This window comes from Bradyrhizobium sp. WD16, assembly GCF_024181725.1.
Taxonomy (GTDB): Bacteria; Pseudomonadota; Alphaproteobacteria; order Rhizobiales; family Xanthobacteraceae; genus Bradyrhizobium_A.
Map to the genome: position 1 here is coordinate 3737926 of NZ_CP028908.1, position 57671 is coordinate 3795596.

The 57671-nt window shown below is 61.3% G+C and carries 50 protein-coding genes (2 of these 50 only partly in view); 33 read left to right on the top strand and 17 right to left on the bottom strand.

Annotated elements, in window-relative coordinates; genetic code table 11:
* Positions 1–675: the 3' portion of an ABC transporter permease gene (locus DB459_RS17290; RefSeq protein WP_253706504.1), read on the top strand. 174 nt of this gene lie to the left of the window's left edge; 675 of the gene's 849 nt are visible here — the last part of the coding sequence; the start codon falls outside the window, past its left edge; it ends in the stop codon at positions 673–675.
* An 11-nt stretch (positions 676–686) separates the two neighbouring features.
* Entirely contained in the window at positions 687–1781 is a 1095-nt protein-coding gene (locus DB459_RS17295) for an ABC transporter ATP-binding protein (protein ID WP_253706505.1), read from the top strand.
* A 10-nt stretch (positions 1782–1791) separates the two neighbouring features.
* Here DB459_RS17295 and DB459_RS17300 read toward each other — a convergent pair whose 3' ends face one another.
* The 13 genes from DB459_RS17300 to DB459_RS17360 form a co-directional block, all read right to left on the bottom strand.
* Positions 1792–2619: a hypothetical protein gene (locus DB459_RS17300; protein ID WP_253706506.1), complete on the bottom strand. Its 828-nt coding sequence runs from the start codon at positions 2617–2619 to the stop codon at positions 1792–1794.
* A 178-nt stretch (positions 2620–2797) separates the two neighbouring features.
* Positions 2798–3838, bottom strand: coding sequence for a glycosyltransferase family 2 protein (locus DB459_RS17305; RefSeq protein WP_253706507.1), 1041 nt, complete (start codon positions 3836–3838; stop codon positions 2798–2800).
* A gap of 48 nt (positions 3839–3886) precedes the next feature.
* On the bottom strand, positions 3887–4549 hold the full coding sequence (locus DB459_RS17310) for a class I SAM-dependent methyltransferase (RefSeq protein ID WP_253706508.1): 663 nt from the start codon (positions 4547–4549) through the stop codon (positions 3887–3889).
* A 29-nt stretch (positions 4550–4578) separates the two neighbouring features.
* Entirely contained in the window at positions 4579–5607 is a 1029-nt protein-coding gene (locus DB459_RS17315; protein ID WP_253706509.1) for a phosphotransferase family protein, read from the bottom strand.
* Positions 5594–6226 (bottom strand): HAD family hydrolase, encoded by a 633-nt coding sequence (locus DB459_RS17320; protein ID WP_253706510.1) that lies wholly within the window; start codon positions 6224–6226, stop codon positions 5594–5596. Before DB459_RS17320 ends, DB459_RS17315 begins: the two co-directional genes overlap by 14 nt.
* 66 nt (positions 6227–6292) lie before the next feature.
* Positions 6293–7342, bottom strand: coding sequence for a zinc-binding dehydrogenase (locus tag DB459_RS17325; RefSeq protein ID WP_253706511.1), 1050 nt, complete (start codon positions 7340–7342; stop codon positions 6293–6295).
* A complete protein-coding gene (locus tag DB459_RS17330; RefSeq protein ID WP_253706512.1) occupies positions 7339–8277 on the bottom strand; it encodes a transketolase family protein in 939 nt (312 codons plus the stop codon). Before DB459_RS17330 ends, DB459_RS17325 begins: the two co-directional genes overlap by 4 nt.
* Positions 8274–9119 carry a transketolase gene (locus DB459_RS17335; protein ID WP_253706513.1) on the bottom strand — a complete coding sequence of 282 codons (846 nt, stop codon included), beginning with the start codon at positions 9117–9119 and terminating at the stop codon, positions 8274–8276. The genes DB459_RS17330 and DB459_RS17335 overlap by 4 nt, the downstream gene beginning before the upstream one ends.
* A gap of 45 nt (positions 9120–9164) precedes the next feature.
* Positions 9165–10163, bottom strand: a complete 999-nt coding sequence (locus tag DB459_RS17340; RefSeq protein ID WP_253706514.1) for a GDP-mannose 4,6-dehydratase — start codon at positions 10161–10163, stop codon at positions 9165–9167.
* Between the two features lie 13 nt (positions 10164–10176).
* Positions 10177–10791: an SIS domain-containing protein gene (locus tag DB459_RS17345; protein ID WP_253706515.1), complete on the bottom strand. Its 615-nt coding sequence runs from the start codon at positions 10789–10791 to the stop codon at positions 10177–10179.
* Positions 10788–11726: an NAD(P)-dependent oxidoreductase gene (locus tag DB459_RS17350; RefSeq protein WP_253706516.1), complete on the bottom strand. Its 939-nt coding sequence runs from the start codon at positions 11724–11726 to the stop codon at positions 10788–10790. Before DB459_RS17350 ends, DB459_RS17345 begins: the two co-directional genes overlap by 4 nt.
* Entirely contained in the window at positions 11723–12493 is a 771-nt protein-coding gene (locus DB459_RS17355; protein WP_253706517.1) for a nucleotidyltransferase family protein, read from the bottom strand. The genes DB459_RS17350 and DB459_RS17355 overlap by 4 nt, the downstream gene beginning before the upstream one ends.
* Before the next feature lie 13 nt (positions 12494–12506).
* Entirely contained in the window at positions 12507–14015 is a 1509-nt protein-coding gene (locus DB459_RS17360; protein WP_253706518.1) for a PfkB family carbohydrate kinase, read from the bottom strand.
* Positions 14016–14715: 700 nt separating this feature from the next.
* On the opposite strand from DB459_RS17360, the gene lptF reads away from it, so the two are divergent.
* Positions 14716–16098, top strand: a complete 1383-nt coding sequence (gene lptF / locus DB459_RS17365; protein ID WP_253706519.1) for an LPS export ABC transporter permease LptF — start codon at positions 14716–14718, stop codon at positions 16096–16098.
* A gap of 28 nt (positions 16099–16126) precedes the next feature.
* Here the strand turns inward: lptF and DB459_RS17370 are convergent, their stop codons facing one another.
* Positions 16127–17650 (bottom strand): glycosyltransferase family 39 protein, encoded by a 1524-nt coding sequence (locus DB459_RS17370; protein WP_253706520.1) that lies wholly within the window; start codon positions 17648–17650, stop codon positions 16127–16129.
* Positions 17651–17928: 278 nt separating this feature from the next.
* On the bottom strand, positions 17929–20691 hold the full coding sequence (locus DB459_RS17375; RefSeq protein WP_253706521.1) for an NF038122 family metalloprotease: 2763 nt from the start codon (positions 20689–20691) through the stop codon (positions 17929–17931).
* 348 nt (positions 20692–21039) lie between these two features.
* On the opposite strand from DB459_RS17375, the gene DB459_RS17380 reads away from it, so the two are divergent.
* On the top strand, positions 21040–21681 hold the full coding sequence (locus tag DB459_RS17380; RefSeq protein ID WP_253706522.1) for a winged helix-turn-helix transcriptional regulator: 642 nt from the start codon (positions 21040–21042) through the stop codon (positions 21679–21681).
* Positions 21678–22193, top strand: coding sequence for a transcription termination/antitermination protein NusG (locus DB459_RS17385; RefSeq protein ID WP_253706523.1), 516 nt, complete (start codon positions 21678–21680; stop codon positions 22191–22193). The genes DB459_RS17380 and DB459_RS17385 overlap by 4 nt, the downstream gene beginning before the upstream one ends.
* Before the next feature lie 292 nt (positions 22194–22485).
* Here the strand turns inward: DB459_RS17385 and DB459_RS17390 are convergent, their stop codons facing one another.
* Complete coding sequence (locus DB459_RS17390) at positions 22486–24126, bottom strand: hypothetical protein (protein ID WP_253706524.1); 1641 nt, start codon at positions 24124–24126, stop codon at positions 22486–22488.
* A gap of 160 nt (positions 24127–24286) precedes the next feature.
* On the opposite strand from DB459_RS17390, the gene DB459_RS17395 reads away from it, so the two are divergent.
* The 22 genes from DB459_RS17395 (at position 24287) to DB459_RS17500 (ending at position 49746) form a co-directional block, all read left to right on the top strand.
* The gene (locus DB459_RS17395; RefSeq protein WP_253706525.1) at positions 24287–25237 is read left to right on the top strand and encodes a glycosyltransferase family 2 protein; all 951 of its coding nucleotides are present in this window, start codon (positions 24287–24289) and stop codon (positions 25235–25237) included.
* A gap of 198 nt (positions 25238–25435) precedes the next feature.
* The gene (locus DB459_RS17400) at positions 25436–26764 is read left to right on the top strand and encodes a class I SAM-dependent methyltransferase (protein WP_256519202.1); all 1329 of its coding nucleotides are present in this window, start codon (positions 25436–25438) and stop codon (positions 26762–26764) included.
* An 8-nt stretch (positions 26765–26772) separates the two neighbouring features.
* Entirely contained in the window at positions 26773–27738 is a 966-nt protein-coding gene (locus DB459_RS17405; protein WP_253706526.1) for a GDP-mannose 4,6-dehydratase, read from the top strand.
* 2 nt (positions 27739–27740) lie between these two features.
* Positions 27741–28931 carry a hypothetical protein gene (locus tag DB459_RS17410; RefSeq protein ID WP_253706527.1) on the top strand — a complete coding sequence of 397 codons (1191 nt, stop codon included), beginning with the start codon at positions 27741–27743 and terminating at the stop codon, positions 28929–28931.
* A complete protein-coding gene (locus DB459_RS17415) occupies positions 28928–29734 on the top strand; it encodes an ABC transporter permease (protein WP_253706528.1) in 807 nt (268 codons plus the stop codon). Before DB459_RS17410 ends, DB459_RS17415 begins: the two co-directional genes overlap by 4 nt.
* Before the next feature lie 29 nt (positions 29735–29763).
* Positions 29764–31020 (top strand): ABC transporter ATP-binding protein, encoded by a 1257-nt coding sequence (locus DB459_RS17420; RefSeq protein WP_253706529.1) that lies wholly within the window; start codon positions 29764–29766, stop codon positions 31018–31020.
* A gap of 15 nt (positions 31021–31035) precedes the next feature.
* Positions 31036–32568, top strand: coding sequence for a glycosyltransferase family 2 protein (locus DB459_RS17425; RefSeq protein ID WP_253706530.1), 1533 nt, complete (start codon positions 31036–31038; stop codon positions 32566–32568).
* Positions 32569–32659: 91 nt separating this feature from the next.
* Positions 32660–33577 carry a hypothetical protein gene (locus tag DB459_RS17430; protein ID WP_253706531.1) on the top strand — a complete coding sequence of 306 codons (918 nt, stop codon included), beginning with the start codon at positions 32660–32662 and terminating at the stop codon, positions 33575–33577.
* A gap of 24 nt (positions 33578–33601) precedes the next feature.
* Complete coding sequence (locus tag DB459_RS17435) at positions 33602–35020, top strand: FkbM family methyltransferase (protein ID WP_253706532.1); 1419 nt, start codon at positions 33602–33604, stop codon at positions 35018–35020.
* A gap of 24 nt (positions 35021–35044) precedes the next feature.
* Complete coding sequence (locus DB459_RS17440) at positions 35045–35431, top strand: DUF6165 family protein (protein WP_253706533.1); 387 nt, start codon at positions 35045–35047, stop codon at positions 35429–35431.
* A gap of 163 nt (positions 35432–35594) precedes the next feature.
* On the top strand, positions 35595–36368 hold the full coding sequence (rfbF, locus tag DB459_RS17445; protein WP_253706534.1) for a glucose-1-phosphate cytidylyltransferase: 774 nt from the start codon (positions 35595–35597) through the stop codon (positions 36366–36368).
* Positions 36365–37450 carry a CDP-glucose 4,6-dehydratase gene (gene rfbG / locus DB459_RS17450; protein ID WP_253706535.1) on the top strand — a complete coding sequence of 362 codons (1086 nt, stop codon included), beginning with the start codon at positions 36365–36367 and terminating at the stop codon, positions 37448–37450. The genes rfbF and rfbG overlap by 4 nt, the downstream gene beginning before the upstream one ends.
* Entirely contained in the window at positions 37443–38771 is a 1329-nt protein-coding gene (rfbH, locus tag DB459_RS17455) for a lipopolysaccharide biosynthesis protein RfbH (protein ID WP_253706536.1), read from the top strand. The genes rfbG and rfbH overlap by 8 nt, the downstream gene beginning before the upstream one ends.
* A gap of 28 nt (positions 38772–38799) precedes the next feature.
* A complete protein-coding gene (locus DB459_RS17460) occupies positions 38800–40554 on the top strand; it encodes a thiamine pyrophosphate-binding protein (protein WP_253706537.1) in 1755 nt (584 codons plus the stop codon).
* 14 nt (positions 40555–40568) lie between these two features.
* Complete coding sequence (locus DB459_RS17465) at positions 40569–41537, top strand: NAD(P)-dependent oxidoreductase (RefSeq protein WP_253706538.1); 969 nt, start codon at positions 40569–40571, stop codon at positions 41535–41537.
* 46 nt (positions 41538–41583) lie between these two features.
* Entirely contained in the window at positions 41584–42441 is an 858-nt protein-coding gene (locus DB459_RS17470; protein WP_253706539.1) for a glycosyltransferase family 2 protein, read from the top strand.
* A gap of 130 nt (positions 42442–42571) precedes the next feature.
* Complete coding sequence (locus DB459_RS17475) at positions 42572–43312, top strand: DUF268 domain-containing protein (protein ID WP_253706540.1); 741 nt, start codon at positions 42572–42574, stop codon at positions 43310–43312.
* Positions 43313–43411: 99 nt separating this feature from the next.
* Positions 43412–44158, top strand: coding sequence for a bifunctional 2-polyprenyl-6-hydroxyphenol methylase/3-demethylubiquinol 3-O-methyltransferase UbiG (locus DB459_RS17480; protein WP_253706541.1), 747 nt, complete (start codon positions 43412–43414; stop codon positions 44156–44158).
* 3 nt (positions 44159–44161) lie between these two features.
* Positions 44162–45376, top strand: a complete 1215-nt coding sequence (locus DB459_RS17485) for a glycosyltransferase (RefSeq protein ID WP_253706542.1) — start codon at positions 44162–44164, stop codon at positions 45374–45376.
* Between the two features lies 1 nt (position 45377).
* Positions 45378–46304, top strand: a complete 927-nt coding sequence (locus DB459_RS17490) for a glycosyltransferase family 2 protein (RefSeq protein WP_253706543.1) — start codon at positions 45378–45380, stop codon at positions 46302–46304.
* Positions 46304–48316: an asparagine synthase (glutamine-hydrolyzing) gene (gene asnB, locus DB459_RS17495; RefSeq protein ID WP_253706544.1), complete on the top strand. Its 2013-nt coding sequence runs from the start codon at positions 46304–46306 to the stop codon at positions 48314–48316. The genes DB459_RS17490 and asnB overlap by 1 nt, the downstream gene beginning before the upstream one ends.
* The gene (locus tag DB459_RS17500) at positions 48313–49746 is read left to right on the top strand and encodes a glycosyltransferase (RefSeq protein ID WP_253706545.1); all 1434 of its coding nucleotides are present in this window, start codon (positions 48313–48315) and stop codon (positions 49744–49746) included. The genes asnB and DB459_RS17500 overlap by 4 nt, the downstream gene beginning before the upstream one ends.
* Here the strand turns inward: DB459_RS17500 and DB459_RS17505 are convergent.
* Complete coding sequence (locus tag DB459_RS17505) at positions 49733–50722, bottom strand: lysylphosphatidylglycerol synthase transmembrane domain-containing protein (protein WP_253706546.1); 990 nt, start codon at positions 50720–50722, stop codon at positions 49733–49735. The two genes, DB459_RS17500 and DB459_RS17505, sit on opposite strands and share 14 nt — an antisense overlap.
* A 284-nt stretch (positions 50723–51006) precedes the next feature.
* Between DB459_RS17505 and DB459_RS17510 the strand changes: the two genes are divergently transcribed.
* From DB459_RS17510 to murJ, 6 genes are all read left to right on the top strand, one after another.
* Positions 51007–52290 carry a nucleotide sugar dehydrogenase gene (locus DB459_RS17510; protein WP_253706547.1) on the top strand — a complete coding sequence of 428 codons (1284 nt, stop codon included), beginning with the start codon at positions 51007–51009 and terminating at the stop codon, positions 52288–52290.
* An 11-nt stretch (positions 52291–52301) separates the two neighbouring features.
* Positions 52302–53330 (top strand): NAD-dependent epimerase, encoded by a 1029-nt coding sequence (locus tag DB459_RS17515; protein WP_253706548.1) that lies wholly within the window; start codon positions 52302–52304, stop codon positions 53328–53330.
* A gap of 11 nt (positions 53331–53341) precedes the next feature.
* Positions 53342–54754: a mannose-1-phosphate guanylyltransferase/mannose-6-phosphate isomerase gene (locus DB459_RS17520; RefSeq protein ID WP_253706549.1), complete on the top strand. Its 1413-nt coding sequence runs from the start codon at positions 53342–53344 to the stop codon at positions 54752–54754.
* Between the two features lie 193 nt (positions 54755–54947).
* A complete protein-coding gene (locus DB459_RS17525) occupies positions 54948–55946 on the top strand; it encodes a Gfo/Idh/MocA family protein (protein WP_253706550.1) in 999 nt (332 codons plus the stop codon).
* A 31-nt stretch (positions 55947–55977) separates the two neighbouring features.
* The gene (locus DB459_RS17530) at positions 55978–57120 is read left to right on the top strand and encodes a DegT/DnrJ/EryC1/StrS aminotransferase family protein (protein ID WP_253706551.1); all 1143 of its coding nucleotides are present in this window, start codon (positions 55978–55980) and stop codon (positions 57118–57120) included.
* A 56-nt stretch (positions 57121–57176) separates the two neighbouring features.
* Positions 57177–57671, top strand: the 5' end (the start) of a protein-coding gene (gene murJ, locus DB459_RS17535) for a murein biosynthesis integral membrane protein MurJ (protein WP_253706552.1). 1032 nt of this gene lie beyond the right edge of the window; 495 of the gene's 1527 nt are visible here — the first part of the coding sequence; the start codon lies at positions 57177–57179; the stop codon falls past the right edge of the window.

Here is a 57671-nt window from a genome sequence, read left to right on the forward strand (position 1 = left end):
CCATTCTGGCATACGCTCAGCCTTGCAGCTTTCGTCCTTGTGATGGGCACCATATGGAGCATCATCCTGCGGCAGGATCCCATCCATTATTTCCGATACGTCACCGTCAGCATGATGGTTTGGGGTCTGATCTCTTCTTTCATCACCGAGGGAACCGGCGTCCTGATAGCGGGGCAGAGTACAGCCTTGTCGATGCACTACCCCTACGCCGCCTTTGCATTTGCTCATGTGTGGCGCTCGTTGCTTCTGTTTGGCCATCATCTGGTTTTCTACATCTTCGTCATGGCTGGCACCCTATTCTCGCCAGGCTGGCCGGTTGTCCTGGCCTTGCCCGCGCTCTTGCTCCTAGCCCTGAATGGGGTCTGGATGTCCTTGCTCGCGGGTGTCCTTTGCCTGCGATGGCGAGATCTGGTGCCGGCGACTTCCAGCGCCATGCAGATCGCCATGTTTGTCACGCCTATCTTTTGGTCGAAAGAGATGCTTGGACCCAAGTTCGCGTTCGCGGCGAATTACAATCCTCTGTATCACCTCGTGCTCATCATACGGGATCCACTACTGGGCAATCTTCCGCCGCATGAGAGCTGGATCTGGTCGGCTGCGACGTTTGTCGTAGGGTCGATGATCACCCTCCTGGTTTATGGCCGCTGCCGCGACCGGCTGCCGTATTGGTACTAGGGAGGATTTCGATGGTCGGCCTCAGGGTGGATGGTGCGTGGGTCGAGTTTCCGGTCCCGAGGGGCAGGCGTGGGGCTGCGCACGGGCACGTCGGCGGCCAGATCGACGTGGAGCGCGGCGTCGTAACCGCGCTGGGTGACGTATCTTTGGAATTGCGCGAGGGCGACCGGCTTGGTCTGATGGGCCACAACGGCGCCGGGAAGACGACAATGCTGCGTCTCCTCGCCGGTGCCTATCCGCCGACCCGGGGCCGCATTACCATCATTGGCCGGGTCTCGACGCTGTTCAACACCACGCCGGGTCTGAATTTTGACGGCACAGGTCGGGAGAACCTGGTCAGCTGTGCGCTTCACCTCGGGCTGAGCAGGCGACAGATCAAGGCTAAACTCGACGAAATTATCGACTTCGCCGAACTCGGTGAATACATCGACATGCCGGTGCGCATCTATTCTGCTGGAATGATGACCAGGCTCGGGTTCTCGATAGCCACCGCGGTTGAACCCGAGATCCTTCTGCTCGACGAGGGGCTGGCGACGGGAGACGCTCAGTTCGCCCGCAAGGCCGAACGAAGAATGAAGGATCTGATGTCGCGGGCGTCGATTCTCGTCATAGCCTCGCATTCCGAGACGATGCTGGCGAATCTATGTAATCGCTGCCTGTTGTTAGAGCACGGGCGGATCATTGCGGATGGCCGGCCTGATACGTTGATCGACAATTACAGACGGTCGGTCGTTCAGCTGGCGCGCGAGAGCGATCCTGAAGGGTTGCATCGGGCTTATGTCCTAGCTACGGACATGGCTCGGCTTGGCGAGATGCCGCCGTTGGATCTTGAAGAGCAAGGCTTGCGTTACGCCCTTCAAATCAATCCAGACGATCAGATGATGTGGCAGCGCTATGTTCAGGTCATATCGGCGCAAGGCAGGCAGGTGGACCAGGCGACCGAAATCAGGATGATATTGGCTTGTCTCGCGGTCGATTCATCTCGCGCTGATCTTATCCATCGTCTTCGGGCCTTGCACAGGAGCGGTCTCGATGAGATGCCGTCGGATCTCGGGGAGCGAGTGAATGCCGTCCTCGCCCATATCGAAAGTGCTCGGGCAGGCTGACGCCGCGCCGCTATCGCCTGGATCCGTATCTGCGTAGCAGGCGGGTGGCGAGACCGCCGACACTCGTGCTCGTCTCGACGGTTCCCATGAACGGAATGTCGACCTTCTTGCGATAGATCAGCGAGATGCTGATGGTGGGGATCGGGGTGCGATCGATCCGCGTCTCGCGCTCGGCCATTCCGATCAAATCAAGCCGCTTGCTCACTGCCGGGAAAATGGATTGATACTGCCTTGCCGAGGCAAAGGCGTTTTCGTTCGATAATGCCCCATCGTACCACATGTCGACGATCTCGTAGTGATTGTAGCCAGCGAGGTCAAAGAAAAACCGGCTCGTATAGCAGAAGTAGCCGTGATCGACGTACCCGATGCTCGGGACGATATGCATGATCAATCCATTCGTCTTCGCCGCCGCGTGGACCGCGGCGAACACGTTCATCTGATTCAGGATGTGCTCGCTCGTGCCGCAGTTGATCACCGAGTCGTACTTCTTGGCCATCTTTCGGGGGAGCGCCATCGAGTTCAGGTCCACGATGGTCGTCTTGTAGCCGGCTGCGATGTCGATGGCATCGTAGCCCATTCCGGCGGCTTCCAGCAGTTCGCCCACGAAGGCGCCGTTGATCGCCTGACCGCTGGTGTCCTTTCCTGATTTTGCAGCCAACCGCTCCGCCCAGGCAGCAAGATCTGCCCTGGGTCGGTGATTGTGTCTTCGGACGAATTCCTCGATTTCAGCCGCCGTTGCGTCGTACAAATTCGAGCTGCCGAAATCGAGGACGTTGCGATTGGCGCCCAAGATGCCGAATTCCTCCATGAGCTTGATGCTGGCCATGTTGATACCCATGGATGTCCTCCCCTGGCCTGGCGGCTTGAGTGCGAGATAACAAATCAAGAATTGGACGAAAAATGATGCGCCGCGAGCGCCGATGGTGAGGCGACCCACGTCGAGGCGATTGAGCAGAACAGGCGACTTTCCACGCTGGAGCTATGCCATCAACCTTGCGTTTTGTCGCTCCTCGTCGTCAGCCTTTGCTCCTCGCAAGATTTATTCTGTTGTGCCGGAAATGGCGCGTTTGAACAAGTCCCGTCAGTGATGTCGGCTGCTCCTGCAGCGTCAGCCACGCCATGGCAGAAAATCGCCCAGCCGCACCGCCGACCCGGGTCGCAAGCTTGAGGATCGTCCGTCCGATGGGCCCCCGCGCAAGCCGGTCCAGGGTGGCGCCGTTCATCGGCGTTTCCTTGGCGGCGAGCCGGGCCACCGCGAAGCGCCAGCGCCTTTCGAACAGCTCCGGATACCAGCGTGGGAACGACGGATCGGCGTGCATGCGATCTGCGGCCACTTGAAGCGTTTCCAGGCTGCCCGCGAGATCGGCCGCCTGGGAGCGGGACAGTCCGGAGGCGCTCACTCGCCAGGTCAGGCCGACCCCGGGCGCAAAACAGAAGCCGTGCTGCAGGGCGAGCTGGCGAAACAGAAATCCGTCGGCGAAGGCTCGCAGGGCAGGATCGAGGCCGCCTGCGGCCAGGACCGCGTCGCGTCGTGCAACTGCCGTGCCGGACAACACCAGGTTGTCAATGCGGCGGAGGAGGCCGGCGGCTCCGTACGGGGAGAAGTACGCTTCCTCGAAGCTCGGAAGAACCGGAGGGCGATAGCCGGTTTCGCCGGTGTTCAGGTCGAGTGTCATCGCTTCGCAGCAGGCGAAGGCCGCCGCCGGATGGCGCTCCAACGCGCCCAGCATCGCCTCGAACAGACCCGGATGGGTAACATCGTCAGCGGCGCCGAAATTGACGTAATGGCCGCGCGCGGATCGCAGCCCGTGATTCAATGCGGCGATCGCGCCCTGGTTCTCCGGGAGGAAGATGACGCGCAGAGACGGCAGCTCACGCGAAAGACGCTGCAGTCTGTCGCGGCTGTCGTCGGTCGAAGCGTCATCGACAATGACGATTTCGTCGGGGGGGCGGTTCTGAGACGCGAATGCGCGAATGGCATTCCCGATCAACGCGCCGTGATTGTAGTTGGGCACGACGACGGACAGGCGGATCGGAGCGCTGGCCGACAACGTCATCGGCAGCACTCCGGGAAAAGGTGGGTCCGAGCCCGCACCGCGACAGCCTCACTCGAAAAAGATGAACTCGTGATCGCCGGTGTAACCGGCCTGGCGGAAGATGAACGCCCACTCCTCCGGCGTGTGGAAGGCGCGGCAGGTGAGCTGCCAATACATCAGATTGACCTTCTCGCGCTCGTTGCGATAGGCCTCGACGCAGATGTACTTGGCGCCGCGGCCGACACGTTCGATCTCGCGCAGGGCGGCGTCGAGTTCGTAATTGTAGAGATTGTGCAGCGTGTTGATGGAGATCACGAGATCGAAGTGCTTGTCCGGCCAGGGCAACGCTGTGGCGGAGCCGACACGGCAGAACGGCCTGACGTCTTCCATGGTGTGGGCAACTCCATAAGAGGAGACGTCGATGCCGGCGACCTCGATCCCGGGCACGCTTTCACGGAAATCGTGCAGCAGGAATCCCTTTCCGGAGCCGACGTCGAGCACGCGCATGCCTGGCTTGATGCCGTAAGCCGCGACCATGGCGTCGGCCACCTTTCGCCAGCGGCCGTCATACCTGTAGCCGCCGTAACCGGTCTCGCGGCTGCCGTCCCAGTAGTCGTAGTCCCACTTCATGGCGAGCTCCGCGACTTCGGCCTTGTCGCGCTGGGTGACACGGGCGAGGTAGTCGCGCTTGGTCGACTTGTGGACGAGACTGACGAATTCGCGGTAGGCCATCGGTAATCCTTTGGTTGGCGGCGGCGATGCTACGCGGCGATCTCGTCGATGGCGCGCGCCGCCTTGGCGAGCTGCACAGCGCAGCGGCGGTCCCGCTCGTCGGCGTCCGCGAAGGCACGGCGGGCGTCGCCGAGCGGGAGGAAATCGTTGAGCATGATGCAGGCCCATTTGATCCGGCAGGCGTCCATCAGCAGCGTGCTGCGCGCCAGCGCGGCTGCATCGAGCACGCCGCCCGACATCAGTCGCTCGCGCCATTCGCCGCGAAGCGTCGACGGTATCGGGACCTCCGGCTGACAGACGAAATCCGTCGCCAGTTTCGCCGGGTCGTCCCGGCCGGCATATTCGAAATCGAGGAAGGTGAGCCGGCCGTCGTCGTCGACGAGCGCGTTGTGAAAGCCGAAATCCGATGGCGATAGCCGGCACTCGGCAGCAGCAAGGCGCCGCGACGGATCGAAATCGAGGGGGCGGCATTCGGCCATCACGGCGGCTTTCACCTGATCCCACGCCGGTCGCAGGCTGCGGGCGACGAAGGCGCGCGCCTGATCCGACCGCGGCGCGTGTGGTTCGAGACTGGCGAGGCGTGCCAGGCGGCGCTCGACGATCGCGAGGTGATCGTCGATGCTGAAGCAGGCTTCGGAGGCCGCTGTGGCCTCGGGCCATGGCCGGGCGTTGATCGCGGCGATGAAATCGGCGGCGGCCCAGACATGGGCCGCGGTCACATCTTTCGGGCGGAGCTTCCGGCCGGGCAAGAACGCATAGAGGGCGGCGTGGGAGGAGCTGTCGCAGGCGAGCGGCTGTGGAATGTTGCGCAGACCCTCGTCCCAGGCGCGGCTGATGAAGCTCCACTCGGCGGCAAGGCGATCGCGGCCGTCGCGGGCATCGGTGAAATACCGCTTGAGAACCAGCGGCATGCCCTCGACAAGATCCAGCCGATAGACCTGGTTGTTGCGGCCGCCGGCGAGCCGGGTGATCCGGTGCGGCGCGGCTCGGCCCGCCGCTGCGGTCAGCGTTGCGGCCTGCTTCGCCACATCGCCATCGCTGCGATCAGGCCGGCTCATGGAGGAGCTCCGCGGTGATCGCCGGCCACGAGGTTCGGCGGAGCAGGGACTGCGGGCCGGCGGTCGCAGCCGCTTCGGCCAGCCGGTCCTCGGGGTCAAACAGAATACGCTGCATGCCTTGCGGAAAGCCCGGCATCAGCAGGATCTCGGGCAGGTCGTCGATGAATACGTCGCAAGCCAAGGTGGCCGCCCGGGCGATCTTTGCCTCCTTTGTCAGCTCGAAATAGACGCCCTCGGGCGCGATCTGCGTAGGGCCCTCGCCGGCAAGCCCGATGGACAGCAGGAAGCCGCGGGCGGCGCCGTGGAGATCGTGCGGCGGGCCGCGCAGGGGAGTGCGGGTCTTGTGACTGACGACGAACAGCGCATGGCCGGCAGCTCTCGCGGTGGCGACGAACTCAGCGAAACCGGGATAGGGCGATACGAGGTCCATGCGGGCGCCGTAGACATGGCCCTGCAGCTCGGTGAAATCGTCCTTGCGACCGCTGCCGTTGAGGTGATCGCGAACGCTGTTCTTGCCACGATCGAGATCGGGCGGGATCAGCCCACGCTCCAGCGCAGCGGCGTGGAACACGCCGTCGTAGCAGGCAATGGTGTTGTCGAAGTCGATACCGATGCGCATGGTTACTCGTCGGAGTCCGACACGTCCTCCATCCTGAACATCATCCCTGGTCGCCGGACCCGACCATCAGCCCTGGTGCCGTCGCGTCATGTCAATCAGAGGACGGCCGACCTTGCCCGCCGCGAGATCCTGCAGGGCCCGGTCGGCCTCGCTCAAGGTATAGGGCTTCGACAGCAGGTCCCGAACCGGGAAGCGGTTCGATGCAAGTAGCCGGCCGAAGCGGCCGTAGTCGCGATCGGGCACACTGTCGCCCCCCCAGGTGCCGAGCAGGCTCTTTCCCTGGTTGAACAGCGCCGGATTGAGGGTGAGAGCGGCGCCGTGACGGGCGTTGCCGATCACCACGGCGCGACCGCCCTGGGGGCGGGTGGCATTGACCGCCTGCTCCATCACCGTCGGTAGGCCGGAGGACTCCACCGCGAGGTCGACGCCTTGCGGTACGATCTTGCGAATCTCGGCGAGCACGTCGCCAATCGCCGGGTCGATTACATGGGTTGCGCCGAAGGTCGTGGCCAGCGCCCGGCGGGTCGGATTGGGGTCGATGCCGATCAACGGCATGGCCCCGGCGAGCGCCGCCGCCATGACGGCATTGAGGCCGATCCCGCCGGTGCCGAACACGGCCACCGCGTCGCCCGGCCGCGCCTGGAGCACGTTGAAGATTGCGCCCATGCCGGTGGGTGCCGCGCAGCCGAGCAGCACGGCGACGTCCATCGCCAGCCCCCCGGGCAGCAGGGTCAGTCGGTTTTCGCTGACCACCGCGTGGCGCTGGAAGGTGGTGACGCCCCCGGCGTTGACCTTGCGACCATCCCAGTCGTAGACGGCGCCGCCGGCCTCGATGCCGCTGCCCTTGATCCAGGACAGCACCACCTTGTCGCCGGCCTTCACCTTGGTGACGGCGCCGCCGGTCTCCAGCACGGTCCCGGTGCCTTCGTGGCCGAGGCAATGCGGCAGCCATTTGTCCTCGCCCTTGTCGCCGCGCCATTCCATCACCTGGGTGCCGCAGGCACCCGAATAGGCGATCTCCACCAGCACCTGGCCCGGCTTGAGGGCAGGAATTTCGATCCGCGCCAGTTCGAGCGGCGCGCCGGTCTGCACCAGCAGGGCGGCTTCGGTCTTCATCGTGTTCCCTTCCGAGCAAGAGCTTCGGCCATGCGCGCGGCGATCTGCACGCCGGTGAGGCCGAGCGTCTCGCGGGCGAACTCCTGCTCGCCGGATTTCTTGAAGAAGGCATCCGGCGTGCCGAAGCGGACGAGCTTGTCGGCGCCGGTGCCATGATCGATCAGCCATTCGGCGACCGCCGCGCCGAAGCCGCCGATCAGCGAATGCTCCTCGATGGTGGCAACGAGGGCAAAGCGGCCAAACGCTTCGGCGAGACAGGTCTCATCGAGCGGCTTGACCGTGTGAAAGCTGACGACGCGGGCGGAAATCCCGGTGTCGGACAGCCGCTGGGCGGCTTCGATGGCTTCTGGAAGCATGTTGCCGGTGGAGAGCAGGCAAACGTCGCTGCCCTCGCGGACGGTAATGGCCCGTCCAATGGCGAAATCCTCGAGCGGCCCCGCATGGATCACCGGCTCGCCCTTCTTGCCCATGCGGATATAGACTGGAGCATCCTGGGCCATGGCCGCGCGGAGCGCGGCACGCACCTCCAAGGCGTCGCCCGGGCAGATCACCACCATGTTCGGGATGGCGCGGAGAAAGGCGATGTCCTCGCAGGCATGGTGGGTCGGGCCGAGCCCCGAATAGGCGAGGCCGGCCCCCACAGCAACGATGGTCACCGGCGCCTCATGGTAGCAGACGTCGGTGCGAATCTGTTCGAGGCAGCGCGTCGTCACGAACGGCGTGATGGTATAGGCGACCGGCCGCAGGCCGTTGATGGCCATCCCCGCCGCCACCCCCATCATGTTGGCTTCCGCCACGCCGCAGTTGAAGAAGCGTGCCGGATGCCTGGCCTTGAACTTGTCGAACAGGCGGTTGCCGATATCGCCCGACAGCATGACCACGCGCGGGTCCTCGTCGCCGAGCTTCGTCAGTTCGGCAGCAAATGCGTTCCTCATGAAAGGCCGAGCTCCTTGTGGGCCCTGACGACTTCGTCGGCCGTCGGCGCACGATAATGCCAGTTGTTGTCGTCCTCCATGAAGGATACACCTTTGCCCTTCACCGTGTGGGCGATCAGCGCCACCGGCTTGCCTGAGCCGTTCGGCACGTTGTCCATGGCCGTCGCCAGCGCAGCGACATCATGGCCATCGATCTCGTGAGCGTCCCAGCCGAACGCCGCCCATTTCTCGCGCAGCGGGGCGAGCATCAGGGTCTCGTTCGAGCGGGCGGTGGCCTGCCACTTGTTGTAATCCACGACGACGCAGACATTCTCCAGCCGCTGGGCGGCACCGAACATCGCTGCTTCCCAGACCGAGCCCTCGTTGTTTTCGCCGTCGGAGAGCAGGGCGAAGACGCGGACGGGCTCTCCCTTGATCCGTGCCGACAGCGCCATGCCGAGCCCCAGCGGCAGGCCATGGCCGAGCGAGCCGGTCGCGGCCTCGACGCCGGGCAGCAGATTGGCCGGCGGATGCTCCGCCAGGCGGCCTCCGTCCTGACAGAAGGTGTCCAGTTCCTCGACCGGGAAGAAGCCCTTCATCGCCAGCACGGCATAGAGCGCAGCAGCGGCGTGGCCCTTGGAGAGGATGAAGCGGTCGCGCAGCGGATCGTCAGGCTGCCGCGGATCGACCTTGAGCACGTGCCAGTAGGCGACCGTGAGGATATCGGCGCAGGACAGCGACGAGGCCAGATGAGCCGCTTGTGCAGCATGGGACATTTCGATGATGCGGCCGCGCAGTCGCGCGGCCTGCGTGCGTAAAGCGGCGAAATCGGCAGACGGAGAGGCGCGAAGGGCAACGGTCATCGATGTGGTCTCGCTGCGCTCGCCGCGACGCGAGCATGTCTGGCGTCAGGGCCTGTGTTGATAGGAGGCGGGCAGATTGGCAAGGTCGTCCTTGAATCGCTCGGCCCAGCGGATCACATCCTCGATGCCCTCCTCGAGCGAGAGGCGGTCGCGCCAGGCCAGTGCCGTCCGCAACTTCGTGCTGTCCAGCATATAGGCCGTATCCTTGCCGGGCCGTTCGGGGCCGATCTCGACGTAGTCGTCAAATGGCTTGCCGAGACGCCTCAGGATCATCTCCACGAGGGTGCGGATCGAGACCAGTTCGTATCCCGAGATGTGATAGGTCTCGCCGGGTACGCCGCCGCGGGCGATCCGCAGCGTGGCATCGGCAACATCCGTCATGTGGATGAAGACCCGCACCGACTTGCCGCCGCCATCGAGCCGCAACCGGCCTCCGCCCATTGCCGCGAGGATCGTCCGTGGCACGATGCGATAGAGCTGCTGGCCGGGGCCGTAGACATTGGCGGCACGGGTGAATACCACCGGGAAGCCGTAGTTGGCGAAGTAGGTTCGCAGACTCATGTCGCCGGCGGCGCGCGACACGGCATAGGGGGTCGACGGATTGAACGGCGCGTCCTCCCGCACCCAGCCGTCGGTGGAGCCGTAGACCTCCGGCGTGGTGACGTGGACATAGCGCTCCAGCCCGTCATAGCGGCGGAGCATCTCATGCAGGCGGACAGCGGAGACCACATTGGTCATCATCCAGTGGTCGGGATGAAGCCAGCTCTCGCCCACCATGCTCTGGGCGGCGAAATTGACCACGTGGGTCGGCCGTTCACGCCGGATCAGCGCCTCGAGAGCCTCGAGGTCGTGATTGAGATCGATGCGCTGGAAGCGAACCTTGCCCGGCCGCGGCTGCCACTTGTATGGCAGCAAGGCCGGATGGGCTTCATCAGACCGGCTGGTTGCCAGCACCTCGCAGCCGAGCGCCGCCAGATGATCCGCGAAGGTCGCGCCCGAAAACGAGTTCGAGCCGAGGATCAGGTATTTTTCACGCCCCGCCATCACAACCCGTCGATCAATTCGTTGCCGCTGGCGGGGCCACGATGTCGCCGCGCCGGCTGTAGAGCCATTGCATGATCATATGACCGACGATCATCTGCGCGTCTTCGGAAATCTGCATGTCCTGGATCGGGAAGTGGATCGAGACGTCGGCGAGGTCCTTGGCCTTGCCGCCATTGTAGCCGAGCAGGGCGTAGCTCGTCATGCCGATCCGGCGGGCTTCGTCGAGACCGCGCAGGATATTGGCGGAATTGCCGGAGCCCGACAGGGCTACCAGCACATCGCCGCGCCGCGCCTGGACTGCGAGTTGCAGCGAGAAGACCTGGTCGTAGCCCTCGTCGTTGGCAAGACAGGTGAGCACCGACGGGTTGGCCGCCAGCGACTGCACCCGCAGGCCCGAGCCCGCGAGTTTTGAGACCGCATACAGGAAGTCGTTGGCGAGATGGTTGGCGTTGCCACCGCTGCCGCCATTGCCCATGAAGAACACCTGCCGGCCGGTCAGCCAGCAGTCATGGAATTCGTGCGCCAGCCGTTCCACCGGCGACCAGTCAAAACCTTGCAGCAGGGCGCTCAGCCGCTTCGAATAGTCGGTGAACAATCCGGTCGGGGTCGTAAACGCATGCGCATTCATTTCACCACCTCCCGCTCCATCCACTTCAGATTGTACCAGCGGTCGTCGTTGCTGAGGCGGCCCTGGGCGTGCATGCCGATCAGTTCCCGGATGGCGTCGTCGACCGTTTTCCTGGGTCGAAAGCCGGTGGCGAGCAGCCGGTCGGAATTGACGCGATAGCTTCGCGGATCGTTGGAGGGCGTGACCACGATCTCCGCCTTGACGTGATCGGCGACCATCTTCGCGATCTCGAGGATCGAGATATTCTCAAATCCGGCATTGTAGATGCCGGTATGTTCGGGATGGTCGAGCAGGAACAGATACAGATCGGTGATGTCGTCGATGTGAATGTTGGGCCGCGTCTGGTCGCCTCCGAACACGGTGATGCGACCGTTGAGCAGCGCCTGCATGGTCAGCATGTTGACGGAGACATCGAGCCGCTGGCGCGGCGAGTAGCCGCAGACGGTGGCCGGGCGCACGATCTGCACCACCATGTCGTCCTTGTAGGACAGCATGATCCGTTCCGCGCACATCTTGGTCTTGTTGTATTCCGAGATCGGCAGCAGTTCGAGGTCCTCGGTGACCTGCTCCTCTTCCTTCACGCCATAGACGCTGCCGGAGGAGGCGTAGATGAAGCGCTCGACGCCGGCGCGCCTGGCGCGGTCGGCAAGCTGCATGGTGGCGAGACAGCTGATCTCCCAGGTCAGTTTGGGGTCGAGATCGCCGCAGGGATCGTTGGCAACGCTCGAGAGGTGAATGATGGCGTCGACGCCGGAGAGATCGATCTCGTCCGTGTTGCGGACGTCGCCGCGCACGACCGACAGATCGGGATGGGGATCGAGAAAATTGCCGAACCACATGATGTCGAAGGCGACCACCTGATGGCCGGCCTTCAAGAGCTTCGGCACGAGCACACTGCCCTTGTATCCGCACGCGCCGGTGACGAAAATCTTCATTCCAGCCCCCTCGTCGGCAAGTCGCCAGACCCGCTCCCTGATCGTGTTTCAAGCAATCCGGCGCGCTGTTTTGGCTTAAACTCCACCTCGGCCCGGCGCAAGCTTGCGTTGCTGCCGATGTCACGGTGGTATCCATCTGTTTCCACGCAGAGGATGCGGCCGAGAAAGCGTGGGATCACGTCGGTCGACAGGTCGACGAAGGGCCTGCCCAGCGCGGTAATGGCGTCGATCAGTTCGGGCTCGCAGACATACACCGCGCCGTTGGCGAGATTGCCCGGCGGGCTTTCGACCTTCTCGTGGAAAGCGATGACGTTTTGCCGGGCGTCCAGCTCAAGGATGCCGCAGGACCGGGGGCTGTCGGTGCGAAAGCCCAGCATGGTGAGCACATGGCCCGGCGGGCGCCCCCGATGTGCGCGCAACAGGCCGACGACATCGAAGTCGGTGAGATTGTCGGCATGGGCGAGAAGGAACGGCTCGCCTTGCAACCAGGCCCTGTTGGCGAGCACGGTGCCTCCGGTGCCGAGCAATTCGCGCTCGTGAACGAGGTCAACCCTGGAGGCGAAGGGTGAGGCGGCGACGTGGTCGCGAACCTGGTCGGCCAGCCAATGGGTGTTGAGGAGGACGCGGTCGATCCCGGCCGCAAACAGCAAGTCGAACCAGTAGTCCAGCAGCGGCCGACCATGGATCGGGACGAGGCACTTCGGGGTGTGGACGGTGAGGGGGTGAAGGCGGGTTCCGAGGCCGGCCGCGAGCAGGAGGGCGCGCATCGCGTTGCGCCTCTCAATCATGGCTGAAGCCGGTCTCGTCGATTTCAGCGACGAGCTCGGCTGTCGTGAGCGGTAAATTGCCGACGCGGGAGACCTGCAGCGCCGCGGCGAGAGCCCCGACATAGGAACTCTGCCAGATATCGGCGCCGGCGCGAAGCGCCATCGCCGATCCCATGAAGAAGCTGTCGCCCGCGCCGGAGACGTCCTTGGGCGATGGATTGAAGGCCTGCAGTCGATCCGTGATCAGCCCACCATCGCCCGCGCTGTTGATCAGCGCGCCCTCGGCCCCCATCGTCACGACAAGGTGGGTCGCGCCTGCGCGATCGATCAACTGCTCGCTGATGGCGGCAAGACCGGACGTGAAGTCGTTGAGCGCCACGCGGGCTTCGTGCTCGGTCGGGGTAAGCAACGTCATGCCCTTGAAACGGGAGACGTCGCCGATCTGGGACGAGGTCTGGCTGTCGGCGGCCATCATCACCCTGCGAGCCCGCGCGCGCTCCGAGATCGCATCGACCAGATCCTGCGGCAGGCAGCCGTAATTGAAGCAGGAGAACAGCAGCAGGTCGCTCGACGAGAGCGCGTCATCGACGGCCGCGAGGATGCTGCGCTGAATGTCGAGGTCGGCGGCGTGCTGGCGCAGGTGGTTGACGCGCAGCAGCGTCTTGTTCAGGGCGCGGAAGCGCTGCTTGCGGGTGGTTGGGCGGGTCTCGTCGACGAAATAATCGCAACGAACGCCATGCTCCTCGAGGGTGTCACGAGTGAACCGCGCCGCCGCATCATTGCCGACCAGGGTAAAAAAGCGAACGTCGGCGCCGAGGCCGTGGGCGTGGGCGGCGACCCCACCGGCACCGCCGACGAAGGTCTTGGTCACCAGCGGTGTGACGACGATCGTGGGATCCTCCTGCGACATGCCGATCGGATCGCAGGTGACATATTCGTCGACGATGAGGTCGCCGATGACCATCACGCGCATGCCGGCGAGCTTGCCGAGGATTGCCTTGAGATTGAAGATGTCGAAGCCGTGTCGCCGCGGGAAGTCCAGCGGCTTGCGGATGGTGGAAAGGTCGGGATGCACATAATCCCGCTCCAGCAGCGACAAGGATGCGAAGCGCAACTCGCCTGAGCTGAAGACCAGGCGGCCGCCATAGCTCTCGACAGCCGTCTGTTCGGGGTTGAACCTGGTTTCGAATTCCTTGCCCTTGACGACGACGTTCGGGCGCAGGCTTTCGATGAAGGCCTCGCTACTGCTTTCGAGCTGGACCGCGTGGGTGACCAGCGCGATCGACCGGACGTTCTCCAGCCGCATCTCCTGCGGCAGCGTGACGCCCGGCGAACCGTCGGGATTGACCCCGACGACCAGGATATCGGCTTGCTCGGCGGCGAATTTCAGCAGCCTGAGGTGTCCGGGATGAACGACATTGAAGTTGCCGGAAACGAAGGCGATGGACTGCCCGTCGTCGCAGCCGGCCCGAATGGCCCGCGATGCGGCATGGCTCCGCGTGTCGCCGGAACAATGGTCCAAGAAATCCGCCCCAACTCGCCCCCGATGGTGGAGATTGCAATCAATGGTTGCCAAAAGTCAAGGTTTTCAGGCGTCGTTGATCATGGAGGCTAAGCAAGTGGAATATCTATGGATTCTGATGACGCTTCGGCGACGGGCTGGTCTGCGGAGCACGCTTCGGCATCCCTCCGCGGTGTGTGGGTAAACAGGCGTTTCGATTGCGCAGGATATCTCTCGAATCGGCCCCACCTCAGGCCGGCCGTTGTGAGGCCGCTCGGCCGGGGAGGGGCGGCGCCAATCTAGTGTCCTGTCTCCGAATTACCGCTCCATTTGCCTCACCCTCGCACGGTCATTCGGAGACATAAAGGACACTAGCAAAATCAAAGCGCTAGTGTGGCTTATGTCTCGCAATTGCCGACGACAGACTGGCCGCAAAGGCGGTAGGCAATTGCGAGACGCCACACTAGTGTCCTGTCTCCGAATTACCGCTTCATTTGCCTCACTCTCGCACGGTAATTCGGAGACATCAGGACACTAGCAAAATCAAAGCGCTAGTGTGGCTTATGTCTCGCAATTGCCGACGACAGACTGGCCGCAAAGGCGGTAGGCAATTGCGAGACGCCACACTAGTGTGGTGGATCTGACGCTCGTTTCAGTATTGCAGCGAGTTCTTCGAACGAGCGTCAGATCCAAAACCACACTAGAATCATGATCATTGCTAGTGTCCCCTTGTTTCCAACGTTCGTATGAGCGCCTGCTGCAATGGCATACGAACGTTGGAAACAGGACACTAGATGGCGGCGAGGTACGAATTGCGTCCTGTGCTGCCGCGCAATATATTGCGGCCATGCATGAGGTTCAGATCCGTCGCGGAGCGCCGGCTCCGCGCAACGATACGCGACGCGATGGCACGGGGTTCGGAGCGCGTCTGCGGGCGCTCGCAAATGTCGGGGCGATCGACGGCTACGTCATCAAAATCACGCTGGCGTCATTCCTGATCGTGCTGATCTCGCTGACCGGGGTGATCTGGATCACCCAGGCGCTGCGCAATATCGACCTGATGACCAGCCAGGGACAAACCATCCTGGTCTTTCTCGGCATTTCCGGTCTTGCGATACCGCTGCTGATGTCGATCATCGCTCCGATCGCACTTCTGGTCGCGGTGATGCACACGCTGAACCGCCTGGGCACCGACTCGGAAGTGATCGTGATCAGCGCCGCGGGGATCCCGCCGCTGCGGTTCCTGCGGCCCTTTCTGCTGGCGACTGTGGCGGTCTGTTTCATGATCGCCTTCATCTCGCTTTTTTTGGCGCCGGAATGTCTGAGGGCGCTGCGCCGCTGGAACACCCAGCTCGGCGCCGACGTGGTCGCCAATGTCATCCAGCCGGGCCAGTTCATCAAACTCGACAAGCTCACCTTGCGCATCAAGGAGCGGCTGCCCGGCAACGTGTTGCACGGGCTCTTCATCGACGACCGCCGCGATCCGCAGCAGCGCGTCAACATCGTTGCTGATCGGGGCACGGTCGAGACCAATAGCCGCGGTTCATTCCTCATTCTGGAAGACGGCAATCTTCAGCGTTTCGAAAACGGCCAGCGCGACCCGGCGCTGGTCGCGTTCAAAAGCTACGCCTTCGACCTCTCGGCGTTTTCGAATCCCAATCCCAGTATCATTTACAACGTTCACGAGCGTCTGACGCCCGAATTGCTGTCTCCGCCACCCGATGTCACGGCAAGTGCGACGGATCTGCGCGAGTTCCGGACTGAATTTCACGACCGGCTGTTTGCGCCGCTGTATCCGGTGGTCTTTGCGCTGCTCGCCTTCGCATTTCTCGGCATGCCTCGAACCACCCGGCAAAGCCGCAATTTTGCGGTCTCGGCCATGCTGCTGACCGTACTGGTGGTTCGTATCGCCGGTTTCGCCTGCACGACGCTGGCGACCAATCATCCTGTCGCGATCGTGGTGCAGTATGCGATCCTGGCGATCGTCGGGGGGCTTAGCCTCGTGATGATCCTGCGCGGCGTCATCGTCGAGGCGCCCGCAAGCTTGATGGAAGGCCTCCTGTCCATGGGGCAGCGGTTCGTGCCGGCAAGGATGCGGGCGTAATCGGCGGGAGGAGCGCCCGTAACGGCGGTCAATGGCCCTTCGCGGCGGCGGGGTGCCGCAGGTCGGCGCGGCTGCAGTCGGCCGGCGGAATGAAATGATAGACGTAGGTGAACGTCTTGGGCTTGAGCGTTCGCCGCAGCGGCAGCGTGACGCTTCGCTCGGGCGTCGGCGGCAGGCCGAACAGGTAGTTCTGCAAGTGGGATTGATACTCCGCGCTGCCATCCATCACGACGGCGCCCCCGGCGTTCAGCTTGTCGCGATCGAACCAGGCGGCGCCGGCGATGTCCCGATAGAAGAGGGCGGTGACCTGCGGGCCGGCCTCGATGCCGACACCATAGACTTTTTGCCGTCCGCCGATGAAATAGGCGGGCCCGCACGGGAACTGCTTGTTCCAGTCTTCGAGGATGGCGTGCGCTCCGGCCTCGATCGGCTCCTGCATCGCACTGTGGCTGGCAAAGACGGTGTAGACGGTGGCGACGATGACGCCGATGGCAAGATAAAGCCCGCCGAGAACCGCAATCAGCCGCCGCTCGGCCCAGGGACGCCAATCCCCAATCGGCCGCAAGAGCGGGGCGAGGCCCAGCGCGATCATCATCGCGTAAGGGGCACTGAAGCGGAAGATGTAATCGAGACCGGCGATCAGAACCAGAACGAGTAGCGCCGCCTGCATGGCGATGTTCATCGCCAGGATGACGCGGCGCTCGGCCTGCGCGTCGTGGTCGGTGCGCAAGGCGAGATTGCCCTGCTTGAGGCCGATCAGAGCGATGATGGCGCCGGGAAGCAGGAAGACGGCATGCCCGAGCAGAAGCTGACCAATATCAACCAGCCGCTTCCAGGCGCCGCCGGCCGGGGTGAAATGAGCGAGCCCGTAGCTCACGGCCTGGCCATGCACCAGGACGGCGGCGACATGGGGGGCGACCAGCACGAGGCCCAGAGCGATGGCCGCATAGAGACCGGGCCGTCGCCACATGATGCGGAAGGAGGGCTCCACCACCATGGCGACGCCAAGGCCGGCGAGCAGGATGGCGGCATTATATTTCGTCAGGAGCGCGGCCGCCGACCAGGCGCCGAAGCCGAGCCAGTCTCGCCAACGGTTGGTGCGGGCGGCGCGCAAGCAGTAATAGACGATCGCCGGCCAGGAGGTGAGCTGGAGGATGTCGGCGTTGAGCGCGAAGGACAGCGGGGCAAAGGCCAGATAGAAAGTCGTGCCGTAGAGCAGGGTGAACAGCCAGGCGCTCGAGCGTGGGCCGACCAGCCGCAGCACGGCGTGGAAATAGGCGAGGCCGATCGCCATCAGAATCTGATTGGCCAGGACCACTGCAACAGCGGAATGACCGAACAGCAGGTCGATGGCGCCGCCGATCCAGGCCATCATCGGCGGATGGTCGGGGGTCACCAGTGGAAAATGCCGCCCCCAGGCGATCAGCTCCCGGGTGTCATACATGGCGGTGGGAAAGGCGATGGCCGCCAGCGCCACCGGCAGCAGCAGTACGAATGCCAGCACGGCGATCACTCGGCCGGGCAGCAGCGTCGGCGACGCCTCGTGGGTCACTTGGGCGGCTCCACCCGGGCGAGGTCGCCCCATGACGCCGCCATCGACCCATCAGTGATCCCGCAGCCGGTCATCCTCGCGCCCACCCTCAGCTTGAGCCTGAACATGCAAACCGGCCCATGTCCGGGCCCCCTCAGTCTCATCCGCCGAGCCAGTCGGCAGATTCCCCCGGGGAGGGGTTTATATCCTGCGCCTTTGCCTGTCGAGCGCAGCAGCGCTCGCAGACGCTCTGTGGATGGCCACCGGCGGCTGCGGGCGCCATGCGGCGGGAATGCGTGTCAGACGAAATGGAGGTCGTTCTGATGGGCCTGGAGTTGCGCCAGCGTCACATGCTGGATCGACAGCGTGTCGTGAGCGCCGTCGACGACCACGACATTTCCGCCGCCGTCGTCGTGGGCGGCGGCGAGGAAGGCGTTCGCATTCGCGAAGACATTATGGTTGATCTGGAGCGTGTCCGTGGCCGGATCGAAGTGGGAGAGCGCGGCCTGGCCGAAATTCGGAGCGAAGATGAAAGTCTCGCCATCGAGCGTAGTCGCCGCAGCGGTCGGTGCTGCGCCGGCCCCGTTTGCGGTGGTTGTTACATAGACCGTCGTGCCGCCAGCACCATCGTTGGCGAATTTGAAGCTGTCCTGTGAAGCGATCCCGAGGAACTGCAGGTTGGCGGCATGGGTGCCGTCGCTCAACGACAGCACGCCCGACGACGCGTCGAAGCTCGACTGGAGCTTCGCGAGTTCGAAGCCCCGCAGATCGACCTGATGGGAGCCGGCGAGGGTGCCGTCGCCGGAGAAGCCGATCAGGGTCGCGCTAATCGGGGCCCCGGCGCCTGAGGGTAGGGTCACGGTCGAACCATCAAAGCTGCTGGTCGCCGACGATAGGCCGGTGAGGAAAGCGGTTGCAGCTGGCGGCACGCCGATGGTGCCGTCGCCGTTGAGGTCCTGATGGAAGGTGGTCTCGAATGATTCCAATGCGGCGCTCGCCCCCGACACGATGCCGGTCATGGAGCTCAAATAGTTACCGCTGCCATCCGTGCTCCAGACGATGTACTGATCGGAGCCAGTGACCTTCCAGGCGACGTCAAAGCCGCTGCCGATCTGCTCGGCGCCGATCGGCGCCCAACCGCCGAACTGGCCGGCGGTGACGCCCGAGCCCTGATACTTGAGCGATGGAGCAGAACCGGCTGCGCCGAGGTAATAGTTGAGGCCGAGTTGAGTGAGGCTGGTCGAACCGAGTGACTCGATGGTGGTGGCGAGCAAGCCGATGGTGCCGTCGCCGTTGAGGTCCTGATGGAAGGTGGTCTCGAACGATTCCAAAGCGGCGCTCGCCCCCGACACGATGCCGGTCATGGAGCTCAAATAGTTGCCGCTGCCATCCGTGCTCCAGACGATGTACTGATCGGAGCCAGTGACCTTCCAGGCGACGTCAAAGCCGCTGCCGACCTGCTCGGCGCCGATCGGCGCCCAACCGCCGAACTGGCCGGCGGTGACGCCCGAGCCCTGATACTTGAGCGATGGAGCAGAACCGGCTGCGCCGAGGTAATAGTTGAGGCCGAGTTGAGTGAGGCTGGTCGAACCGAGCGACTCTATGGTGGTGGCGAGCAAGCCGATGGTGCCGTCGCCGTTGAGGTCCTGGTGGAAGGTGGTCTCGAACGATTCCAATGCGGCGCTCGCCCCCGACACGATGCCGGTCATGGAGCTCAAATAGTTGCCGCTGCCATCCGTGCTCCAGACGATGTACTGGTCGGAGCCAGTGACCTTCCAGGCGACGTCGAAGCCGCTGCCGATTTGCTCGGCGCCGATCGGCGCCCAACCGCCGAACTGGCCGGCAGTGACGCCCGAGCCCTGATACTTGAGCGATGGAGCAGAACCGGCTGCGCCGAGGTAATAGTTGAGGCCGAGTTGAGTGAGGCTGGTCGAACCGAGCGACTCGATGGTGGTGGCGAGCAAGCCGATGGTGCCGTCGCCATTGAGGTCCTGATGGAAGGTGGTCTCGAACGATTCCAATGCGGCGCTCGCCCCCGACACGATGCCGGTCATAGAGCTCAAATAGTTGCCGCTGCTATCCGTGCTCCAGACGATGTACTGGTCGGAGCCAGTGACCTTCCAGGCGATGTCGAAGCCGCTGCCGACCTGCTCGGCGCCGATCGGAGTCCAACCGCCGAATTGGCCAGCGACGACATTCGCGCCACCAGATTTCAGTGAAACGGTGGCGCCCCCGGTTGCCAGCGAATAGTTCAGGCCCACTTGGCTGAGGCTCGTCAGACCGGACGATTCGACGAGCACCGGAGTAGCTGGCGTTATGCTGAACCCGATGGCGTCCATGATCTGCTTGTCGACGGTGGACAGGCTCTGGTTGGTGCTCCAGCTGTAGAATTCGTTGAACGGATCGGTCGAGCCCTGAACGCCGCTGTTGAGAAAGTCGCTCGGGTCGGACGACTGTCCGAAATCGGCGAGTTTGGTCAGGCCGCCATCAATGGAGAAATAGGCGGCGGGGGCGGTCGCTCCCGTTGAGAACAGGTGATTGCCGGCACTGGTGTAGCGGACGAGATCGAAGCTGCCGTTATCCGGCACGCGTCCCATGGCGTGGGTCAGTTCGTGCAGCGCCACGCCGACCAGCAGACTGCCGGAGATCTGGGTGCCGATGCCGACCGCGCCGTCGAGCGTCGCGGCTGTCGCCGACATCAGGCCCAGGGCCTTTTCGACCGCGGACGACACCCAGAGGCTGGAATAGCCGTTGACCGATGTCGTCGCGGGCAGCGAATTGACCAGCGTCTGGTCGAGCGACGACGTGGCATGGGTCGCGAGTGCGGCACGAAGCGTGCTGTAGGAAACGTAGGTGCCGTTCAGGACGCCGCCTTCGGCGCCAGTCGTCAGGCCGGTATCGTAATTGTTGTACCAGTCGCCGTAGCCGACCTGGATGGTGACGGTGATGTTGTCCTGAATCAGGGAATCGAGAATGTTCGCCGCGGTCTGCATGCCATCCCGGAAGCTTTGTGGGGCGGCGAGAGCGGAACTTTCGTAGCTCAGGACGAGATTCAGTGACATGCACAGGCCTTGCTTCAGCACTCCGGAGACATTGCATGCGTCTCCGGCGGACCCTGGGTCGGCGTCGCTCAGTACGTTACGGAATCCCGCTTGGCGAAACTTAGATGTCCGATTCGTTGAAGGAAAGTTAAGAAGAGTTTGTGTCGTCTCAAAGGCTTACGGCTGGCCTACGGTCGCCGTTCAGGGGGAGGCGGGAGTATGCCAGACGTCGCCGTTGGTTGCCGGAAAAACCAGGCGTAGTCGCTGCCTCGACAATGACATTATCGATGTTCATGTCGTGAACAAGGAGCTTGACGTTCACGTCGTGAACGGGGTATGGCCTGCGCCCAAACAGGAGGGCGCGACGCCATGGACCACTTGCTGGAGGGGGGGCATGAGAACGAGCAGATCGTTCTGGGCCTGCTAAACTCCGTGGAGGCCGATGGTGCCCGTTCGCAACGTCGCATTGCGGCCGAGCTCGGCATTGCCCTTGGTCTCGTCAATGCCTACCTCAAGCGCTGCATCAAGAAGGGGCTGGTAAAAGTCCATGATGCCCCTACGCGTCGTTACGCTTATTACCTCACTCCGCAGGGCTTCGCTGAGAAGTCTCGCCTGACAGTTCAGTATCTTTCCAACTCATTCTCCTTCTTTCGTCACGCCAAGAGCGACTGCGCCCAGGTTTTCGAGAGAGCCAGGGCCGCGGGTTTCGCCCGGCTTCTGATCGCCGGCAGGTCCGATCTAGCCGAGATTGCCATCCTGTGTGCCGTTGAGGCGGGCATCACGATCGTTGCGGTGGTCGATCCGCGCAGCGAAAGTACGACATTCGTCGGCGTCGAGGTCGTAGGCTCATTCGCCGAGATTACTGCGTCATTCGATGCTGTGCTGATCACCGATGTGATCCGTGCCCGCGAATCCTTTGAGGCGGCGGTCGTGGTCTGCGGGGCGAACCGGGTTCTTGCGCCCGCGCTTCTGGGGTTGCGGCCGGCATCGGCGGCGGAGGAGGCGCCATGACTGCAGCGGCTGGAGTGCGCTGGTACGTCGTTCAGACCCAGGTCAACAGCGAGTTGAAAGCCGCGCTGAACCTGCAGCGGCAGGGTTTTAAGGTCTACCTTCCGCGCTATCTGAAGCTGCGGCGGCACGCTCGCAAGCTCGAGGTCGTCGCAAGGCCGCTGTTCCCGCGCTACATATTCGTCGCTATCGACATTGCGATACATCGCTGGCGTTCAATCCAGTCGACGTTCGGTGTGGCGCGGCTGGTGACCAACGGGGACGATCCTGCAATGGTGCCCGAGGGTGTCGTAGCCGCGATCATGGCGCAGGAGGACGAGAAGGGATTCGTCAGGCTTGATAGTCGTCCGGCATTCGCTCCGGGGGACAAGGTTCGGGTTCGGTCTGGCATTTTTATGGATGCCGCAGGTATCTTCAGCGGTGTTGCCGATCACGACCGCGTCGCAATTCTACTCGATATGCTCGGACGGAAGGTTCGCGTGCTGGTCGCCGCGGACATGGTCGCGGCGGCCTGAGGCGTTTTCAGCGCGCGCCGCCCCACTGGGCGGCACGATCAATTCCGGCCCGTTGTGGGCAGTTCGGGGGAGCTGATTCACCCGGACTGCGGTAGCATGCGAGTAATCAACCAGTGCGGTGGATCTGACGCTCGTATCAGTATTGCAGCGAGTTCTTCAAACGAGCGTCAGATCCAAAACCGCACTAGAATCATAATGATGCTAGTGTCCCTTTGTTTCCAACGTTCGTATGAGTGCCTGCTGCAATGGGATACGAACGTTGGAAACGGGACACTAGGCTGGTCGCGTCAGATTAGGGCTGCTGTGCTTTCGGTCCGACAGGGCCGCTCGCTTCGGTCCGATGAAAAATCAACATCTTCCCCTTCGGGAGTTCAACGGCCGAAGCTTCCTTGAAATTCCCGTTCGATCGCAACCACACGGTCAGGTCATTGAGCTCGGCGTTCACCGGATAACGGGTGAGTGTGCCAAGAAGTGCGTCGTCGGGCAGCACGATAAAATCGAAGTCGGTCGACATCTTCTTAAGTTTGCTAATGTCTGTTTCGAGTGGAGCGTAGTTTACCGCCAGATCGATGCCATTCTTCAGAGCTCTAAATCGGTAGGCGCCGGGCGCTATGGGACCCGCTGTCGGGAAGAATACGGAAAACGCGCCCTTCTTTTCTGCCCCTCCAGCCGCCTGAACCAACCTGGAATAGGTGCGATCGTAAAGTTGGGGCGCTTCAACAAGCGTGTCCGCAGGGAAGTGTTGCTGCGCATCGCCCCTGTCCGCGAAGATGCAGCCTCCGACAAGCGCAAGGGCGTACGCCGGCAAGAGCCATTTCGCTGTCCGCGGTCCGGGATGACGGAATCGAAATTCTTCGCAGGCCAAGTGCACAAGCACCCCCAGAGAGACAACGATCGCTCCATAGAGAAGGGAGCCAAAAAGCATCAGTTTGACCGTCGCCAACGTCGGGATGAGGTAAGACGTCAATACGAGGGCCAACAATCCCAGCAGTTCCACGACTCTCGGCAGTGCACCGCGACGTAGCGCCAGAATAAAGCTGAGAACGAACAGCCCGAGGGTCAGCCAGACCCAGTTGTGGAACAGTTGCCAACTCTGATCGATATAGAATCCGAAGCGCTCGGTGGGGCCATTCTTCAGCAGATATATCTGGTTCCAGGCATCGATGTCGGTGACGAACGTCTGATAAATGTAAGTCATCAGTCCGGTAAAATGGACCGCAAAGTAGGGCCCTGCGACGCAAGCGACACAAACGAGGACTGTTGTCGCTCGACGCGCGATGGACTTGGCCGCCTCGCCGCCCAAGAAGGATGCCAGCATTCCAACTGCAAAGGCTAGCGACCAGACGGCAAGGATGGCGATGAATGCGGTCGGCTTTATGAGTAAGGCCAGTCCTGCGCAAATTCCGAAGAAAACTGTCTTTCGCCCATAAAGCAGGTGTCGTTGGAAGATGGCAGTCGCCGCAATCACCGAAGTGGCGTATCCGGCAATCATGTCAGGATGGTAGATATTTACCGCGTTATCGAACCAGGCTGTCGCGGCAACGATAACTGTAATGATTGCAGCAGAAATGATCTGTACTTCGAACAGAACAACGAAAGCGACGGTAATGAGCGAGAGCGCGACAGCGTTGAAGGCGTAGGGCGCGACCGTTGAGCCGCTTGTAATCAAGAATCCGAAAAAGGCGCCAAAGCTCGAGTACGGGGAGTGTGGCGGCAGTTCAATGAGGCCCCGCAGCATCGCGATCACGCCTTGAGACTTCAGCGTCGCTAGTCGCTCAAGCCCATCGACAAAATAAGTAACATCGTCATAGACCGGCGGGATGGCGAGGCGCCCGTAAATGGCGCTATGGTGTAGGAGCAGGGCGGCCTTCTGCAATACGATTGTTATGATCAATGCGGATGCAAGCGCATTGTACTTGGTCACGCGATCCATAGAATCCCCCGGCCGTTTAGGCTTTCCAACCCGGAAGCCATACATCGTATTTCGATTCTAGTCAGCATAAGCGGACTATGCATCCGAGCCGGATGTCTTCGGTTTCAGGTCGACGGTCTGCAACTGGACGGACTGTTGAGTGTCCGCGGAGGGAATAATCTTGCGCAGAATTAGCGTCGTTACGCCGTGCTACAACGAGGCGTTGAACGTTCGGGAGTGCTACGCTGCCGTTCGCGACATATTCGAGCGTTTCCTTCCGGGCTACGAGCGAGAGCATCTGTTTTGCGATAATGCCTCTACGGACGGCACGATCGAAATTCTTCGTGAAATTGCCGCGTCGGATCCGAGCGTCAAAATTATTCTTAATTCGCGAAACTTCGGTCCGATGCGATCAAATTACAACGGCGTCATGGCGGCATCCGGAGATGCGGTCTTGCTATTCCTGCCGGCCGACCTTCAGGACCCCCCTTCATTGTTGCCCAAGTTCGTCGAGCTGTGGGAGCAAGGGTTTGAGGTGGTGTTTGGCATTCGGGCCGAGCGCGAAGAGGCTTGGCTGATGCGGACCGTTCGTTTTGGATACTACAGATTTCTAACCGGACTAACTCAACTTTCAGCACCGCCAGGCGTTGGTGATTGTCAGCTCGTTGATCGGAAGGTCGTTGAAGCTATGCGGCAGATTGAGGATGCTTACCCGTTCCTGCGCATGATGACGTTCGAGTGTGGGTATAAGTCGGTGGGCGTGCCTTACGTCTGGATGGCCCGCAAGCGAGGCTTCTCTAAGAACTCTCTCGCGAGGCTTGTTGATCAGGGTTTGAATGGCATCATCACCTACACCAGCTCGCCGGTGCGGGCCGTCTTATTGGCGGGCTTCGCTATTGCTGCGCTTTCGATAGTTTATGCAGTGGCAAACCTTATTCTTGGCTTGGTGCTTTATCAGCGTCTCGCCGAGCCCGGCATATTTTCGATCATCGTCGCGGTCTTCTTCTTTGGCGGTGTGCAGCTTTTTGTGACCGGGTTGCTGGGGGAGTACATTCTTGCGATCTATGCGCAGGTACGGAAGAAGCCGGTGGTCTTCGAACGTGAGCGCATTAACTTTTCCGATAGGCGCTGAACCGCCGCTGGATGTCGGGAGGGGCGCATGTGGGGTTTCCAACAGAAACCAAAGCGTGGTGAGATTCTGGCCTCATTGCTTCGACTGAACAGTTAGTATAGATGGTCGTGGCAATCGTACGGGCCTGTCATCTGGACCGTTTCGGGTAGGATTGTCTGGGCAATATGCAGCGTCGGCTGCGCATTTTGGAGCTGCAACTTGCATCCGCGTTATCGTGCAACATGCCGCGTTTGCCATTCGGCAAAGCTTACGCCTGTCATTGATTTGGGCTCGCAGTATCTGCAGGGGTCGTTCGTGAAGGAGGGTACGTTGATGCCGCCGACACGGAAACTCCCAACCCAGCTCGTTCGCTGCGACGTGACGCGGAATGAAGATGGCTGTGGGCTTCTCCAGCTCGCGCACACCTTTCCGCCTGAGATTCTTTACGCCAACTATTGGTATCGCTCCGGAACGAATGCGACGATGCGCGATCATCTTGCGGGGATCGTGAAGAGTGCTCTGTCGTTGATCGATAAGAAGGCGCCTGTGGTTCTGGACGTCGGGTGCAACGACGGCACGTTGTTGGCCAACTATCCCGCCGGCTCGAAGCGCTTCGGGGTCGATCCCTCCGATATCGCCAATGGAATTGAAGGCGACGTTACAGTCGTGAACACGACGTTCCCGTCCGAACAGGCCTCTTCAGTTCTTCCCGAGGGGGGATTTGACGTCGTTACCTCAATCGCGATGTTCTACGATCTCGAGGCGCCGGTCGAGTTTGCATCTGCGGTTCAGAAGCTTCTGAAGCCGGATGGCATTTGGATCTTCGAGATGTCCTACCTGCCGCTTATGCTTCTACAAAATTCCTTTGATACCATCTGTCATGAGCACCTCGAGTATTACAGCTTGGCTGTTCTCGAGACCATCGCGGCGAAGGCGGGGCTGCGGATCTTCAAGGTGGATCTCAACGACATCAACGGCGGAAGCTTGCGTTGTTACGCTTGCAACGCCTCGGAAGGCCGGTATGGCACGGCGGTGGATAAGAGCTTCATTCATCAGTTGCGAATTCGGGAGTTCGAACTGGAGCTCGACACGGATAAGCCGTATCTGCAATTTCAAGATCGCATCAACCGCGCACGGGATGAGCTCAATGCGTTAATCTTCAACATCCGGGCGCGCGGCGAGCGGATCCACATCTACGGCGCCTCGACCAAGGGGAACGTGCTCCTTCAGTGGTACGGCATAAATAGATTGATGGTTGATTGCGCGGCCGATCGGAATCCGCAAAAGGTCGGCTCAAGAACTTTGGGCACCGATATACCGATTGTCTCCGAGGAGGAGTCCCGCGCGGCAAAGCCTGACTATTATCTGGTTCTCCCATGGCACTTCCGGAAGGAGTTCCTGGAGCGAGAGAGGAAGACGATCGAGGCTGGAACCAAGATGATCTTCCCCCTTCCTGTCGTGGAAGTTGTTGGTGCTGACAACCTCGATGCCGCCGTCGCAGCGGCGTCCTCCCAGAGTACGTCGATCGAGAGAATCCTCTTCGAGTAGCCGGTCCAATGCCGTACTCGCTTGTGTTGGGGACTAATGGTCAGGATGGTAGCTATCTAGCTGACAGTCTCCTGCGACGAGGTCACGTCGTTATAGGAGTTGGACGTCAAGATGCTCCATCGTATGACTTTGGCTCGAAGAGGTTTGAGTACATCTCGTTAGATATCGGGTCGGCGAGCGCGCTGACTGATGTCTTGTGCTCCTATCCGCTGGATTACGTCTTCCATGCTGCCGCAGTACACGGCCCGTCCGGCTTCGAATACGAGAGTGTCTGGCAGAGCGCTTTAGCTGTTAATATTGGGTCGATACAGACTGTCCTCGAGCATGCACGTACCAGGGCGCGAGACCTCCGCGTGATGTATGCCGGATCCTGCAAGATCTTCCCAAATCCGCATGTCGGGGTCATCAATGAGGATACGCCGGCTCGAGGCACGTGCTTGTATAGCATAGGAAAGATGGCCAGCCGCGAATTGCTGTCCTACTATCGGCAGCGCCATGGCGTCTCGACGACCAATCTCATCTTGTTCAATCATGAGTCGCCGCGTCGCGATCCCAGCTATCTCTTTCCCCAGTTGGTGAGGGCAATTGCTTCCGCCCTGACGACCGGGGAACCCAGTCTGCAGGTGAGGACTCTGAACTTCTCGGTCGATTGGAGCGCCGCCGATGAGATCATGGACATCGTCGCCGATCTCGCCGTGATGTCTGATGTCCCGGAAGTCGTGTTAGGGTCTGGACAGACGTGGACCGGCAGAGCCGCTGTCGATCATCTGTTTTCAGCTTTTGGGATCGCCGGTGCTGGCTTGGTACAATTGGAGAGTCCAGATCTCGATTATACGGGTCAGTTCAGGGTCTCGCTTGATCGGCTGGCCAAGGCGATCAATCGTGTTCCGACCAAGACCATCGTGGACATCGCGACCGATATATTGAACACGAACTATCGTCTCCAGTTGCCGCCGGACGCTTCCCGGGCCTGACGATGGAGCGGATTCTGCTAGGCCAACTCGGCGCAAACGGCGACTGCCTGTACGCGACGATTCTTGCGCGGCAACTCCGGCATGACTACCCTCGTGCTCACATCACTTGGGCCATTTCCAGTCAGTGTGTCGGAGTGCTTCGGAACAATCCGGATATTGATGACGTCTGGGAGATCGGAATCCCCGACTGGAATGCACACGAAATGGCGTGGCGCTTGTTCGAGCGAGAAGCTTTCAGGCGCTATCAAAGGGGCGAGTATGATCGAATTTTGCTGTCCCAGATCTGGCCCAGCCATTTCGAGAACTACGACGGAACGGTGAGGCCGAGTATTCTGCGCAGCTATCCGCGTCCCATTTCCGTGCCCATCGAGAATGTCATATGTCTGGACGACGATGAGCTTGAGAGGGTCGAGCGATTTGCCAAGGATGCCCGGTTATCCGAGTTCGGGCATCGCATTCTGTTCGAGTGCTCTTCGAAAAGCGGGCAGTCATTCGTAACTCCCGATATCGCCCAGGCGGTTGCCGAGAAAGTCTACGACATTCTTGATGATGCCACGGTCATCTTTTCGACGCACGTTCCGATGCAGATCTCGGACAGCAGATCGAGGTACGCCGGAACGCTTTCGCTCCGCGAAATTGCGTACTTGACGCAATACTGTACGCTTTTTGTCGGCTGCGGAAGCGGCGGAAGCGTTGCCGCATCGTCGACGGCGTCAAAGCCGCTTCCGATGGTGCAACTGTTGTCGGCATCGACTTCGGTGTTTGCCTCGTTTGCTCACGATTTCGAGTACTTCGGAATAGACGATCGTCCTGTGATCGAGATAACCAACGAAGACCCTGCTTATATCGCGGACTGCATCGCAACCCTCTGCCGAGAGGGGCCCCCTTCCGCGCGTCATAAGTTCGGGGGCGGCATTCCGCTGACTTTCGGACACTACATCTCTCAGATCAGACTCTGTCTTTGCCGTGATCACCGGTATGTCGACGCCGCTCGGTCGCTCATGGTCACGGTGGATCGGTACGGCTGGACGGAAGAACTCGTTGCATTCGGCGACAAGGACATTGCCCCCTATCTCCCGCTTGATCCGAGTTGGATCTTTTCTCCAAATCGGCGAACGGGAGATCAGTTTCGAGCGGCGCTCGCCGACGCTAATCGCGCACTCCAGGGGCGCCGAATCGGCGAGCGGACATGAGTGGCAGAGCCGAATTGGCAACCATCAGCGGATTGATAACGTACCGAAGATACATCGTTGCGAATGCGCTCAACGAAGTTCGAACGCGTTACGCGGGAACGAGCTTGGGGATCGCGTGGCATATTATGTACCCCCTGACGATCGTCTTCGTGCTTGGGGCGGTGCTGTCGGGAGCTTTTCCGACGACTAACTCTCGGCTAGGCGGTGTCGGCGCGAGCCTGAGTATCGCCTGTGGGCTGCTTCCCTGGCTGGCGCTTTCGGACGCTCTCTCTCGCGGGACGAACTCGCTGGTTGAGCACAGTCTGTATCTTCGAAAATTATCAATTCCTGAAGAAGTCTATATCGCCAAATCGATTTTGGCATCGAGTATCTATTGTGCGACGTTGCTGCTTTTCCTTTGCGTGTTGGTCGCATTGAGCGGCCATTTCCACCCGATCCAACTGGCGCTCTTGCCAGTCGTCGCGATACTGCTTTTGATGCTCGCGTTCGGGCTATCGCTCGCGCTCTCGCCGCTCAACGTTCTTATGCGCGATGTCGGGCAAACGTTGCCGCTCTTGTTGCAGTTGGGAATGTGGCTATCGCCCGTCCTGTACCCGGCCGAGTTGATGCCGTACGGACTTGCAGCGCTTCAGGCCGTCAATCCGTTCAGTCCATTTTTGGCTGCGATCCGGTCGCTCATGCTGGACGGAATGGCGCCGGGGATCTGGACGTGGTTTGCGATGATCGGCTGGGCTGCCGGCTCTTGCATTATCGGGGCCGGCATTCTTCAGAAAGTGCGCGCCGAGTTGCGAGATAATCTCTGATGCATGCTCCAGCCATCCAAGCGCAGTCCTTGAGCAAGCGCTTTCGGATATTTTCCGGGTCGTTCAATCGGATGCTCGGCGCGTTGCTGGGAACTGCGGGGCCATCCGCGACAGAGAATTGGGCGATCAAAGGTCTCGACCTAACCATTGATCGCGGCGAGGCCGTCGGCATCATCGGGCGTAACGGCTCGGGAAAGTCGACGCTCTTGAAATTGATCGCCGGTGCGCTTGAGCCTTCTGCTGGCCAGATCAAGGTCGTTGGCAGAGTGCTCGCCTTGTTGGAGCTGGGAACGGGGTTCAATCCCGAACTTACAGGTCGTCAGAACGTGCTTCTCGCAGCCCAGATGCATGCATTCGAAGAGGATGACATTCGCACAAAGCTTCGGGACATTGAGACGTTTGCAGACTTGTCCGACTATTTCGATCGTCCGGTGAAGACGTATTCGTCTGGCATGTTTGTAAGGCTGGCGTTCGCAACCTTCATATTCATGAAGCCCGACATTCTGGTGATCGACGAAGCATTGAGTGTCGGGGACGTCTTTTTTCAGCAGAAGTGCTTCAATGCGATCATGGAGATGAAAGAGAGGGGTACAACCATCCTTTTTGTCTCCCATGATATGACTGCTGTTCGCAGGCTCTGCGACAGGGCCATCCTGATTGACCATGGCGTCAAGCTGTTTGATGGGGCTCCGGAGGAGGCGGTGACGCGGTTCTATGCGCTGCGAGGTGATCGCCGCGAGAGCCCAGACGTTCGAGCCGTTCCGGCCGTGGCCGGGGCTGACGGTGCCAGGGGCGATCTCGCCGGGTCTGGCATCAGGATCGGCGGAGGCGGCGGAAGCATCCTGTTCGTGCGATGCCTGGATGACGCAGGCGCAGACATGTTGCACTTCGAAGTAGGCTCGCGGACGACCGTCGAGCTCTTGTTTGAGGCCCACAGCGACTTGCAGGAGCCGAATGTCGGAATCGAGATATATGATCGGTTCAACCAGCTGGTCTTCGGGACGAGTTTGAAGAACATGGCTGTCAGGCTGGGGCCGATGAGATCCGGCGAGCGGTGTTCGGTCCGGATCTATGCGAAGCTGGATCTCATGCCGGGACAGTACGCGCTATCTGCTGCAGTTGCCGACCAGTTCGGAAGCGAGGATCCCAATGCGGGGACTGTTGTAAGCAGAATTGAAAATATGGGGCCAATCACTGTTCGATCGAGCAGGGAACTGCTGCCATTCTACGGCTTGGCCTGTCTGCCCTCGTCGTGCGAAGTCGTTGAACTCAAGTCTGTTGTTTAGATCATGGAGTCGGTAATGGATCTCGACCCCGGCTCCCGTTCCCTCGAGGCGGATGCGCACGAGGGCGCTGCTTTAAACTGGCGCGTGTCTGGTTGGGGCGCCGCTCGACCGTTCACGGCTCGATTCGAAAATCCAAGCCTGATCGACCAGGCGATCGAGATCGCGCGCGGCGAACGCGGCTTGATCGAGGATGCCATCCGCAAAGGACGAATCCCGTTTCCTAGTCGCATGCCGACTGGGCGAGGCGCGGCCATTTCGAACGTGGAGGGGCCCGTTTTCGCAAAGCCCGCCAGCTTCGGATATGAAAGACATGCCGCGAGCTCGTCTGAAGTGCTCAGTTGGCTCTCCGCTGCGAAATACAACGTCTGCAATCGAGCACAGCGCCGCGGGTTGGAAGCCGCCCTTGGCGAAGTAGAGCAGCGTGTGCCGTGCGGCATCATTGTGGTGGTCGCAGAGGGAGGCACTTTTCACGTAACAAGGCAGCTCGTTCGGAAATTCCCGCGAGTTGTTGTTGTCCAGTCGTCTTACGGAGCTGGGTCGGAACCAAAGGCTGCATCGCTGCGAAGGCCTGCCGCCGACGGCCTGTTTTCCTGGTTGTGCGCCAACGCAGACCGAGCTTCGAGCGTCGGGGCGTTCGTCCTGGTCGGTGACGGCACCTTCGAAATTGATGTCGCCGCGATCCGCGATTTCGCCCAGACGGACATCATACGGGTCAGCCCGATCGGCAAGTCTCCCTTCTGGAGCGCCTCCCGGTTGGCGAACGGAGCGAACGCTGGCGCTGATGACGCCTCCGCGCTGCCGCGCATTTCGATTGTTACGGTAAGCTACAATCAGGCGGCATATCTGGAGCAGGCCATTAACTCCGTCCTGGGCCAAGATTATCCCAACCTCGAGTATGTGATTGTCGATGGTGGTTCGACGGATGGGTCGGTGGAAATCATCAATCGATATCGAGATCAACTGCACGCCGTCGTCATAGAGCCGGACAACGGACAGTCTGACGCTCTCAACAAGGGATTTCGATTGACGTCGGGAGAGATTCTGAACTGGTTGTGCAGTGACGATATGCTGGAGCCCGGAGCGCTGCGCCAATTGGCTCGCAGCTACGTCCGCAATGACATGCCAGACCTGCTTGTCGGAGGTTGTGTTCGGATCGGCGAGGAGCGTGGCGTCGAGCTCGCCCGCCACCATACATCGATTGTCATGGGGGAAACGGTTCCTATGGAGCCGCTGAACATTCTCCAGTTCATGCGATCGTGGCAGTATGGCAACTATTTTTTCCAGCCTGAAGTATTCTTTTCGCGACGAATTTGGGATGCTGCGGGCGCATTCATCAAGCCGCATCTGTTCTACGCGATGGACTATGATCTTTGGCTGCGTATGGCTCTTGCGGGGGCGCGGGTCCGGCACATCCCTGCTTTTCTGGGCTGCAGCAGAGTCCATTCGGCACAGAAGACCCAGTCCGATCAGGTTTATCTCTACCAAATTGCTCAGATAATGGATGAATACGAAGAGCTCTTCGTGCGCTTGAAGGGCTCGATCGCTTGAGAAAGGGACGGCGGTGTCGTTGAGAAGTCGAGTTGGAAATTTCTTTCGGACATTCGAAGGCTCTTTGGCGGAAACTGTCGCCCATGGGCGAATGTCCGGCGCTCTGCTGAAGGATTTCTCCGAGCGCTTGTTGTTGCTTCAGGGGCGATCGCTGGCCCGAGCCGGCGAGCAGTCGTCCCGGATTCGGGATCTCAGCGACGTGGAGTTTCGCGTCTTTTCCCAGTGGGGAGAAGACGGCATCATTGATTGGCTCGTCGGCAAGATCGAGCTTCCCAACCACCGCTTCATCGAGTTTGGCGTCGAGAATTTCGCGGAAGCAAACTGCCGGTTTCTGCTCCAGAACAGGAATTGGCGCGGGCTGGTTTTCGACGGAAGCGAAAGCAATATGCGCGCGCTCAGGAATGAGCGGTTATTCTGGATGCACGACCTGACCGCGCAGGCCAGGTTCATAACGGCCGAAAACATCAATTCGTTGATCAAAGACGCCGGCTTCGCAGGCCCGCTTGGAATATTGTCGATCGATATTGACGGAAATGATTACTGGGTCTGGAAGAGCATCGATTGCGTAGATCCGGCAATCCTCATCTGCGAGTACAACCCGATCCTCGGTGACACGCTTCCCATCGTGGTGCCCTATGCGCCCGATTTCCAAAGGTTAAAGGCGCATCATAGCGGCCTTTATTTCGGCGCGTCGATCGAAGCGTTGAAACGCCTTGCTGCGCAAAAGGGCTATACGTTCGTTGGAACGAACAGCAACGGCATCAATGCATTCTTCGTCAGGAACGACCTCGCCGAGCCGGTGGTCGCGTCGCTAGGCCGGATAAGAGCGTTTCCGTCCCGGCACCGGGACAGCAGGGACCTGAATGGGGAATTGACCTTCGTCGGCGGGACGGACCGACTGAAGTTGATAGCTGATCGGCCCGCTCTGAATGTCGAGACGGGGCAGACGCTGTTACTCGGCGAAGCCCCCCCGCTGTATTCAGAAGACTGGCTGTCGGGAATGCGATGAATAATTCTCCGGAGTGCATGCCCAGTGCCCGTCGCTAAAGTTCGCGAATTGCTGTCGCTCGCGGCCTCAATCGGCGCGCAGCGACTGAAGCGTCACGACGTCGAGATCGCCGGATTGAAAGTGGCAGTTTCATCCCTGCTCCGTGAACGGGGCAAGGAGAGCTCGGGCGCGCAGACCGATCAAGCGCTTCTCGCCGCTCTGTTCGATGCGGGCTTGCACGCTGTCCAGGTCGAGCGGTTGTCGGAGCTGTATGAATCCATGGCTCTTCGTATTGCGAACCTGGAAATGGCGCAGGCATCATCGCAAGGCGAAGCGTCGGAGGAGAAACGAGGAAGCGTTGAAATGGGGCGGAGACAAGGTGCATCGGAGCATAACGACGACATCGTGGTGCATTTCGAGCGGATTCTCGCTGGCGAACGATGGAAACCATTTGGCAAACATGAAGCCTTGCGAGACTACTTCAACCATATCGTGAAGCAATATCGATTGGTGGTCGAAGAGCGCGACGGTCTGCTCAATTTGCGAGATCAGTTCATTCGAGAGCGGCAGGATCTGACCCGAGGTGAGCAAGATACCGGAGCCAGACCTTCGACCCACAGCGATTTTCCGGCTGAACTGCTCGACCGTGAGGGGCCCTGTTCGGTAACGATCGTCGATGTCGGAGCGCAAAACCTCGAATCCGAGGATCACATCTATTCGCCGTTAGTTCGTGCGAACAGGGCTCGTGTCGTCGGATTTGAGCCGCTCGAGGCCGAGGCTGCCAATCGAGCGTCCTCCGACCCGAGCATACTGATGCTCAACCATTTCATCGGCGATGGCAGCGACCGAACATTTCGGGTTGGCAAGTTCAGTCCGACATCATCGCTGCTGGAGCCCAATCAGTCGTTTTTGGCTCAATTCGTCGCGCTGCCGGAGATGTGCCAGATCGTTTCCGAAGAGGTGGTCTCGACGACGCGGTTGGACGATGTGCCGGAGGTGCGGGACTGCGACTTTCTCAAGATCGACGTGCAGGGCGGCGAGCTGGACGTGTTGCGCGGGGCGTCCACAGTCCTTGAACGGGCCGTTGTCGTTCATAGCGAAGTTGAGTTCTGCCCGGTGTACAAAAATCAGCCCTTGTTCTCGGACGTCGACTTGTTTCTCCGGGCGAGGGGGTTTGAACTCATCGAGCTGATGAAGCGAGGGTACGCGAGCTATCAGGACCTGCCGCGGCCGCTCACAAGCTCTCGGCTGATGTGGGCTGATGCGGTTTATTTCATGTCCCCCGATGCGCTTTCCGCCGTCAGCCCCCAAAAGCTCCTCAAGGCGGCCTATATCGCGCACGAGAACTATGGAATGTACGATCTGGCGGCGCGCTATTTGCGAAGCTATGATGAATGCACGGGGGCTGATACCAAGGGCGTGTATGGTGCGCGACTGTGTGCGCCAACGTCTCGAAAAGCTTAAACTGACGAGGTGAAAGTCAAACCCATGAACATTTCAATTGAGGTGTCCGTTGGCGAGTTGATCGACAAGATCACGATCCTCGCCATCAAACTCGCCCGAATTTCTGATCCCGCCCGGATAGCAAACGTCCGTAAGGAACATGAGATCCTCACGGCGGCCTATGCGGTGAAGATTACGGAAACGCCTGAGTTGCTGAACCTCAAGAATGCGCTCATGAGTGTGAACGAAGAGCTTTGGGATATCGAAGACCGGATTCGAAACTACGAACGGCAGCAGGATTTCGGTTCGAGCTTTGTTCAACTGGCGAGGACCGTTTACCGAACGAATGACCGTCGGGCTGCTCTCAAGAGAGAGATCAATGAGTTGCTGAATAGCAATTTGATCGAAGAAAAGAGTTACAGCGCGTACTGACGATCGGCCCCTGATCATATTCGGGTGTGCGCCTGTGGTGAGCAGCCGCGCGCGCCAGGAGCGGTTGGTGGTTTTTGTTAGAATGGCCAATTGGCGGATCGTTAGGAGCGCTCTCGGACGAACTCGACCGGTTCCGTGAAATCAGTTGCGACGGGGGAGGACGATGAAGACGGTGATTCTGGCTGGCGGAAAGGGAACGCGGCTCGCGGAGGAGACATCGACCAGGCCGAAGCCGATGGTTGAAATCGGCGGTCGGCCGATATTATGGCACATCATGAAGATCTACAGCTCCTTTGGCTTCACGGATTTCATCATCTGTGTCGGTCACAAGGGGTACATGATCAAAGAGTACTTCGCGCACTATTTCCTTCACATGTCAGACGTCACTTTCGATCTGGCATCAAATTCGATGAACGTCCACAAGCAGACCGCTGACCCATGGCGGGTGACATTGGTCGACACCGGCGAGGAGACGCAAACGGGTGGGCGTCTGAAGCGCGTTCGCGATTATATTGGGGACGATGAAGCGTTTGCCCTGACGTATGGGGATGGCGTGGGCAATGTGGACATCACCAAGCTCCTCTCCTTTCACCGTGCCCATGGCAGGCAGGCGACCGTCACGGCTGTTCGTCCGGCGCGACGGTTTGGTGCGATCACCATCGATCAGGCCCGGGTCGTCTCCTTCAGGGAGAAGCCCGAGGACGATGGTGGATGGATCAATGGCGGGTTCTTCATTCTTTCGCCTGAGGTGTTCGGACTGATTGAAGGCGACTCGACAATCTGGGAGCGGGACCCGATGGAGCAGTTGGCGAAAAGCGACCAGATTCGAGCGTACCAACATCACGGCTTTTGGCACCCAATGGATACCGTCCGCGACAGGAGTTTCCTCGAGGAGCAATGGGAGAGTGGCGCGCCAGCCTGGAAGCTTTGGAAATGAATCGCCAATTCTGGAGTGGAAAGCGCGTTCTCGTTACCGGCCACACTGGGTTTAAAGGCGGTTGGCTTTCGCTGTGCCTGGCGGATCTTGGTGCCTTCGTTTATGGGATCGCGTTGCCCCCCGAGGACGGGCCGGCTCTGTTTACAGATTTGGCTCTCCAGGAACTGGTGGATCATAGGATCGGGGATATCCGCGATCTCGATACGGTCAGACGCGTCATGCAGGAAGCGCGGCCTGAGATCGTCTTCCATCTTGCCGCGCAACCTCTCGTCAAGCTTTCGTATGACGATCCCGTCTCGACCTTTGCAACAAACGTGATGGGTACGATCCACGTTCTGGAAGCTTGTCGCCAGGTGGGAAGCGCCAGAGCCCTCGTCGTCGTGACATCCGACAAGTGCTACGAGAATATGTCCTGGTGTTGGGGCTATCGCGAGACGGATAGGTTGGGTGGCAAGGACCCGTACTCGAACAGCAAAGCATGCGCAGAACTCGTCACACAGGCTTACCGGGACAGTTTTTTTGCCGATCCTGCGGGGCTGAGGGTTGCGTCGGCCCGTGCTGGGAACGTGATTGGAGGTGGAGACTGGGCCACGTTCCGCCTCGTGCCCGATGCAATGCGAGCTTTCCTTGCCAACGAGGCTCTTAATATCCGCAATCCTGATGCCACGCGTCCATGGCAGCACGTCCTCGAGCCGCTCCGCGGATATCTCCTGCTTGCAGAGGCTCTGTGCGATAGCCCGTCGGCCGTTGGGGCGTGGAATTTCGGGCCGGTACAGTCGGACAATGTACCTGTCAGCGTCGTAGCCACAAAGCTGAGCCGACTTTGGGGGGCTGGCGCGCGATGGGAGCCGACCGCAACGAAGGGCAGAGTGCAGGAAGCCCAAGTATTGCACGTCGATTCGGCGAAGGCGCTTCGAGACCTTGGCTGGCGGCCAACCATTTCCCTCGACACCGCACTTGAGTGGACGGTGGATTGGTTCAAGTCGCGCGAAGCGGCCCATGACATGAGGAGAGTGACGTTGGGACAATTGCGCGAATTTGCTATGGCCGCGAATGCCACAATGGAGGCCGTGCATGACTAATGCCGGGCGCGGCCAAGAAGCATCGCTGCGAGCTGAAATCCTCTCGCTGGTCAGACGATATCACGACCTTCACCATTCCAAGTCCGCCTTCGTGCCGGGAGAGAGCCCAGTGCCGGTCGCTGGTCGCGTCTATGGCAGCGAAGATATGGAATTGCTGGTTGAATCGGCACTTGATTTCTGGTTGACAACAGGCCGCTTCAATTCGGAATTCGAGAAGCGTTTCGCCCGGCGAGTAAATGCAAAGCACGCGATGACGGTTAATTCCGGATCATCGGCAAATCTCGTCGCGTTTTCGGCGCTGACATCCGAAAAGTTGCGGGGGCGCCAGCTCAAACCGGGCGACGAAGTGATCACGGCCGCCACCGGCTTTCCGACCACCGTCAACCCGAGCATATTCTGGGGTATGACGCCGGTGTTCGTCGATGTGTTGATGGGGACATACAACATCGATCCAGTCGCGGTCGCCAACGCCATCGGCCCGCGAACGAAGGCAATCATGGTGGCTCATACGCTGGGCAACCCGTTCGATTTGGCTCCCATCGTACAACTCGTGAAACAAAACAACTTGTTCCTGATCGAAGACTGCTGCGACGCCCTGGGATCGACTTACGACGGCAGGCATGTCGGTACCTTCGGCGACATCGCGACCTGCAGCTTTTATCCGGCCCATCACATTACGATGGGAGAAGGAGGGGCAGTCTTTACGAACGATGATTTTCTTCGCCGCATCATGGAGTCTTTCCGTGACTGGGGAAGGGACTGTTTTTGTGAGCCCGGGAAGGACAATACCTGCGGGCGGCGGTTCGGCTGGCAGCTGGGGCAATTGCCCAAAGGATACGACCACAAATACACGTACTCGCATCTGGGCTTCAATCTGAAGATCACGGACATGCAGGCGGCAGTGGGGTTGGCGCAATTGGACCGTCTTGAGGGCTTCGTCGACGCCCGCCGGTCGAATTTCGCTTATCTCACAGCCGGCTTGGCCGATCTCGAGCAGTACTTCATTTTGCCTCATGCGACGCCCAGGTCGGAGCCGTCGTGGTTCGGCTTTCCGCTGACTGTTCGGGCGGATGCTCCCTTTTCGCGGGACCAGCTGGTTCAGCACCTGAATTCAAAGAAGATTGGAACCAGGCTGCTGTTCGGAGGCAATCTGATCCGGCAGCCTTATATGCTCAAGCAGGGCTACAAGGTGGTCGGCGATCTCACCAATAGCGATACGGTCATGACTTCGACGTTCTGGGTCGGTGTGTATCCGGGCCTATCAAGAGCGGCCCTCGATTACACGATCGAGGTCATTCGGCGTTTCGTGGACAAGATTTGAACGGGGCGCTGCCCGAGAAGGTTGAGCTATGAACGGTGCGGATTACATCGCCGCTTTCTTGGTCGATCGTGGGATTACGCAGGTTTACCTGATGAATGGGGGAGCCTGCGCATTCATGATCGACGCGATTGGACGAAATCCAGGCATTGACTACATAGCAATGCAGCACGAGCAGGCCGCGGCGATGGCCGCTGACGCCTCGTGGCGAGTGACCGGCGTTCCGGGCGTGTCACTCGCGACAAGTGGCCCGGGGGCCACAAACCTGATCACTGGAATTGCTTGCTCCTATTTCGATTCCATTCCCTCGCTGCACATCACTGGCCAAGTCAACATGCGGGAAAGTGCTGTGTACCTGGGGGCGAGCGTTCGCCAAGCCGGTTTTCAGGAAACGAACATCGTCGACATGGTTCGCCCGATCACCAAATACGCGGTGCAGGTCCATAACGTCGATGAACTTAAGGTCGAACTCTCGAGAGCGTACAACATCGCCATGTCGGGACGGCGGGGGCCGGTCTTGATCGACGTGCCGATGAACGTTCAGCAGGATGCGGTCGGTGAAGGCGTGCTCTATGATCCGACGCTCGGCTGGGAAAATTGGGGAGAGCCAGACCTGGACGAGCGCGCCCGAGAACTCAACTCGTTTCTCTTGTCGGGCGCCAGACCACTGCTGCTCTTTGGGGCAGGAGTGGGGCTTTCGGGATCTCATGTGCAGCTTGAACAGTGGTTGAGACGGTCCGAATTTCCGTTCGTTGCCAGTTGGAATGCGCTCACTTATTTCGATCACCGTCTGACGAATTACCTGGGCCAGATCGGCGTCTACGGAAATCGAGGGGCCAACGCCGCCCTGCAGAATTGCGATCGTCTTCTGGTGCTGGGAAGTCGACTCGACAACCGGCAGCGCTCCGGCAATCCGGCGACCTTTGCGCCAGAAGCAAGGGTAATGGTTCTCGATATCGACGGTGAAGAACTCAAGAAGTATGCAGGGTCGAATTACGTGACGTCGCAGCTGGATTTGGCGCACTTGCCGCCATTGCTGGGCCGCATCACCGAGCCACCGCTCTCCGCAGAATGGCGGGCCTATCTCAGTCAATTGAAGGCGGATTACTACAACAAGGATCTAAGCACGTTCTCGAAACAGCATGGGACGATATCGCCCTATGAAATCGTCGCCGCGTTGAACTCCATAATCGAAGATGACGCCATAGTGATAGCCGATACAGGGGCAACTGTCTGCTGGACGAACCAGAGCTTCTGTCGCACCAACCAGACCTTCTTCACCGCCGGTGGAAATTCGCCGATGGGATATGCTCTGCCTGCGGCGATTGGAGCTGCGTTGCTTGCGCCGAACAGGCAGGTCATCTGCGTGATCGGCGATGGCGGCCTGCAGGTCAACATTCAGGAGTTGCAGACCATCAAGGCTTACGACCTCAATATCACGATTGTGGTCATGAACAATCACGGGTACGGCATCATCAAGCAATTCCAGGACAGCTACATGGAAGGCCGTCATGAAGCCTCGGGGCGAGGATATTCAGTCCCGGACTTGGGAGCGATCAGCCAGGCATACGGACTGGGATATGTGAAGCTCGGATCGCCTCGCGATGTGGGGCCGCACATATTTCAACAGAACAAGGCGACGTTGGTCGAAGTTCCTCTTCATCCAGGTACGCTGATCGAACCCAAGCTGGAGATGGGCCGGCCGATCAACGACCAGTTCCCATACGTCAGCGACGAGATCTTCAGTCGTGACAACAAGTTCACGACGCTGTCTCGTCGGCGATGAGATTGTCGACCCGGATGAAAGTTGCGATTCTCGGTTCAACTGGACACGTCGGCCGATCGCTTGCGGCCGAGTTGCTTCGTCATCCGGACATTCGTCTTGTCCTCTACTCCAGGCGAGGTGATCTCCCCGGTGCGGGAGAGGCTGCCATCGACCGGGCGAGAGTCGAGCTGCGATCGACCACGGCCTTGGATTTCGGTGGTTGCGACATCGTGGTCAACGCAATCGGGGTCGGGACGCCGGATAAGATCGCCGCCGCGGGCGCGAGCGTGATGCAATTGACGTTGGAGTGGGAGGAGCGCATCAAGGCTGCGCTGGCTGCCGCACCGGATTGCCTATACGTATTTGCCTCCAGCGGCGCAATTTACGGAACGCTTCGCGACGGACCGGCTTCGCTCAATTCGGTTCGCGAGTTCTCAGTCAATGCCGAGCGCCCCGCGAATGCGTATGGAAAGGCCAAATTTGTCGCTGAGGCGTTGCATCGGTCTTGGACGCATAAACGAATTCTCGACGTGCGCATCTTTGGCTATGTCAGCGAGTGCATCGACCTACAGTCGACGTATTTGCTGTCGCAGATCTTTGCCTCGCTGCTGCAGAATAGGTGCTTTGCCACCAATCTGGATGATGTCGTGCGCGACTACGTTGGGCCAAAGGAGCTTAGCCACTTGATTCTCGGCGCGGCGAAGGCCCATCGTATCAATGATGCCGTGGATTTGTTCTCTCTGGCACCTGTCAGGAAGTTCGAGATCCTCGATGAACTGAAGAAGTTTGGTCTGCGCTGCAGTTTCGTCGAGGGAGAGAACGGCTCGGCGGCAAACGTTGGTCGCCTAAACTACTATTCGACATATTCGCGGGCGTGTGACTACGGTTACGCGCCTCAAAGGACTGCACTTGATGTCGTTCTTGATTCTGCTCAAAAGATCCTGAACGCAGCTCAAGGTTCTTTCCAGGGGGCGGTGACTCTCAGGTCATCGGACCGAGACTGATTGAGCCCCTGTCTGCTGTGCGTTTGTGCTCATAGAAAAAATCGTGATGCGAATATCCGTCGTTACTCCGAACTTCAACATGGGGCATTATCTCAACGAGACGATTCGTTCCGTTTTGGCGAATTTGCGTCCGGGCGATGAGTACTTTGTCATTGATGGTGCTTCTACGGACGATAGCATCGAGATCATCAAGAAGCATTCGGCGCAGCTCAGCGGCTGGGTTAGCGAGAAGGACGGCGGCTACGCCGAGGCCTTGGCAAAGGGCTTCACCCGGGCCACCGGTGATATTCTTTGCTGGATCAATTCCGGCGACATGTATCTCGACGGTGCCTTCGAAGCCGCCCGTGCGCTGTTGATCGACGACGTCGATATGATCTTCGGCGATGACTTTTACATCGACGAGCACAGCGCGATCGTTTCGTTCAGCAGAGGGTGGGTGCCCGACTTGCGATCGGCTACCCTTTATGGTGGGTGGACGCCGCTGCAGGATGCCTGCTTCTGGCGACGCGACATTTACCAGCGGGTGGGCGGAATCGATGCGTCACTCGGCTACGCTGCCGACTATGATCTGTTTCTGCGCATGTCCCAGGTCGGACGCACCCGATATGTCCCGGTCACCTTCAGCGCCTTCCGGCGCCATGCCGGACAAAGATCGCTGTCCGGCGCGGAAGCCTATGAGGTGGAGCGACAGAGGGTTCGTCGGCGCGAACTGGACGCCCTGCCGGTGAGCGGCTGGCGCAAGCTATATCGGTCCGCCGCCTACCGTATCGCCATGAGCGCTCGCTCTCGCATCGCGCCGTTTGCGTGGAGGAGATCTGACCTCGCCGGGCGTTCCGTCGCCAGTTTGCGCTGCGGCCCTTTCTGGCCTGCCGGGGCGCCTAACCAGTCGGTCTCGATTGCATGAACCTGTTTCCGCCAGCAGACGTGCCGCGACTGAAGTCAACCACTGTAGATCCGTTCGCAACGGCGTCAGGTGATGTCCGCTGCCGCATCCGGCCCACTTTTACCCCGACACGCAAAGGTTAAAGTCGCCGATGTTTCAGCTGACCAGACGCTGGACTGGGATCGTCATAGATTGGCGACGGATTGTGGCGCTGCGCTATTTTCCAAGGTTTGTATCGGATTGGCTCGCTTTCCGGCGCAAGGCGGGTGGATGGACCGTCACGGTTGCCGACAGCTTCCCTTGTCTGGCTGACCGGCTAGCCAGCACCCCTTTCGATCCCCACTATTTTTTCCAGGGGAACTGGCTGGCGCGACAACTCGCGACGGTGAGGCCGGCGCTGCATGTCGATATCGGTTCGAGCGTACTCGTGATTGGCGTGCTGTCCGCCCATGTGCCCACCGTGTTCGTCGATTACCGGCCGCTGATGGCGCGCGAAAAGGGGTTGGATTGCGTCGCCGGTGACATCAGCCGGCTGCCGTTCGCCGATTCGTCCATCGAGAGCTTGTCGTGTTTACACGTCATCGAGCATATCGGCCTTGGTCGTTATGGCGACCCGATCGATCCGGACGGGCCGGCAGTCGCCGCCGCCGAACTGCAGCGTGTGCTGGCACCTGGCGGCCGCCTCTACTTGTCGACACCGATTGGCCGGCAGAGGGTCTGCTTCAATGCCCATCGGGTCTTCGCGCCGGAGACGATCACCTCGATGTTTCCGCAGCTCCGGCTTTTGGATTTCGCCTATGTATCGGATGACGGAAGCCTGCATCCCGGCGCAACCGTGCATGAGTTGCCCCCGCTCGACTATGGCTGTGGCCTGTTCACCTTCGAGCGCTGACTTAATGCGGGTTTACCTGCTCATGAACGGCATTTTGGTGCAGCTTATTTCGCCGCGATCGGTTTCAGGCTAGCACGTCACTGCATCGTGGAGTTCATAGTGTTCAGGCGCCTCAGAAACTTCTTAGTCGGCAGTGATACGTTCGCCTTCAACGTACGTAATCGCGACAGATGGGTGGCTGAGCATGCCCGCAGCTTACCGGCAGGATCACGCGTTCTCGACGTGGGAGCCGGCTCAGCTCCGTACCGGTCTCTATTCGGTCATTGCAATTACAAAACGCAGGATTTTGTTCGGCTGAGGGACGAGCAGCTTCGGTACGGCGGCTATGCCCCAATCGATTTTGTGTGCGAGGCCCATGCGATTCCGGCACCTGCGGGCAGTTTCGACGTGATACTCTGCACAGAGGTGTTGGAACATGTGCCGGAGCCAATCGCCGTGATCGACGAGTTTGCCCGCCTCCTTAGGCCGGGTGGGCGACTGTTTCTGACTGCGCCACTTGGCTCTGGAATTCACCAGGAGCCCTATCATTTTTACGGCGGCTACACGCCATTTTGGTATGAGCGTTTTCTTTCGAGCGCGGGCTTTACAGCGATAGCTGTGGTGGCCAACGCCGGAACGTTGCGTCACATCGGCCAGGAGACCATTCGCTTCGCTGCCATGACACGTCCGTTCGGTATGAAGGCGCCTTTGCCTCTGCAGCTCCTTTGGCTGCCGTTCTGGTTGGTGCTCGCGCCCATGCTGCTGCTCGGCGTGCCGCTCGCCGCACGGTTCCTTGACCGGTATGATCGCGAGCAGCGCTTTACAGTAGGTTACCACGTCACGGCCGTTCGCCGGCGCGATAGCTGAATCATGAAGGTTCTGTGCGTCCTCAGCCAGTACGCCTACGGTCGGCCGGAACGGGGCGAGAACTACGATTACGTTCATTTCGTCCCGGCGCTTCGCGAACTTGGCCACGAGGTGGAGGTCTTCGATTCCGGAAACCGTTCATCGTATCGGGATTTCGCCGAATTGAATGCGGCGCTTCTCGACCGGGTGATCGCGTTCCGGCCTGAGATCATCTTCTGCGTGCTGATGCATTATGAGATCTGGTTCGACACGCTCGACGCTATTCGCAGCCACTGCCCGGCGCTCGTCGTCAATTGGGGGACCGACGACTCTTGGAAGTTTGTCCAAGCTTCGCGGTTTTTTGCCGCCCATGTTGACCTGCATGTGACGACCGCCCCGGCCGCGGCGGAGAGAGCCACTGCACTCGGACACCGCAACGTGCTGCTGTCGCAATGGGCCGCGTCGGACGGCTCTCTGATGCGGCCCATTCCTGCGGCTGACTGTCGACGCGACGTCAGCTTCGTCGGCAGCCTCTATGGCTATCGCGCCGCCTGGATCGCGGGGCTACGTGATGCTGGCATAACCGTCGACTGTTTCGGTCATGGCAGCGAAAACGGAGTTGTTGATACCGAGGCCATCGCTCGGATCGCGCGCGAGTCGCGCATTGCTCTGAATTTCTCGGGAGAAGGCCCGGGCGGTCATTTGCGTGCCGGCGGGGGACGTCAGATCAAGGCGCGCACGTTCGAGGTTCCCGGTTCAGGCGGCTTTCTGCTGACCGAGAGCGCGCCTGGCCTCGAGCGATATTACCAACCCGGCCGCGAGGTCGCGACGTTTTCCTCGCCTGATGAACTGGTGAGAATGGCGCGCCACTATCTCGCCCAACCGGAGCAGCGCGATGCGATCGCGAATGCGGGGTATGAGCGTACGGCTGCCGAACATACCTACCGGCGGCGTTTCGAACAAATCCTCGATCATGTCTGCATGCTCTCGGCGGATCGGATGAGAACCCCTTGGGGTCTATCGCCGGATGCGCTTGCGCCCGCTATCGCCAGGTTCCGCCGCTCGGGCGCAGGCTGGCTTCGGTCTGTGCTGGTCGGGCCCTTGAGATTGATTTTCGGGTTTGAGCGCGGTCCACGGGCGGCGCGCCGCATTCTCTTCGAGCTGTCGTGGCGGTGCGCCGGCGAGCGCACCTTCCGGGCAGGCGGGCTACCCGGCCGCTTGTTTTACCTCGAAAGCTGACATGAGCGCCCTCAAGCCAGCGCGGGACGCGGCCGCGCCTCTCGTCTCCGTGATCATGTCCATGCGCAACAGCGCGGCTACCGTCGCTGAGGCGGTGCGATCGCTGCAGCTCCAGACGTTGTCGAGCTGGGAGCTGGTCGTCATAGACGACGGCTCGCACGATGCCAGCGCTGCGGTGGTGGAGGGCTTTGCTGATCCTCGCATCCGTGTGGTGCGGGAGGCCGAGAGCAGAGGCCTTGCCGCACGGCTCAATCAGGCCATCGGTCTCGCGCGGGGCGAATTCATCGCCCGGATGGATTCCGACGACATCTGCTTTCCCGAGCGGCTCGAGCGTCAGATCAATGCCTTGCGCAACGATCCGTCGATTGATCTCCTCGCCAGCAGCGCCGTGGTCTTCAATGACGCCGGCGCGCTGATCGGAATCCTGCCGGTCTTCACTGGTCACGACGAGATGGTTGGCCGGCCCTTTGAGGGCATTCCCATGCCGCATCCGACCTGGTGCGGCCGGGCCGCGTGGTTCCGCGCCAACCCTTATGATTCCGCGCTGCTCAAGGCCGAAGACCAGGACCTCCTGTTGCGCAGCCATCGTCACAGTCGTTTCGGTGCCCTCGACGAAATCCTGCTCGCCTACCGGCAGAACCGGCTGGATCTCGCCAAGATCCTTCCCGGCCGCCATGCGTCGATCCGTTCGATCTGGCGTTACGGTGGCGCGCATGGCGAGTACCTCCCGGCGCTGGGAGGAATCGCGGCCCATCTCGCTAAGGGCGGCGTGGATGTCGTCACCATCGGCGCCGGCCTCAACGCCGTCATGCAGCGGCAACGCCTGCGCGCCGTGCCGGCGAGCGTCGCGGAACGCTGGCAGATGCTGCGCCGAGACTTGCGGCAGGAGCACCAGTCCAGCTCTGCCGCAGCCGGAACGACCGTCTGATGTGCGGCATCGCCGGCCTTTATCGACCGGGAGGGGGCGATGCCAGCGCGCTTGCCGGCTGCGCCGTACGGATGGGCGAGGCGTTGTCCCATCGGGGGCCGGACGCCGCAGGGCTCTGGAGCGATCCGCAGGTCGGGGTCGCATTCAGCCACCGCCGTCTCTCAATCCTCGATCTCACCGAGGCGGGCAGCCAGCCGATGCGCAGCGCCTGCGGCCGATTCACCGTCACGTTCAACGGCGAGATCTATAACCATCTCGAGCTCCGCGCAGCGCTCGAGGCGGCCGGTGCCGCGCCGCGGTGGCGCGGCCACTCGGATACCGAGACGTTTCTCGCGGCCGTGGCGCACTGGGGCGTAACGGCCGCGCTGAGGCGCCTTGCCGGCATGTTCGCCTTCGCATTATGGAACGCCGATGCCCGTACGCTGACGCTGGCGCGCGACCGCTTCGGCGAGAAGCCGCTTTACTACGGCTGGTGTGGCGGCGATCTCGTCTTCGGCTCCGAGTTGAAGGCCTTGGCGGCGCATCCGGCTTGGGCTCCGGTGCTCGATCGCGCCGCGCTGACATCCTTCATGCGGTATTCATACGTGCCGGCGCCGGCCAGCATCTGGGAGGGCATATTCAAGCTGCCGCCGGGCACCGAGATCAGTTTCGCGGCGCACGCGGCAACCGGCGAACTGCCGAAGCCTGCGCGCTACTGGTCTTATGCCGACACGATGGTGGCGGCTCAGTCCGCGCGCATCACCGACGAGGCGGAGGCCGTCGGCGAGCTCGAGCGCGTGCTTTCCGCGGCGATCCGGCGTCAATGTCTGTCCGACGTGCCGCTCGGAGCCTTTCTTTCCGGTGGGATCGATTCCTCGACCATCGTGGCGCTGATGCAGGCGAATACGATGGTGCCGGTACGCACCTTCACCATCGGCTTCGCCGAGAGCGCCTATGACGAGGCGCAGGACGCGCGTCGGGTCGCATCGCATCTTCGCACCGATCACACGGAATGGCGGATCGATGCCGGCACGGCTCGCGACGTCATTCCTCAATTGCCGCGGATCTACGACGAACCGTTCGCGGACTCCTCGCAGATCCCGACGCATCTCGTGGCCATGCTGGCGCGTCGCCATGTCACAGTGGCGTTGTCGGGTGATGCGGGCGACGAGTTGTTCGGCGGCTACAATCGTCACGTCTGGGGCGAGACTTTGAATGCGCGGGTGCTGTCGCGGCCGGCCTGGCTGCGTGCGCTGGTGTCGACGCTTTTGCGCGGCCTGTCTCCGGAGCCGATCGACACGCTGTCGCGGATCGCGAACCCCATTATGCCGGCGGGTCTGCGGGTCCGGAGGGCGGGCGCCCAGGCGGCCAAACTCGCAAGCATCCTGGGTGCGGGCTCGCTCGACGATATGTATCGCCTGCTTTGCTCGATCGATTCCGATCCCGGGGCGACCGTGCTCGGGGGGGCCGAGGCAGACGGCTGGGCTGCGAGCGAAATGCGCAGATTGGCCGCCCCGCTTGCTCCGCTCGACCGTATGACGCTGGCTGACGCCCTGAACTATCTCAGCGACGACATCCTGCACAAGGTCGACCGCGCAGCCATGGCGGTGAGCCTGGAGACGCGGGTACCCTTCCTCGATCCGGATGTGGCTGAATTCGCTGTCCGTATTCCGCCCTCGATGAAGGTGCGCGAGGGGCGGGGCAAATGGCTGGTCCGACAGGTGCTCTACAAGTACGTGCCGCACGAGTTGGTCGATCGGCCGAAGACCGGATTCAGCATTCCGCTCGCCGAATGGCTGCGCGGGCCGTTACGCGGCTGGGCAGGCGATCTGCTCGCGCCCGGGCGGTTGCGCCAGCAGGGGCTGTTCGCCCCGGCTGCGATCGCGACGCGCCTGAACGAACACATGGCGGGTCGACGCGATCATGCGTATTGGCTATGGAACGTACTGATGGCGCAAAGCTGGCTCGACCAGTGGGGTGGCCGTCGGCCCGCCACCGTCCCTCCCGAGAGTTCTGAAGTCCAGCCCGCATGATTTCGCTGTCCAGCCGCAAGGCGGCCATTCTGGCCCATTCCGAAAAATTCGCCGCGACGCGTACCGAGTGGCGCGCGCGCGCCGGCTTTTTTCACAGTGAAGACCAGAACTATCTGCGCTTTCTCATTCCGGAGGGGGCCCGCGTCCTCGAGATCGGCTGCGGCACCGGCGACACCCTTGCCGCCCTCAAGCCGAGCCGCGGCGTCGGCGTCGATTTCAGTCCGTCGATGATCGCCGAGGCGCGCCGCCGTCATCCCGATTTGTCCTTCGTCGAGGGCGACGCTGAGGATCCGGCGACCATTGCCGCGCTTGGCGGACCGTTCGACTATGTCCTGGTGCTCGACGCGATCGGCGCCATCGACGACTGCCAGGCCTTTCTCGCCCGCCTGCACGGGCTTTGCACGCGTGAGACGAGGCTGGTGATCGGCTACTTCTCTCATCTGTGGTATCCGCTGCTCACTCTGGCGGATCGCCTCCAGCTGCGCATGTCCTATCCGGAACAGAATGTTCTGTCGCCGGCGGACGTGGCCGCGCTGGCTGCGCTCGCGGACTTCGATCCCGTCAAATCGGAGCAGCGGGTGCTTTCGCCGATGCGGCTGCTCGGCCTCGGTCGCTTCCTGAACCGCTTCATCAGTATCCTGCCGGGATTCCGGGCGCTGTCGCTGCGTCATTACGTGGTCTGCCGCTCGCTGCGGGCGCGGGGCGAAGAAGTCAAGTCGGTCACCGTCGTGGTACCGGCGCGCAACGAGCGCGGCAACATCGAGCCGGCGGTGCAGCGCATTCCGAAATTCTGCGACGACATCGAAATCATCTTCATCGAAGGCCACAGCAAGGACGGCACCTTCGCCGAGATGGAGCGTGTCAAGGCAGCCCATCCTGACCGCGATATCAAAACGATGGTGCAGCCGGGCAAGGGCAAGGCCGATGCGGTGTTCACGGCTTTCGAAGCGGCGCGGGGCGACGTGCTGATGATTCTCGATGCCGACCTGACGATGCCGCCGGAGCAATTGCCGAAATTCTGGGAGGCGCTGCATTCCGGCAAGGGCGAATTCATCAATGGCTCGCGCCTCGTCTACGCGATGGATCAGGGCGCCATGCGCTTTCTCAACCTGATCGCCAATCGGACGTTTTCCTATCTGTTCTCTTGGCTTCTCAACCAGCGCTACACTGATACGTTGTGCGGCACCAAGGTGATGCGGCGCAGCGATTATCAGCGGCTTAAGGCCGGCAAGGCCTATTTCGGCGATTTCGATCCATTCGGCGATTTCGACCTGATCTTCGGCGCCTCGAAGCTGAACCTCAAATCGATCGACATGCCGATCCGCTATGCCGCGCGCTCCTACGGCGAAACCCAGATCTCGCGGTTCAGCCACGGCTGGCTGTTGTTGAAGATGGTGGTCTTCGCCTTCTTCCGCATCAAGGCGCAGTAGCGCCCGAGCCGATTTCCTCCTGGGGCAGCTCCATGGTGGCGCTGCCCTTCGCCGCTTTTTCGGCACTGGCGACCCAGACGAGGCCGCCGAAGGCGCCGACCAGGAAGGACACGGCGCCATAGAGCAGGGACACGACAAGGCCATCGGCCTGCGGCAGTCCGGCATAGCCAAACGCCATCATCATCGTGGCTTCGCGCACGCCCCAGCCGGCGATCGAAATCGGCAGCATGGTGATCAGCACGATCGGCGGGATCAGCAGAAACACCTGAGCGAAATCGGCGGGGGCCGCGATCGAGCGCACCACCGCCCAGGCGATCACGACCGTGAGCACATGGACCATCAGCGACAGAATGGCGATCAATGGGCCGCGCTCGCGGTCGAACACCACTCTATTGGCGAGCACGGCACAGGCATGGATATGTCGCGTCGGTAACCAGGTGGCGAGAAAGTTCCAGCGGATCTGGCCAAACACCAGAAAGCCCAGGCCGGCGGCGAGGGCGGCAAAATCAACCAGGGTCAGTGCGGCCCGTCCACGGGCATCGCCGATCAGGCGCCAGCTCCATGGCAGGCTCGCGACGATGATGACGGCCAGCGCGATCAGGCCGATGGCACGGTCGACCAGCACCGAATAGGTCGCCGCCCGCCAGCCGGCACCGGTCCGGCTCAGGAGCCACAGCCGAACCGCGTCGCCGCCAATGGACGACGGCAAGGTCTGATTGAAGAAGGATCCGATCAGATTGAAGCGCAGGGCCTGCGTAATGGTCAAGGGCGCGCCGCAGGGCCCGGTAATCAGGCGCCAGCGCACCGCGCCAAGCACGATCTGCAGCAGCGTGACCATCACGGCGGCAGCGATCCAGAGCGGATTGATCTGGTTCATTCGTGCCAGGATCGCCGCAACATTGACCCCGCGCAGCGCCAGGTAGAGCAGGGCGCCCGAAATCAGGATCTTGGCCGTGACAAGGATGAACTTTTGCATGGTGGCCGACCGGCCTTCAGAACGGGTGGAAAACAGTTCAAGAACCGGGGCGTGCCCTTGTCAGCGGGAAACCAATCCCAATCCAGGACCTTAGGCGGTTCGGTTCGGAAAATCCCCCCTGAGGGCCGCCGGCCGCTTGGTATGGCTTTCGCCGTCTGTTGGCAATAGCGGGGGCTCCCTTGCCGTGACCGCCATGGCGCGGCTAAACAGGCATCGGCTGCCCAGGACCGGTCTCGGGGGGCCGTGTTCCCGGAAGATGGCATTTGAAGGGTTTTGGAGAAGTCGTGGCTCACCAGCGCAAAATCGCGGTCATCGGGCTCGGCTATGTCGGCCTGCCTGTGGCGGTGGCGTTCGCGCGGGACGGACGGCGGGTCGTCGGTTTCGATATTGACGGGAGCAGGGTCGCCGAACTACGCGACGGCCGAGATCGCACCCGTGAGGTCGACAGCGCCGATCTGAGACAGGATGCGCTCCGTTTTACTTGCGACCCTGGCGAGCTGGCCGCATGTGATTTCTTCATCGTTACGGTGCCGACGCCGATCGATGCCGCCCGCAATCCAGATCTCGGCGCCATGCTGTCGGCATCGCGCACGGTCGGCGCCGTGCTGAAGAAGGGCGATATCGTCGTCTACGAATCGACCGTCTATCCGGGCGCCGTCGAGGAGGATTGCGCCCCGGTGCTAGAGGCCGCCTCCGGCCTGCGCAGCGGCGTCGATTTCAAGCTCGGCTATTCGCCGGAACGCATCAATCCGGGCGACCGGGAGCACCGGTTCGAGACCATCACCAAGGTGGTCTCGGGGCAGGATGAAGAGACTCTTCAGATTGTCGCCGACGTCTATGGTTCGGTGGTCAAGGCCGGCATTCATCGTGCGCCGTCGATCCGCGTCGCCGAGGCCGCCAAGGTCATCGAGAACACCCAGCGTGATCTCAACATCGCTTTCATGAATGAACTGTCGCTGATCTGCCATGCCCTCGGCATCGACACTGGCGACGTACTGGCCGCGGCGCGCACCAAGTGGAACTTCCTGCCGTTTCAGCCGGGGCTGGTCGGCGGCCACTGCATCGGAGTCGATCCCTATTACCTGACGCACCGGGCGGAAAAGGCCGGCTATCATCCACAGGTCATTCTGTCAGGCCGCCGCATTAATGACAGCATGGGCCAGCATGTTGCCCGCGAGTGCGTCCGCGCCCTTCTGCGCAGAAGCGGGGCTGCCGGGACTGTCACGATCCTCGGGCTCACCTTCAAGGAGGACGTGCCCGATACGCGGAATTCGAAGGTGGTCGACATCGTGACCGAACTGCGATCCTTTGGGCTGAAGGTCCAGATCCACGATCCGTTCGCCGATCCAGCGGACGTACAGGCCGAATACGGCTTGACGCTGTCTGCGCTGGATGAGCTTGCGCCTGCCGACGGCGTCATCCTGGCGGTCGCACATCGCGATTACATCGACGGTGGCTGGCCTGCGATCCAGCGCCTGCTCATCAAAGGGGAGGGGCTTGTGCTCGACATCAAGAACCGGCTTGACCGCTCCACGGTGCCGGCCGGCATCGAATTGTGGCGGTTATGATGGCCGATCCGATGACCAGTTCCAATTCCAGCGAATCGATCCTCGTTACCGGAGCCGCGGGATTCATTGGCTTCCACGTTGCCCAACGTCTGATGCAGATGGGCCGCAGCGTCACGGGCGTCGACAATCTCAACGACTATTACGATCCGGCGCTCAAGCAGGCGCGGCTGGACATCTTGCGTAACGATCCTCGCTTCACGTTCGTGAAGCACGATCTTGCCGACGGCGCCGGCACCGCAGAGCTGTTCGTCAAGGGACGCTTTCCGGTGGTTGTGCACCTCGCTGCCCAGGCCGGCGTGCGCTACTCGCTGCAGAATCCACAGGCCTATATCTCGGCCAATCTCGACGGCTTTGCCAATATTCTCGAGGGCTGTCGCCACAACGGCTGCCGCAACCTGTTGTTCGCGTCGTCGTCATCGGTCTATGGCGCCAATACCAAGCTGCCATTCTCGGTGCATGACAACGTCGATCACCCGATCAGCCTCTATGCCGCAAGCAAGAAGGCCAACGAACTGATGGCGCATGCCTATAGCCATCTGTTCAGACTGCCGGCGACGGGCCTGCGTTTCTTCACCGTCTACGGGCCCTGGGGCCGACCGGACATGGCGATGTATATCTTCGCCAAGGCGATCCTCGAAGGCCGTCCGATCAAGCTGTTCAATCACGGCAAGATGCAGCGCGACTTCACCTATGTCGATGACGTGGTGGAGGCGATCGTTCGTCTGGTCGATCGTCCGGCGCAGCCCGACCCGGGATGGTCCGGCGCAAAACCCGATCCGAGCGCCAGCACGGCGCCATGGCGGATCTACAATATCGGCAACAACAAGCCGGAAGAGCTTCTCCATGTGGTCGAGGTGCTCGAATCGGCGCTCGGGCGCCGTGCCATCCGGGAGTTGGCGCCGATGGAGCCGGGTGACGTGCCCGCGACCTATGCCGATGTCGACGACCTGATGCGCGATGTCGGCTTTCGTCCTGCAACCAGCATTGAGGACGGCGTCGGTCGCTTCATCCGCTGGTTTCGCGATTATCACAAATCTTGAAGGTTTCATCGATGAGCGGACGCATCATTCCCCTGATCATGTGCGGCGGCGCCGGCACGCGGCTATGGCCGGCTTCGCGCGAGGGACGACCCAAACAGTTCCTTCGCCTGTTCGGGGCGCAGTCCACGTTCCAGGATACCGTACAGCGGGTGTCTGACCCCGCGTTGTTCGACAGGCCGATCGTCATCACCAACGCGGCCTATCGCTTCATGGTGCTGGAGCAGCTTGCCGAGATCGGGCTGGAGGCTGACGTGCTGCTCGAGCCGGCGCGGCGCGATTCCGGCCCGGCGATCGCCGCTGGAGCGGCCTTCGCTCGCAGCCGCGCCGCGGATTCGGTGGTGCTGGCGCTCGCGGCCGATCATGTCGTGCGGGACGCGCCCGCCTTCGTCGCCGCCTGCCGGCGCGGTCTCGAAGCGGCCGACGCCGGCCACATCGTCACCTTCGGCGTGACGCCGGAGCATCCCTCTACCGAATATGGCTACATCCAACCGGGTGAGGCGATCACCGGCCAGGTCCGGACCGTCGCCAAATTCGTCGAGAAGCCCGACGCGGCGACGGCGGCGACTTATGTCGCCGACGGCTATTTGTGGAACAGCGGCAACTTCATGTTTCGCGCCGATACGCTGCTGTCCGAATATGCCCTCGTCGATCCGGAAAGTATCGAGACCGTGACGGCCGCGGTGACGAAAGCGGGGCGCGACCTCGGCTTCGTCACCCTCGACAAGGATTCGTTCGAGCGGGCACGGGCGATCTCGATCGACTACGCAGTGATGGAGAAGACGTCTCGCGCAGCCGTGGTGGCCGTGGCCTGCGGCTGGTCGGATGTCGGCTCCTGGCACGCCGTATGGGAGCTGTCGGCCAAGGACGCCGACGGCAATGTGGCCCAGGGCCATGCGGTGTTCGAGGGGGCACGCAACTGCAACGTCTCCAGCGACAAGGCGCTGGTGGCGCTGGAAGGCGTTGAGGACCTCGTGGTCGTGGCCACGGAGGATGCCATCCTGGTGTCGCGGCAGAAGGAGCCCGGTGCGCTCAAGCGCCTCGTCGGCAGGCTGCGCAAGGTCGCGCCGCAGGTGACCGAGGACCATCTCAAGGTCCACCGGCCCTGGGGCTCCTATCAGTCGCTCGACACCGGCGACCGTCACCAGGTCAAGCGCATCGTGGTCAAGGCCGGCGGCCGGCTGTCGCTGCAGAAGCACCACCACCGTTCCGAGCACTGGATCGTGGTGCGAGGGGCAGCCCTGGTCACTGTCGACAGCGCCCAGAAGATGGTCCACGAAAACGAATCGATCTACATCCCGATCGGCGCCGTCCATCGGATGGAAAATCCGGGCAAGATCCCGCTGGAGCTGATCGAGGTTCAGACCGGCAGCTACCTCGGCGAGGATGACATCATCCGCATCGAGGACGACTACAAGCGCTCCTAGGCTGCGGTCGGATGTCTAGCCCCGCGCGGACTTCAGCTGTGCCCCGCAAGCCCTTTTGATTCATTGTAATTGTCTGAATCAAAACGTGTTTACTGCGGCCCCTCGAAGGTTCGCATCGCCGCCGATGGCGTGCTAGACCAGCCGCGGCGCGGGGGGAACGCGCGCCGATCTGGGGTTTGCAGGGGTCTTTTTGATGTCATCGACGAACGTGGCGCCGGGCGCACGAACCACCCTCCGTGTCGGCGTGGTCGGGGCCGGGGTGATGGGCAGCAACCATGCCCGGGTTTTGGCCGGCCTGCCTGGCATCACTCTGACCGGCATCGTCGATCCCCTTCCGGCGCATCGAACCCGCGCGGAGAATCTGGTTGGCTGCCGGACGTTCGCGGGCCTCGACGAGCTGCTCGATGCCGGCGTTGATGCCGTCACCATCGCCGCGCCGACCCATCTCCACCATGAGATCGCGCTGACCCTGATCGGTCGCGGGGTGCATGTGCTGGTCGAAAAGCCGATCGCGTCCACAGTGGACGAGGGTCATGAGATCGTCGAGGCGGCACGCAAGGCCGGCGTCACCCTGATGGTCGGCCATGTCGAACGCTTCAATCCGGCCGTCGTCGCTATCAAGCAGGCGATCAAAGGCGAGGACATCCTCTCGATAGGCATCACCCGTGTCGGTCCCTTCCCGCCGCGGATGTCGAATGTCGGTGTCGTCATCGATCTCGCCGTGCACGATATCGACCTCATCCGCTGGTTTACCGAATCGGACATCGTCGAGGTGCAACCCCAGCTCTCCAGCGCTGTCGCCGAGCGCGAGGACATCGCGCTGCTGCAGTTCCGGACCGCGTCCGGCGTACTGGCTCATATCAACACCAACTGGCTGACGCCGTTCAAGGCACGGAGCGTCACGGTGGCGACTCGCGGCAAATACGTCATGGGCGATCTGTTGACGCGGCAGGTGACCGAATGTTTCGGCTTTCAGCCCGACGGCAGCTATTCCATGCGTCATCTTCCGGTCGGTCACGACGAGCCGCTGCGCGCCGAACTGATGGCCTTCATCGACGCAGTGAGCAGAGCCGGAGCTCCGGCGGTGACCGGCGACGAAGGCGTCGCCAGCCTCGCCATCGCCATCCGTTGCCTGTTGCACGCGACGCCCGCCAATACCGGTCGCGAGGCCGTCCGCCGCGCCGCCGAGTGATCCGATCTTTGTCAATCCTGCGCAGGACCGCATGAACCAGCATACGCAGCAAGCCATTCCCTTCATCGATCTCGGCGCCCAGCGTCGCCGCATTGGCGCCGCCATGGATGCCGCCGTGCTGCGCGTCGTCAACCACTGTCAGTTCGTCAATGGTCCGGAAGTCGCCCAATTCGAGGCCGATCTCGCGGCATTCTGCGGCGCCCGTCATGTGGTGAGCTGCGCCAGTGGCACCGACGCCCTGCTGATGGTGTTGATGGCGAAGGGTATCAAGCCCGGTGACGCGGTGTTCTGTCCGTCGTTCACGTTCTGCGCCACCGGCGAGGTGGTCGCCCTTACCGGCGCGACGCCGGTTTTCGTCGATGTCGACGAGACCACTTTCAACATCGATCCCGCATCGCTGGCCCGGGGCATCGCGACTGCGATGAAGCTCGGCCTGGCACCACGTGCGGTCATTCCCGTCGACCTGTTCGGCCAGAGCGCCGATCATGACGCGGTGGCCGAGGTCGCGCGCAGCCACGGGCTGTTCGTGCTCGACGATGCCGCCCAAGGCTTTGGCGCCACCTACAAGGGGCGGCGACTCGGCGCCTTCGGCCTCGCCACCGCCACGAGCTTCTTTCCGGCCAAGCCGCTTGGCTGTTACGGCGATGGCGGCGCGATCTTCACCGACGACGCGGATCTCGCCGAGACGCTGCGCAGCGTTCGCGTCCATGGCCAGGGCAGCGACAAATACGATAACGTCCGGCTCGGATTGACTGCCCGCCTCGACACCATGCAGGCGGCGGTTCTGATCGAAAAGCTCAAGATTTTCCAGGACGAGATTGACGCCCGAAATCGCGTCGCCGCACGTTACAACGCGGCGCTCGCCGATGTCGTCAAGGTTCCTCAGGTCGTGCCTGGTAACGTCTCGGTCTGGGCGCAATACACCATCCGCCTTCCGCACCAGGACCGCGACGGCTTCGCAGCGCGGCTGAAGGCGCTCGGGGTGCCGACCGCCATCTACTATCCGAAGTCGCTGCATCAGCAGACAGCCTATCGCCAATATCCTGTCGCCGAGGGCGGGCTGCCGGTGAGCGAACGGCTGTCGGCCGACGTCATCAGCCTGCCCATGCACGCCTACCTCGACGCGGCGACCCAGGATCGGGTGATCGCCGCGGTGCGCAGCGCGCTGGCCTGAGGCGCGCCAAGTCGCGAGCGTGGCTTTTTCCGCCGGCTTCATTTAGGAGCGCGTGCATGCTCGGGCGAATTTTCACCGTCGGCGGATACACCCTGCTGTCGCGGCTCACGGGTTTCGCGCGCGACATCATGCTTGCGGCGATCCTCGGCGCCGGGCCAGTGGCGGACGCCTTCTTCGTCGCACTCCGTTTGCCCAACCATTTTCGCGCGATCTTCGCCGAAGGCGCCTTCAATGCCGCCTTCGTGCCGGCCTACGCCCACGTCCACGGCGAAAAGGGCGAGGTCACGGCGCGGCTGTTCGCCGATCGGATCTTCACGCTTCTCTTCATTTCCCAGGTCGTTCTTCTCGTGCTTGCGTGGCTGTTCATGCCGCAGGCCATGGCGATCCTGGCTCCAGGCTTCTCCGATGATCCGGCGCAGCGCCAGCTGGCCATCGAGCTGACCCGGATCACATTTCCATATCTGCTGCTGATCACCCTGGTGACCCTCTATGGCGGCATGCTCAACGTCATGCATCGCTTCGCCAGCGCCGCCGCCGCACCGATCTTTCTC

Coding starts and splice junctions, on each gene's coding strand:
- DB459_RS17295 (WP_253706505.1), top strand. CDS start 687: ATGGTCGGCCTCAGGGTGGATGGTGCGTGGGTCGAGTTTCCGGTCCCG.
- DB459_RS17300 (WP_253706506.1), bottom strand. CDS start 2,619: ATGGGTATCAACATGGCCAGCATCAAGCTCATGGAGGAATTCGGCATC.
- DB459_RS17305 (WP_253706507.1), bottom strand. CDS start 3,838: ATGACGTTGTCGGCCAGCGCTCCGATCCGCCTGTCCGTCGTCGTGCCC.
- DB459_RS17310 (WP_253706508.1), bottom strand. CDS start 4,549: ATGGCCTACCGCGAATTCGTCAGTCTCGTCCACAAGTCGACCAAGCGC.
- DB459_RS17315 (WP_253706509.1), bottom strand. CDS start 5,607: ATGAGCCGGCCTGATCGCAGCGATGGCGATGTGGCGAAGCAGGCCGCA.
- DB459_RS17320 (WP_253706510.1), bottom strand. CDS start 6,226: ATGCGCATCGGTATCGACTTCGACAACACCATTGCCTGCTACGACGGC.
- DB459_RS17325 (WP_253706511.1), bottom strand. CDS start 7,342: ATGAAGACCGAAGCCGCCCTGCTGGTGCAGACCGGCGCGCCGCTCGAA.
- DB459_RS17330 (WP_253706512.1), bottom strand. CDS start 8,277: ATGAGGAACGCATTTGCTGCCGAACTGACGAAGCTCGGCGACGAGGAC.
- DB459_RS17335 (WP_253706513.1), bottom strand. CDS start 9,119: ATGACCGTTGCCCTTCGCGCCTCTCCGTCTGCCGATTTCGCCGCTTTA.
- DB459_RS17340 (WP_253706514.1), bottom strand. CDS start 10,163: ATGGCGGGGCGTGAAAAATACCTGATCCTCGGCTCGAACTCGTTTTCG.
- DB459_RS17345 (WP_253706515.1), bottom strand. CDS start 10,791: ATGAATGCGCATGCGTTTACGACCCCGACCGGATTGTTCACCGACTAT.
- DB459_RS17350 (WP_253706516.1), bottom strand. CDS start 11,726: ATGAAGATTTTCGTCACCGGCGCGTGCGGATACAAGGGCAGTGTGCTC.
- DB459_RS17355 (WP_253706517.1), bottom strand. CDS start 12,493: ATGCGCGCCCTCCTGCTCGCGGCCGGCCTCGGAACCCGCCTTCACCCC.
- DB459_RS17375 (WP_253706521.1), bottom strand. CDS start 20,691: ATGTCACTGAATCTCGTCCTGAGCTACGAAAGTTCCGCTCTCGCCGCC.
- DB459_RS17380 (WP_253706522.1), top strand. CDS start 21,040: ATGGACCACTTGCTGGAGGGGGGGCATGAGAACGAGCAGATCGTTCTG.
- DB459_RS17385 (WP_253706523.1), top strand. CDS start 21,678: ATGACTGCAGCGGCTGGAGTGCGCTGGTACGTCGTTCAGACCCAGGTC.
- DB459_RS17390 (WP_253706524.1), bottom strand. CDS start 24,126: ATGGATCGCGTGACCAAGTACAATGCGCTTGCATCCGCATTGATCATA.
- DB459_RS17405 (WP_253706526.1), top strand. CDS start 26,773: ATGCCGTACTCGCTTGTGTTGGGGACTAATGGTCAGGATGGTAGCTAT.
- DB459_RS17410 (WP_253706527.1), top strand. CDS start 27,741: ATGGAGCGGATTCTGCTAGGCCAACTCGGCGCAAACGGCGACTGCCTG.
- DB459_RS17415 (WP_253706528.1), top strand. CDS start 28,928: ATGAGTGGCAGAGCCGAATTGGCAACCATCAGCGGATTGATAACGTAC.
- DB459_RS17425 (WP_253706530.1), top strand. CDS start 31,036: ATGGATCTCGACCCCGGCTCCCGTTCCCTCGAGGCGGATGCGCACGAG.
- DB459_RS17430 (WP_253706531.1), top strand. CDS start 32,660: ATGTCCGGCGCTCTGCTGAAGGATTTCTCCGAGCGCTTGTTGTTGCTT.
- DB459_RS17440 (WP_253706533.1), top strand. CDS start 35,045: ATGAACATTTCAATTGAGGTGTCCGTTGGCGAGTTGATCGACAAGATC.
- rfbF (WP_253706534.1), top strand. CDS start 35,595: ATGAAGACGGTGATTCTGGCTGGCGGAAAGGGAACGCGGCTCGCGGAG.
- rfbG (WP_253706535.1), top strand. CDS start 36,365: ATGAATCGCCAATTCTGGAGTGGAAAGCGCGTTCTCGTTACCGGCCAC.
- rfbH (WP_253706536.1), top strand. CDS start 37,443: ATGACTAATGCCGGGCGCGGCCAAGAAGCATCGCTGCGAGCTGAAATC.
- DB459_RS17460 (WP_253706537.1), top strand. CDS start 38,800: ATGAACGGTGCGGATTACATCGCCGCTTTCTTGGTCGATCGTGGGATT.
- DB459_RS17465 (WP_253706538.1), top strand. CDS start 40,569: ATGAAAGTTGCGATTCTCGGTTCAACTGGACACGTCGGCCGATCGCTT.
- DB459_RS17470 (WP_253706539.1), top strand. CDS start 41,584: ATGCGAATATCCGTCGTTACTCCGAACTTCAACATGGGGCATTATCTC.
- DB459_RS17475 (WP_253706540.1), top strand. CDS start 42,572: ATGTTTCAGCTGACCAGACGCTGGACTGGGATCGTCATAGATTGGCGA.
- DB459_RS17485 (WP_253706542.1), top strand. CDS start 44,162: ATGAAGGTTCTGTGCGTCCTCAGCCAGTACGCCTACGGTCGGCCGGAA.
- DB459_RS17490 (WP_253706543.1), top strand. CDS start 45,378: ATGAGCGCCCTCAAGCCAGCGCGGGACGCGGCCGCGCCTCTCGTCTCC.
- asnB (WP_253706544.1), top strand. CDS start 46,304: ATGTGCGGCATCGCCGGCCTTTATCGACCGGGAGGGGGCGATGCCAGC.
- DB459_RS17500 (WP_253706545.1), top strand. CDS start 48,313: ATGATTTCGCTGTCCAGCCGCAAGGCGGCCATTCTGGCCCATTCCGAA.
- DB459_RS17505 (WP_253706546.1), bottom strand. CDS start 50,722: ATGCAAAAGTTCATCCTTGTCACGGCCAAGATCCTGATTTCGGGCGCC.
- DB459_RS17515 (WP_253706548.1), top strand. CDS start 52,302: ATGACCAGTTCCAATTCCAGCGAATCGATCCTCGTTACCGGAGCCGCG.
- DB459_RS17520 (WP_253706549.1), top strand. CDS start 53,342: ATGAGCGGACGCATCATTCCCCTGATCATGTGCGGCGGCGCCGGCACG.
- DB459_RS17525 (WP_253706550.1), top strand. CDS start 54,948: ATGTCATCGACGAACGTGGCGCCGGGCGCACGAACCACCCTCCGTGTC.
- DB459_RS17530 (WP_253706551.1), top strand. CDS start 55,978: ATGAACCAGCATACGCAGCAAGCCATTCCCTTCATCGATCTCGGCGCC.